The sequence below is a fragment of the bacterium genome (assembly GCA_040754625.1).
Taxonomy (GTDB): domain Bacteria; phylum JACRDZ01; class JAQUKH01; order JAQUKH01; family JAQUKH01; genus JAQUKH01.
Genome location: JBFMCF010000068.1, coordinates 1 through 57,671, shown reverse-complemented (window position 1 = coordinate 57,671; position 57,671 = coordinate 1). Strand labels below are relative to the sequence as shown.

The following is a 57,671-nucleotide window of genomic DNA, read 5'->3' as shown; positions in this document are numbered from 1 at the left end:
AAACCTTGTCGCGTGGGCTACTCCCAGATGATGCGCCCTTGACTCAACCTGGTGCCGCATTTCCCCGTCACCCACAAATATAAACTTCGCGTTCCCATGAAATTTCAGGATACTCGGGATTGCTTCAATTAAAAGGTCTGTACCTTTCTGATAAACTATTCTTCCCACAAATAAAACCATGGGGTCCATAGGCCCTATTCCGTACATCCTTTTTACGGCGCCCGGGTCTATCCAGCCGTCAAAATCCCTGTAATTTATACCGTTATAGATAACATTAATTTTGTCTTCCGGCACGGAGTATATCCGCTTAACCTCTTCCTTTAAGAAATTAGAGACACAAATCACCTTGCTGGCCTCATATGTCCCATACCACTCAAGATGTCTGATAATATCCGACCTGCCTTTGTTAAATTTGTTGCCGCATCTCCCGAATTCCGTTGAATGAATTGTAATAACAGACTTGCGCGGCCTGCCTTTTTTTATCCAGACCAGGACGTTTGTTGTAAGCCAGTCATGGCAGTGGACAATATCAAAATGCCCTATATAATCTTCCGTCTGGAAAAAAGAATGGACCATTGATCTGCACATATTATTCACTTCCTCGATAAAATCAGGATGATGCGCGTAAGGGCACCTATGGTAATGAACACCATGAATATTTTCATATTGGCTGTGATTAGAGCGTCCCATCCGGGTAAAAACATGGACTTCATGCCCCTTTCGCTGCAGGGCGCAGGCTATCTCGGTAACATGGACCGCGATGCCGCCTATCGCTATGGAATGTAATGATTCCCATGAAAAAAACGCTATTCTCATCCAATTATTTCCTTTACTGAATTATGTGTGCCGTAAGAATTTATAATTGTTTTTGGATTGACCGGGTCGTTTACCCATTTTCCGTCAATAATAAATTTATATTCATATTTCCCCGGCATAAGGTCCAAATCAATTTTCCAAATGCCGTTTTTACTTTTCTTTAAAGGTATCCCCGGCGCGTTCCATGAATTAAAATCGCCGATTAACAAGACCTCGTTAGCGCCGGGCGCGTTTAATTCAAAAGTAGCCCTGGAAATTAATATTTTTTTGTTATTATTCGCCTTTATTTTCCCCGGCCTTATTATTTCGTCGATCCCGGCATCAAAAAAATCGGCTATTTCAATAAGTGTCGATACCCTCAATTCCCTTTTCCCGGACTCCCACATGCAAACAGCCTGCCTTGACACCCCCAGCCTTTTAGCTATGGATTCCTGCGTAAACCCGTTATTTTCGCGGAACTTTTTCAGATTCAAACCAACATTATCTATCCCCATATTTTCCCCTCATAAAATGTTAATTTAACAATTTGTAAAACATTAAATCCGCCGAAACATTTTGTTACTTTTGGAAAATTTTATTCTTTCACATTTAGTTAACTTTGTCAAGCTAATAAATATTTTTTTTCACGCTTTGGAACGCAAATAATCCCTGAATTTAACCACCTGCCCGGATAATTTAACGCCGTTCTTCCACCAGTTTGAAATAATACCGTCTGCAGTTAATTTCTCAAGGTCATTAAAGGTTTCGACATCAATGGGGGCCGGGTTTTTTGAATAAAATTTTGTGCCGGGGAGCGGAATAAAATAATGCATCTGGATTTTCGCCCTGAAATCTTTAGAAAGCGTTTTTATTAAATTGAATAAATCTCTCCTGTCCTGCCGCGATTCCTCCGGGAAACCTATGATAAAATCGATATTTGGAACCAAACCGTGTTCATAAACAACACGCGACGCTTTAATAATATCTTCAACCGTATGCGTCCGGTTTATTGATTTCAACATTTTATCATTCCCGCTTTGAGCGCCCAATGTTATTATTTTGTTACCGCAATATTCTTTTACAAGCCCTGCTGTCTCTCCTGTTACTGATTCCGGCCGGACCTCCGAAGGAAAAATTCCATATTCAATAAAATCGAATTTATATCCGGCGCAAAGCAACAATAATTTTTTTATTGAATTAGAAACCGTTTCACCCGGCAGTTTATAGTCAAACGCGTTAGGCGAGATAAAATTTACCCGTCTCACTCCTTTATTTTTCAAATAAACCAGATATTTTTCTACTGATTCTAAACTTCGTATCTGTAAATTTAAAACGGACTTGGTTAAAGTCCCCGTCTGGCAAAAATTACATTTCCATCTGCACCCCCGCATTATTTCAAGCGGAGGAAGCGTAACAAGAGATTTTGTAAAAGGATAAGAATTGTCAAAAACAGGCGGGAGAAATGGATAAACAGTTTTATTTCTCAATGAATATTTTTTATTTAAATAACCGGCCGGACCGCTTTCCAAATCCTTCAAGAAATAAGGAAAACTTTCCTCGCTGTATCCTGAAAACACATAATCGAAGCCAAAATGATTTGTTTCGTCGCCGTTTAAATGAGAGCCTCCGCCAAGAATAAGATATTTCTTATTCTTTAATAATCCTCTTATCTGTTTGACTTCATCATAAACCTTTTCCGCTTCCGTAGTCATAAACGAATACGCGACATAAAAAGTTTTATCCTGGGAATTACTAAGTTTTCCCAGTTCTTCCATCGAAGAGAAATAGGAACAGTTTAAATTATCAGCTTTAAACACATTTTCAAGTGAATTAACAAGAACAGGGAGGGTCAAAACATTATTGGGGAATTTTCGTAAGAAAATAGTCATATTTTCATAATTATATTGCCATTACTATTGTATGTCAATGTTTCAAACTTTATAAAATTTCAAAAAAAATGTAAAACATGTTATAATTACATTGTGAATAAAAAGGTTTTTGAAATTACATCGGTTCATAAAAGTGACGATTATGGCTTTTGGAAAACCAAAACTTATCTTGAAAAAATCAGCGCGCTGGAAAAATTGAGAAGGATTATGTTCGGTTATGATCCATCTGCCGAAAGACTTTAAAGAACTCTTACAATTACTAAACTCAAAAAATTGAGTATTTTGAAAATTTTTAAAAAGGAAATATTATGCGGGAAAAGGGATTTATTAAAGATTCTAAGGTAGTTTCTTTATTAAATGATATAGAAAAAGAAATTCAAAAGATATACGGAAATGACTTAAAAGACATTATTCTATACGGTTCTTATGCAAAAGAAACCAATGACAATTATTCAGACATAGACATAATGATTTTATTGAAGAAAAAAGATCCTGAACTGAAACCATATAGAAAAAAATTAATACAGGCAATAACTGATATTTCGTTAAAATATGATGTTGTTATATCTGCGATTGACAAAAATTTTAATGAATTTTCGGAATATGCGGCTTATGTGCCATTCTATAAAAATGTTTTTAACGAAGGAATTGAGATTTATGCCTCCTGAGGAATACAAAAAGGATTTGGCGAAAAACTTATGCCGCGAGTTTAAACTGGATAGCGTAGTATTCCACAAAAGGTTTGCTGGTATACCTTCCTGAAATTTTATTTCTCTCAATTTTAATAACTCCTAATTCATTGAAAAATTTTATTATTTTATTTAAATTTGAAACGTCTCTTTTGGTTAATTTTGCAAGCTCATAAACAGAAGCCGGCTTGAAATTTATTATGTAAGTTAAAATATCGATATTCCGCACAAAACGGGAAAAATCATTTTTATTATCAAATGAAATTTCAACATTATGTTCTTTGTTATAATATTGCTTATTTTTTAAAGCATTTTTAAAATTATCCAGCACTTCAGATGATGTCTTTAACGAGACAATTAATTTTTTCATATTGGTATAATATAACCCAATATATCAAGATGTCAATAGGATTATCAGGCAGGATGGGATAATATTTTACTTCAAAATCTTCTTATACAATTCAACATACTCTTTCGCGGAATTTTCCCATGAGAAATCGCAGTGCATGCCGTTTAACTGCAAAATATGCCAGCTTTTGCTGTCTTTATAAACTTCAACTGCCCTTTTTAAAACCGCGTATAAGGCGTCGATAGTGGCGTTTAAAAACTTAAAACCGTTGCCTTTTTTCGTAAAATGATCAAAATCCGAAATCGTGTCATCCAAACCGCCTGTCGCCCGGACAACAGGGACAGTCCCGTATTTCAGGCTGTACATCTGGTTTAAGCCGCAGGGTTCATAACGCGACGGCATAAGGAACATATCGCTTCCCGCTTCTATTTTATGGGCAAGGGTATTATCAAACCCTATTTTAATACCGGCTTTTCCTTTGTATTTTCCAGCGATATCTTTAAACATGTTATTGTATTTCTCGTCGCCTGTTCCCAGGAGCACCAAATAAACATTTAATGAAAGAATTTCTTCAATCCGTTCCGCTACAAGGTCAAGTCCTTTTTGGGCGGCAAGCCGCGTTATCATTCCGATAACGGGTTTTCTGCTGTCAAACGGAAGGCTAAATGACTTCAAAAGGTCTTTCTTGCATTCTGTTTTATCATTTAAATTTTTTTCGCTGTAATTTTTCGCTATATATTTATCATTCAAAGGATTCCATTCATTATAATCCACGCCGTTAATAATCCCGTAAAGGGAATCCTTTCTTGTCTGGAGCAGGCCTTCAAGCCCGCACCCGAACTCAGGAGTCAATATTTCCCTCGCGTATCCCCTGCTTACCGTCGTGACCGCGTCGGAATAAATTATTCCCGCTTTTAAAAAACTTACTTTGCCGTAAAATTCAAGCTTGTCCATCGTGAAATAGTCCCATGATAAGCCTATCGAAGAAAGCGTATCCGGAGCAAACAGTCCCTGGTATGCCAGATTATGGATTGTTAAAACTGTTTTTATCTTATCAAGCCCGGCATTCTTCAAGTAAAGCGGCAAAAGCGAGGACTGCCAATCATTGCAGTGGATTATATCTATCTTCCCGATGTTTTTTATCACGGAAACAACGGCCTTCGCAAAAAAAGCAAACCTTAGCGCGTTATCGGCATGGTCGGACCCGGGTGTCCCGTAAAGGCCGTCCCTGTCGAAAAATTCTTTCCTGTCGATAAAATACACATCCGTATTGTTATGTTTTAAAAAAAGCAGATTAAAGTTATATTCATCCTGCCCCAATTTGACTTTTATGTTCGATTTGATATTTGAAGGATGAAACCCGTTTTCCCGGACTTTTCGGTACATCGGCATAATAATACTGCATTTATGCTCAAGATTATTTAACGCCTCAGGCAAAGCCCCTGAAACATCAGCGAGCCCTCCTGTCTTCGCGAAAGGAAAAACTTCGGATGAGACAAAAAGAATATTCATGATTTAATATTATATTTCAATAAGACAATTAACGCTACAAAAATTTTAAAAGTTCATGGACAATTCTTAAATTCCTATTGACAAAATAATAACCGTTGTATATACTATGGTTATGAAAACTGTAATAAATGTTAAAACCGATCGCGATGTTAAACAAAACGCTCAAAAGCTGGCTAACGATCTTGGACTTTCCCTGAGTGCAGTGATAAATGCCTTCCTAAAACAATTTATAAGGAACCAGGAAGTTTACTTTTCTTCAACTCCCCGCATGTCCAGGGAAATGGAAGAGCTTTTAGGCACGGTGGAATCGGATATCAAAAAAGATAGAAACCTTTCCCGAAAGATCTCTGATGAAAGAGAATTAAAAGAATATTTCGAGTCTCTATGAAAATCCGTTTTCATAAAAATTTTGAAAAACAATATAAAAAGCCAAAGGACAGTGAACAGAAAAAAACGCAGGAAAGATTATCCGTCTTCCTTCAAACCCCCTACTCCCCCATTTTGAACAATCATCCTCTGAAAGGAAAATATCTGGATTACAGAAGCATAAACATAACAGGTGATTTAAGGGCAATTTACAAAGATTGCGGCGGGGATAAATGTATTTTCGTGGCCGTGGACACTCACAGTAATTTGTATTCCTGAATCAATCGCGCGTCACCAGATTTTTCTCGTAGAATCCAGGCTCGAAAGATAATCCTCAAAGTCCAGATTTATTTCCACGGAATATTCTTTCAAAATATCCATTATTTTCGATATGGAAACTCCCGCGATTTTCGCGGCTTTTTCAAGGGACATCAGACTTTTTGTACTTTTCTATCGCGAGCATGACCCTGCCGGTATCGATGAGCTCCCTGACCGCCTTTGAAACATCATCCTTCTCCTCTTTCGCAAGATGAGAAAGAAATTTATAATCATCGTCACTTATTCTTATGCTTAATGTTTTGGTCGCCATTTGTGTCTCTCCTTTTTATCCTTTTGACGGCGTCCCGAAGGCTCGATTGTATTTACGAAAGATGGGTCTATCGGTTCTGATTCTTTATGCGCAAATACACCTGGTACCAGTAAAAAAATGCTTCGGGACTTGATTTTTTAAGTTTATTAAGTTTCGTATCCAAAGTGTTTTCAATCATCAAAAAATCCCTGATTTGTTCAGGGTTTTCAAAACGCGTAATAGTTTTTTCTTTCAGCTCGATCATTTTAACAAGATACGCGATACGCGAAGCGTGAATAATAGCTTTTTCAATATGGTACGATTCCGAAAATATGTACGCTCTGATTCGTGAAACGCCGTTTTGTAGCGCGGTAAAATCTCCTTTACCTGCTTTCCCTTTTGTTGACAAACAAAGTGCTGTCTGAAAAATATCATTTAAAACAATCTCTATATCCCCGGTCATTCCGCGATATTTCATTTCTGTTTGTACTATTTTGTTAAAAGTCTCTCCGATAACAGCCACATTATCGATTTCATCAAAAAGATTTCCGATATCATACAGCTGCTTGATAATTTCCATCGCTCGGCTGAAGCCGCCTTTTTCATAAGGTATTCCTGTAGTGTTTGGGGCGAAAGCAGTCAATTTATCGGCAAGGATGTCCTCTTTACTTGGAATATTTACCTTTACCGGCAGCCCATCATGTTTTACAAACCGTGAATCAATGTTTACCGGGATAATATGCTTGTATTTCGAGGATTCAACAAGGATATCGAGCAGGACATTATCTTCTGCGGTATTGATTCTTGAAAGAGAAGTATAATAAAATTTATAATGAAGTTTTTGAATTCCGGAAACTGTGTTCCTGCTCTGCCGTTCATATTTTGAAAAACCTTTTTCTTTAATAAGTGTTTTGAAAATGGCATCGAAATCAACCTCTTTTAATACGATTATGTCGATGTCAATCGAAAATCTTCCGGGTATATCTTGAAGAAGCATTACAGCCGTTCCGCCTTTGAAAACAAACTGCAGATCTGACTCCGCTAGACCCTCCAGAAGCATTAAAGCCCTTATTACCTTCTCAATAAGTATTTTGTCTGCCCTGCGATTTTTCGCGGACACCTGATTTATCCATTCAAGCCGCAGCGTATCTTTAGAAATCATAATTTCAAATTATTGTCAATTTTTGTAGATTGTTGCCGTTTATTTGCATTAATATATTTTCGATTTCTGTTTCTTTTCCTCTTCTTTTGGCATAACGCAGCATTTTATTACGATTAATCGTGTATTTCCCAGCGGCATTTTTAAAAACGTTTAACAATTCGATACCTTGGAGAAAATAGAAAATATCTCTCTCAATATATAAATCAACCAAAATTTTTTCCAGAGCCGGAATGGTTATACCGTCGATTTGTAACACGGGCGATTCACTTATCATCGTTTTAACAACTATGGCAGTATCCGTTCCGCAGACAAAATCTTCTACTATGTTTTTTGATGGTTCTTTAAATGTATTTTTTTTCGATTCTTTTAGAAAATGGAAGACCGCGTCTAAACTGTCTTTTTCAACTTCAACAATCAGAAAATTAATCGCGGGCACGTGTTGAAACAACTCTTTCAGGATAGACAATCTCCAGGAACAAAACGTGGCAAAAGGAAATTGTTTTTTTATTTGAAACGCTATAATTTTTTGCTTTTCATCTTGAACAGGCGTGAAATTTCTGCTTTCCCCCGTTATATAAACACCCCGGCCGACTCTGCGCAATATCCCCTGCTGAATATAATTATATATCCGCCAGTTCACCGTAGATCTTTTTATACCCTGCCGGATATTATTAAAAAAATGATAAACATCATTCGCGGTAAATGATTTCTCTTTTTTAAAATATTCAATAAATTCTTCAGTATCGGTTTTATTTATCATATTCTCACCATCAAATTATCGGCAATAATTAAATATATTGCCGATAATTGGTATTTTAGCCAGATGTTATTCACTTGTCAAGTTATTTTTGTGCGGGATGGATGTCGGGGTTGAATTTCATGGGTTACAAATATTTCTGGATCGTTAAACGTAGGGGCAGCTCCCTGCCTGCAGCAGACAGACCCATGGTTGCCCCTCCTATTGTCTACCTCCGTCTTTATCATAATTTTTGGTAATTGTTTTTAAATCAGAAAAATGTTTATCTGTAAATCGAATGGTTGTTTTAAGTTCTCCAAGAGAAATGCTAATCTCCGGCTTATCTGAAACCAGAGCAGATTTAATTTTTTGCATCTCCTTTTTTTCAGGATCATTTTTTATAAATTCATGATACCTAGCCGCACATTCAGGACACAGGGCAAGCCATTGAGCTACGTGTTCTTTGGTAAAATGATCTCTGGATAGTATTTCTACCTTTTCAAAATAGTATTGCCCATCGCGTTTCTTAAAAGGCATAGCATCTTTGCATATCTGACAAATCATTTCCTCATTAGAGTTGGTATATTGATTTCTTAACCAGGTAACCGGATCAATGCTATTTTCGGATGTTCTGACGCTTCTCACCTTTGGTCCATACGACTTAACTGTGGCACCTTCAATTTCTTCAGTTACCTTTCCTTCCCTGCGCGAGGAGTATGAAACCGGTTCGTCTGGAAATTCGGGCTTTTTGCTTTGGCGAGCCATAAGTTCCCTCAGCCAATCTGGATCCTGTTCTATTGCTTCAAAAATATCTTTACGATTAAAACCAAAAATTTCATCTGTTTCCACCGGGCTACTCTTCATCATTAATTTTCCAGCCAAGTCTTTGCTGGATTCAAATTCGCTTGGAAGACTTTCAAGAGTAATCTCACGCGGATTAACAAATTTTCCATTATCACCAGGCAACCAGGCATTTGAACGTAACAGTTCCCCCATTTTAGAGGGTTGATCTCCCTGTTTGTCGCTTGGTTTATAATCTTTATATTTCGACTTTTCAATAGTTCCTGATATATTGTTTATATTTGGGATAGCAAGCCTATTCCAAATAAAGATCGCCTTTTCTTTTGTTATTTGGGAAAGTGCGTGTTCAAGACCATCGATTGTGCAGTCTGGATCAAACCCGTGAAGGCCACGTATATGCCCCTCGGTGTTGCGACGATGCTCATCTCTTATTATGACATTTCCAACCCTATCCGTGCTCCTCGTCTTTACCCGCACTGAATCCGCTACACCCAATTCTTTAAAAACCATATTATTCTCTGCATCCGGTTCATTCAAAAACCAGGCGTTGGGATTGCCCTGAAAATAAATTTCTAAATCCGCGGATCGAAAGTAAATCTCCCCTGGTTTTCTATAAGCCGATTCCATTGAAGAGGCATTTTTGGCGAGGAGAAATGGCGTTTCTTTGAATTCATTAATAAGCTTTTCTTTTTTTGTTTGTGAATCCGTTTTTAATGCCTGTAATATTTTAAAAATATCATTCTTATGTTCCTCATCCGATAATAATTGCACACCACCATTTTTATATTTTGGCAAAATTTTCCCGATTATCTCCGCTACATTATCAAGTTCGGGAATACCCAATTTTTTTAAAAAATCCCGAGCCTGCTCATCCCTAACTATTTCTTGCTTTACGATTGGGAGTTCGGATGATTCTTTAAGGGAGATGTAAATGTTGGGATCGCCGTTATCTTTGAAAGGTTTTACATGTTGATTATCGCTTCGGCGAATAAAAGGCATATTGCTACGCCATAAGGACTCTTTATTCAAAAAGAATTTGTACAACTCAATCATCTCCTCATCGGTTTGCGCTTCCAGAAAGATTTCCGTAAGTTTGCCAGCCAGCATTTCAGGAGTAACTTCCTGTATATTCAATTCTTTTATGAGATAAGAATGTAAATCGGAGGATGAATCCTTTGTAATTTCTCCGGTAATCCAACGCAGTGGCCGTTCAGAAGAAAATAGTCGCTGTAATTGGTCACTGGATAATAGATTTCTCAAATCTGCCCCTCGTGCCAATTTGGCCTGGTTAGCAGACACAAAGCCGCCATCATTGGTTGGCAACAATGGTTGTGTGAATAACGCATTCCGCACAGCATCATAAATAGGTCTAAACATGTGGTTATCATGTAAGCTATCACAGTCTAAGGGAAGGATTTCCAAAAAACCAGCATTTAACCAGCCCATGCTTTTAATTATTGGTAAACTTTCGCAGACTAAGGAAGCCAATTCTTTGATTGGCTCTTTATTCCAGCTATTTTCTCTAATATTTTCTCTGTTTTCAGTCAGATCAAAACGCCCGTGTAAAATAAATTTTAATTCTGTGGATTCTTTTGTTGGGAAAAAATAATATGCAGGAAATTTTTGATTCGATTTTAGTACTTCTTTATCATTTTCTTTTACTATTGGGTATGCGATTCTTGCATCATAACAATTTTTGTTTGATTTAAACACCAGGAACTTTCTTGAGAAAACATCTCCGTTTATTTCTTCTATGGTATCTATAATTGGGTAAGCCTTTTCGTCTTTATAATAAACTCCGCTTTCATTACCTTCACAACTCCACTCAATCACTCCAGCAAGAAATAATAAAGGATTTTCTAACTGCTTTAATCTCTCCATGATTTCTTCATAGGCGTCTTTGGATGGTTTGGATGATAAATTAAACGGGAAATAAAACAGAGTTTCTTCATTTTCCCGAAGTTCATGATCCTTTTCTATCTCGACAGGAACAATAAAGCGCTCTATTTTAAACTTAAAATTAGGATCGTAAATTTCTGGTGTTTCAGTGTACTTAAATACAGCCTTAAATCCTAACCCAAATTTCCCTATTTCTTCAGGGCCTTTCGAAGTTTGCGCCACAGAGGTAATGGCATTAATGTGCCCCAACTTCCCATTTTTCTTATCTTCTCTTTCCTTTTGTGGATCGCTAATACTAAATCTAACTGCTCCGTTATGCTTAAATATAAGCCCGTTCTTCTTCAAGACAAATTTAATTTTTGTCGCCTTGGCATCGCTCGCATTTTGCAATAATTCGTAAATAAAATGAGCTTGTTTGGAATACATTTCTGAAACGATACGTTTAGTCTCCTCCAGTGAAGGTTTTTCTAGTACTCTAGCGTTTTCCTCACGGTCTTTTTTTAATGCTTCAAACCATTCATATCTATATCCATAATCACTCGTCATTCTCTAAACTCCCTCTATCTTAATAACCCCGCACGCCACCTGCTGAAACCTGATATCCGCCTGTTTAACGGCGGCGTCCAGCTTGGCAATCAGTCCGTTATAATCTGCTTCGGCGTTTGCAATCTGGAAATTGCGCATGCGCTTGATATTTTCTTCCTTAGCCTGGGAAAGCTGTTCGTTAAGCAGGGAAATTCTAGCCTTGTGGCTTGTGTTAAGGCTCTCCCGCTTATAATTGACCTGCTCTTCCGTGCGCTTCCGGTGAGTTTCCACGGCCTCCGACCACAGTTTGCGGTGCTGATTATCAAGCTCATTCAAAGCTGAACTATCCGGGGTGGCCGAAAGACCCGATGCCATTTCTTCTGCTTTTTCCAACAATTGTACAAGGCGGGTATTTAATTTTTCCGACAGAGTAACCGGCTGCAAGATCACATCCTCCAGTATGCCCTGATAGTGCCATTGATAAATCACGAAAGGATAAATCCCGGCCGGTACAGAATTGTCTTTAACGGTAAGAGATATAGCCGCCATATTCCCCGTATCGAAGGCCATCGCGGACTGACGGACAATAGGGTGCACCGGTGTAATAAAAGCCGCTTTTGGATTTTTGGAAGCACAGTCGGAATCAAAAGTAATGGGTAGAAGAGGATCGTTACCCTTAAGCCATTTTTCCCATTCCCTGTAACCGGGCGTTGTTTCTCGCGGCAATTTATTCAAATCCTGAATAAGCCGGTTTCTGGCTTCCTGGGACAACCGCAGGGTTTTTAACGCCTTCTCTCCAAGAATCAGTTCTTGTTCTTTAGAATAAATTGTTTTTAAATAGCAGGAGATAATATTTTGGATGGAACCGGGTGTAAGCCAGAAACTGGATGCTTCTTCGACTTCCTTCTTGAATTGATTGGCGGGAAGCCTGATGCCGAAAAATTCAACCTGTTTTTCTTCAAGTTCCTCCTGTTCCCTTAGCAACCTTATTTTGTTATCGGCGAGCTGTTGAAATTTTTCCTGTCGTTCTTCCGCGCTCAGGCTGATATTTTCGGCAATGTCCCTTATTTCCCGGTTTATCTCACCCAATATCTCTTCACTGCCGCCAAGCGCGCTGTTAAAAATGCCTATGCGAAGCAGACAGCGATTATAAATTTCCGCGTCAATGGTGCCGGGTGTAACAAAATTATAAATGATTACGCTTTCACTCCGCTGGCCGTTTCTGTCTATCCGGCCTATTCGTTGTTCGATACGCATGGGATTCCATGGCAAATCATAGTTTGTCAGGCAATCGCAAAACTGGTAATCCAAACCCTCACAGCCAATCTCGGAGAAGAGCAATATATCAAGAGCACTTACATCAGTCTTTTCCAATTGAAAGCGGTCGCGCAACGACCTGCGTTCCTCATCCGGGACACCGCCATGGACAAGCCCCACCCGGAAACCGTCGGATTGCAAATGTCGGTATAAATAGTTCAAAGTATGCCTGAATGTACTAAAAAGCATGACCTTGTTGTTTATAAGTTTCTGTTTGTCCCGGACAACTTTTTTTAAAGCTTCCAGCTTCGGGTCATAGGGATCGAGATTCTCCGCTTGTTTTATTATCCCCTGAACCTGGCCTTTTATTTCCTCAATGGTTTTTGCATCAAGAATACCATTGTTATTATCTACATCGTCCAAATCATCCAACTTGCCAGTTAACCTATCCTCAATAAATGGAGCCAGGCCATAAAGACAGCTTGCAGCTTGGCGGCAAATTGTAGTCATCATAAATTTCACATTCACATCGCCGTGTAAAAGAGCAAGAATTTTAGCCTGAACTTCCAGCAATTCGTCATGAAGTTTTTTCTGCGAAGGCGTAAAATCCACACTTACAGTTTCGGGCTTGCGCATGGTAAACTCACCGATGTCCCGCCTCCGGGTTCGGTTTATCAGCCTTGAGAAAGTATGCAAACTTTCGAGGTTATTTATGATTCCAACCCGCTCATCTGGAGAAATTTCTCCTTTTTGAAGTAATCCCACAATCCTCTGAAATTCCGGATTATTCTTAAGGACTAGCCCGCCCCATTGAGTTGCCGCCGCCTCGTTTAATGAACTCAAGGCATTTTTAATCCAGTCGGAAGATGCTGAACGCACATAGGCAACAGCTCTATTGATAAATGGATTAGGTTCCGCCATAAGGCTAAAACTTTCCCGGTCAATAATCAAATCCGAACGGAGCAGGTTCAGCAGTACAAAGAGATCATCGCTTCCTAACTGAATCGGAGTGGCCGTAAGAAATAAAACCGCCTCCGCGTTATCGCAGAAAAACCGTACCACTTTGTGAGCATAAGTTTCCGGATTTCTTACATGATGGGCTTCATCAATAATTACCACGTCAAAACGCGGGGCCGGGTCTAAATCCAAAAGTCCCTTGAGATATTTCTTTTTTTCGCCATTTTTTCCATTCAAAAGAGTTTCATCAAACAGAGAATAGGGAATTATAACCTTCTGATACTGGTCCGGCCAATACCCATCCTTATCCATTTCACTGATGCAGTATCTAAGGGTTTTACCATCCAGAGAAGTGAAACGTTCGTCAAAACGTTTCATCTCTGTTTCCCATTTTCGCTCGATAACAAGCGGCCGGGGACATATAATAAGAATTGATCGAATGTCCCGCCGTGATTGCAACTCCCGCAGAATAAGCCCGGCTTCTATGGTTTTTCCCACTCCAACGCTGTCCGCGATAAGCAAGCGTGGACGATCGGAACGAATAAATTTCAAAACCGGCCTGTATTGATACGGGATAAAATCAACCCTGGCGGCATTTAAAGAATATAAGGCGGATAAACCCGGATGGCGGATTTGGAGAGCAGTTAAACGGGCATGGAAATAATCAACGGGAAGATGCTCATATTCCGCTGTTCTTTCTGTTTCCGGTTGAAGTTGAGAGGCATAAAATGTCTGTTTAGTACCGCTAAGAAAAACAGTACAGCGATCTTCGGGCTGACCCGGTATGATTTCTATTACGGCCCCGCGTAATTCCTGGTTCGATTTTAAGGAAACGATCTGTCCAATTTTAAACATATGGTTTATAAACTGTTTTTTATATTTTACTCCTCTTAACCATAATATTCTATTGATTTTTAAGGTATAAACAAATTTAAACTCTTGACATTTATGCAATCGATGATATAATCGTATTACAATATATCAATCGATAAGGAGAATTTATGGAGGCAGTGAAAATATCGCCGAAATTTCAGGTTGTAATTCCAAAAAACATCAGAAAGAGATATAAATTAAAGTCAGGGGAAAAAATGATTATTCTTCCTTATGAAGAAAGGATCGAAATGATCAGAGAAAAAGATATAAAATCGATGCGCGGTTTTTTGAAAAATATAAATACTGAAATTTCAAGGGAAGATGACAGGACATGAATATTATAATTGATTCAAGCGGCTGGCTGGAATATTTTTCCGACGGAAAAAGTGCTGATTTCTTCGCCGAAGTTATTTTAAACAAAACAAGCACGATTATAATCCCGGTAATAATAATTTATGAAATATTCAAAAAGATATTGGTCGAAGCGGACGAGGACAGGGCTTTACAGGTTATAGCCGTTTTTAAAAACTATCAAATAGAAAACATCGACGATTCAACCGCGATAAAAGCAGCCAGGCTAAGTTATGAATACAAAATCCCTATGGCAGACAGCTTTATTTACGCGGTTACTTTAAAACACAAGGCAATTTTATGGACGCAGGACGAACATTTCAAAAACCTGCCCGGCGTAAAATATATTGAAAAAAAGAATTAATCAATAGCAATGATATTCCACACATCTTCATATTTTTGCTTCCCTTAATTCCTTTGCGGCATCTTCAGGCGCGAGTGGATTTATGAAAAAACCCGTGCCCCATTCAAAACCCGCGATTGTCGTTAATTTTGGCAGGAGTTCGATATGCCAGTGGTAATCGTCCTTTATAGTATGCCAGTAATCCCTTCGTGGTATCCTGTTGGGCGAGTTATGGAAAATATAATTATAATCCGGGTCGCCTAAAACACCGGATAATTTCTGAAGAACTATTTTAAGGTGTTCCGCCAGCAGATGCAAAGAATCATTTACGCTTTTCGCGAAAAAATCAATCTCATGAGTTTTCGGCAATATCCATATTTCATAAGGGAATCTTGACGCGAAGGGACAAAAACTTATGTATGCCTCATTCTCATAAACAATCCTTTCCCCGTCAGATTTTTCCTGGTTGATAATATCGCAAAAAATGCATCTTTCTTTCATACTATAATAATGAAACGCCCCGTTTAATTCTTCTCTTACTCTTTTGGGCGTTATGGGAGTCGCCATAATTTGATGATGAGGATGAGTCAATGAAGCGCCTGCCGCCTTCCCTTTATTTTTAAATATCAAAAGATGCCGGAACCTCTGGTCCTTGGATAAATCTTCCGTCCTGTGCTGCAGAACAGAAAGCCATGTAACTATTTCTTCCTTTGACTGGTCTTTGGCTTCTTTTTCATGGTTTGGAGTTTCAATTAAAACTTCATGAGCGCCGAAATTTGTCATCATATCATACATCCCTTTGCCTTTTTTTATAAAGGGGTTATCTATGCTTAACGCCAGGTATTTGTTCGGGATGACCCGCGTTTTCCAGCCATTTTTTCCCGGGTCGCGCAGGCTGAAAATTTCAGGAGGAGTCATTGATTCATGCCCCGGGCAGAAAGGACATTTATCCGGATCTGTTTTATCAGTTATTCTTGCCTCTTTAAAAAATCCCCCCGGCCTTTTTGACCGTTCGCTCGCTATGATTACCCAACGTTCCAGAATCGGATCTTTGCGAAGTTCACCCATGTTTTCTCCCGTATAATATTGATTATTAATTATCGGTTTATAATCAAATTACTTAAATTAACTTTTAAATTTTCAAAACATTTTTAACCTTATATTTAAATAAGCCCCGCTGGCGCGCTTTATGATTTCCCTCTCCCGCATATCTCTGTCATTTTTAAAAGCCTGCCGGCGATATCTTTGGTAATTTGCTCCGGTGAAAGCCGCCACTCCCAATTTCCTTTTGTAGTTGACGGCTTATTCATCCTTGACTCACTGCCGAGGCCGAGTATGTCCTGCATCGGAAAAATTACCGTGTCCGCGATTGATTCCATCGCGAGTCTGATAAATTCCAGGTGGACATTTTTCAAACCTGCCTTATGCCCTAAATAATGGAACAATCTTTCCTTTTCTTTCTGGCACGCTTCGTTTTTAAACCACCCTTTTACCGTGTTATTATCGTGGGTCCCCGTGTAAACCACGCAATTTTCAATAAAATTACGCGGGAGGTACGGGTTGTCCTGGTTATCATCTCCGAAGGCAAAAAGCAGGACCCTCATGCCAGGCAGGTTAAATTGTTTCATAACTTCCCGGACATCATCGGTTATAACACCCAGGTCCTCCGCGATAAAAGGCCTGTCGGAAAATTTTTCCGTTATCACCCTGAAAAAATCCGCACCTTCAGCCTTTACCCACCTGCCGTTAATCGCCGTTGTCTCGCCGGCGGGGACTTCCCAGTATCCTTCAAATCCCCGGAAATGGTCAATTCTTATTTTGTCAAAAAGTTTCAAATTGTGTGCTATCCTGTCAATCCACCACTTATAGTTTGTGTTCTTCAAAACGTCCCACCGGAACACCGGGTTCCCCCACAACTGCCCCGTGGCGCTGAAATAATCAGGAGGAACACCCGCGACTGTAACGGGTTTTTGGGATTCATCAAGATTAAACAACTCATGGTTTTTCCAGACATCAACACTGTCATAACAAACATAGATCGGGACATCCCCTATTAATTTAATATTTCTGTTGTTGCAATAATTTCTTAATGAAATCCACTGCCTGAAAAAAATATACTGTAAAAATTTTTCTTTTTCCAATTCACCCTTGTATTCATATGTAATGTTAGATAAAACATTTTTATCCCTGCTTTTTAGCGAATCCGGCCATTCATACCAGATTTTACCCTTATAATTTCTTTTTATAAACACAAAAAGGGAAAAATCATCCAGCCAGTACGAATTTTCAAAACAGAATTTTTCAAACCCGTCATGATTTATTTTTCTTGATTTAAATTTTTGATACGCCGCTTCAAACAATTTCTGTTTATATAAACCCGCGTTGGAATAATCGCATTTATTTTTTGGGAACTCCGGTTTCGAAGCTAGGTCTTTTTTGTTTATATATCCTTCCTTCGCCAAAAGGTCAGGACTTATAAAAAGCGTGTTGCAGGCGCAGGCTGAAATACTGTTATAAGGACAATTGCCGAAAACAGGGTCCGTGGGACTGAACGGCAGAACCTGCCAGGCACCCTGTTTTGTATTAAAAAGAAAATCGGCGAATTTATAGGCCTCAGGCCCAAAATCGCCTATCCCGTATGGAGATGGAAGTGAACTTATATGTAAAAGTATCCCGCTTTTCCGGTTTGACATGTTATGTTTTTATTATCGGTTGTTAAAAAAGCATGATTAATATACTTTATATTTGACAGCAAGTCAGGATTATTCCGCTTCCTTCTTAAACACCAAAACCGCGAGCGGCGGCAAAGTCAGTGAAAGGGAATAATCCATATTATTCATATTGAATTCAATAGCGTCAAGGCCACCCAGATTTCCCTGGTTGCTTCCCCCGTAATATGCCGCGTCGCTATTCAAAACTTCCTTCCAGAACCCGTCCTTCGGCACACCAACCTTGTAATTATGCCGGACGATCGGCGTAAAATTACAAACAACAAGGATTATATCGTCCACGGTTTTCCCCATTCTCAGGAAACTTATTATGCTGTTACTCGCGTCACGGAAATCAATCCATTTAAAACCTTCAAGTTCAAAATCAAGTTCGTATAACGCGGGTTCATTCCTGTAAAAATAATTCAGGTCGCGGACCCAGGCCCTTATGCCCTGGTGAGTGGAATATTTCAGGACATCCCAGTCCAGGCTGTGCGATTCATTCCATTCCTTCCACTGGGCGATTTCATCTCCCATAAACAAAAGTTTTTTGCCCGGGTGCGTAAACATATACCCTAAAAGAAGCCGGAGGTTCGCGAATTTCTGCCATATATCTCCCGACATCTTCCCAAATAAAGAACCCTTGCCATGGACCACTTCATCATGTGAAAACGGCAGTAAAAAATTTTCCGTAAAGGCGTACCACATGCTGAATGTGATATCGTTCTGGTGGTATTTTCTGTGAAGCGGGTCTTTTTTGAAATATTCAAGCGTGTCATGCATCCATCCCATGTTCCACTTCATGCCGAATCCCAGGCCTCCCATATGCGCGGGGCGCGAAACCATGGCCCACGCCGTGGATTCTTCGGCGAAAGTCTGCACACCGTGGACATTGCCATAAACAACCTCATTAAACCGCCTTAAGAAATTTATCGCCTCTATATTTTCCCTGCCGCCGTACTCATTTGGAAGCCATTCGCCGTCTTTGCGCGAGTAATCAAGGTAAAGCATCGACGCTACCGCGTCAACCCTGATTCCGTCTATATGATAATTTTTCAGCCAAAAAAGGGCGTTGCTTATGAGAAAATTCCTTACCTCGCCCCTCCCGTAATTAAAAATATGGGTCTTCCAGTCCGGGTGAAAACCCTTCCGCCTGTCGGAATGTTCATAAAGATGGGTCCCGTCAAAATACGAAAGCCCGTGTTCATCCGACGGGAAATGGGAAGGCACCCAGTCAAGTATCACTCCTATATTGTTCTGGTGCAGGTAATCAACAAGGAACATAAAATCCTGCGGTGTGCCGTAACGGCTTGTCGGGGCGAAATAACCCACAGTCTGGTACCCCCATGAACGGTAAAGCGGGTGTTCCATGACAGGTAAAAATTCCACGTGGGTAAAGCCCATCGCCCTGACGTAATCCGCGAGGAGAGGCGCTAATTCCCGGTATGTCAGAAACCTGTTTTTTTCTTCAGGAATTCTTCTCCACGAACCAAGATGGACTTCGTAAATGGAAACGGGAGCGTTCAAACTGTTATAATCAACCCGGTTCTGCATCCATGACTCATCGTTCCATTTATAATCCAGGTCCCAGACGCGCGACGCGGTCTTTGAGGGGATTTCCCAGTAAAACGCATAAGGGTCTCCCTTGTTAACCTTATAATTGTGATATTTCGAAACGATATGATATTTGTAAATGGCGCCCCTGGCGGCCCCGGGCAAAAAAACTTCCCAGATGCCTGACCCGTCTTTTCTATGGGACATCTTATTTGAACCGGCGTTCCACCCGTTAAAATCTCCTATGACCGAAACATATTCGGCATTAGGCGCCCAGACAGAAAAATAGACCCCGTCAACACCATTAACGTTCATCAAATGAGAGCCCAATTTTTCATAAATCGTAAAATGATTACCCTCTTTAAAAAGATGTATATCGTAATCTGAAAATAAACTTATTTCTTCGCTCATAGTTTAATACTATACCATATATAAATTTTATTCACAATTCCTTTTGTCTATCTCTCGACTTCCAATAATCCGGCTTTCTGCTTGTGTGAGCTACAGCTAAAATATAAACAATCCTATTGTTTAACTTATATATAAGAAGATAGGGAAACTTTTTCACAGGGCATTTTCTTCTGTCTAATTTATCTGATTGCCAAATTAAAGGATTTTTTTTGATAGTTTTTAAAGCAGTATCAACGGCATCGAGAAATCTATGACCTAGATTATTTTGGCGGGATTCATAAAACTGAGCGGCATTAATAAGTTCCTCAACTGCGTCCGGATGATAATTTAAAATCATTTTTTTAAGCTGGCTCTTGCTTTTTTCATTGCTTTTTCCGCCGAAATACATTGTATTCGGTCTTGTTCAATCTCCTGCCATCTTCTTTCTGCTTCATTCAACCACGCCTTTTCAATCTCTGGATTAACAAAATGCTCCACACTGTCCCATACCCGCTGAGCTAATGACACTCTTTCTTCAATCGGCAGTGATAATATCTTTTCCATTAAGCCTGCTGTTACCGTACTCATAGGTATTCCTCCTTAAAAAAACCTACAAATTAATTATACCTTTATTCCTTTAATTCTCCAAACAAAAAATCAAATCAGGGACATTTAACACATTTTATTCCAAAAATAATTCTTTATCTTTTTTCTTTTTCAGAAAAAGTAAAAATATTGAAGCGGCAATTAACAATTCCCCTGTCAAAAGCCGGGCGGTAACTTCTTCTTTTAAAAAAACAAAACCCATAAGGTTAATAAAAACTATTGTAAAAATGGTAATTATGCTTCCTTCTCCTGATTTTGAAAATTTATAAGCGTAATTCATAACAAGCTGTCCAATGCCTCCCAAAAAAACAACAAAAAAAATCGGCCATAAACTTGTTTTTGGAGGAGTGACCCAGCGGGCGGCGGATGGAATAATAGTGGACAACATTCCAAAAATACAAAAATAAAAATAAATTGTCGCGGAAGAATTGACTATTCTCGCCTGCCGTAAACCCACAACAGCAAGGCCGCCAAAAATCCCGGAGCAAAGGGCAAGTATATCTCCAATATTGAAACCGCTTACAGGATTACCCATATAATAAATCCCGGCCAATGAAAGAGGCAAGGAAATATAAATAATTTTTTGGGGCCTTTCTTTCATCCATAAAGCCGAAAAAAATACTTCAAAAACAGGATAACTGAAATGCAGGACCGCTACGCGGCTTATCGGCGAAAAATCGAGGGCGTAAAAAAAAGCAAACATGGCAATAGTTCCATACAAGCTTCGCAGAAAAAGTATTTTAAAACTGCCATGGGAAAAACGAAAACAAGATTTATCCACCAAAAGGCAACCCGCTGCGCCGCCGAAAAAACGGAAAAAAAGCAGTTCATAAGCGGGGATTTGCCCGGAAACCATTTTTATAAAAAAAGTCATGACCGCGAACAAAATTGAAGATAAAAGCAAATACCATTTTTTCAAATCATTCATAAATTAACTTTCAAGTTATTCCCCTTTGTCTATATTCCAGCTCTAATTTTTTGGCTGTTTTTTTTTCTTCATCTGTCAGGCAAACATTTTCAAATTTAACATTAAATATATTTTCAAAACCTTTTATAATGCAAGGAATAATCTCTTCCGGTTTCACTTCATGGCCAAGAATTTCTTTGAGTGTTATCGTTCTTAATGATTCTGTATTTCCTAATACCGGCGGATAATTCATCAGAATTGATCCATGCTGCAGAATTACACCTTTTTTCCTGACCTGGGCGCTCCCGATTAATTTTCTGCGGGCATAAAGTATCTCCCCGCTTGAAAATACATTAAAACAATCTTTTGTCTCCCGCCCTTTCTTTTCCGCTCTCTGCCTCAGATTATTTATCTCCAGCAATTTCCCGCTTATTCCAAAAAAATTAAGGCCTTTATACAGGCATTGGCCTATTATCTGGCAGGATTGAATAATATTCTTTGGAAGCAGATTATAGTCCTCATGAATCGTAAAACTATATGTCAAATCATGATTATGGAAGACCGCTCTGCCGCCGCTTAATCTGCGGACAAAAGGGACATTTAATCCCTGCCATTTTTTCCTGTCTTCTTCGGCTGCCTTCTGAAAATAACCCAATGAAATACAGGGAGGGTCCCATGTGTAAAAACGCAGTGTTGGTTGTGTTTTTTTCTGGCTGTGAGCTAAGAGAACAGCCTCATCTACAGCCATGTTCAGATAAGGATTATTTTCTGAAAGAAGTAGTAAACGCCAGGAATTTTGCATAGTGCATAGGGCATAGGGCATAGAGTGAAAGTATAAGTATAAATTTCTTGCGCTATGCTCTATGCTTTTTGCGTTTTTTAATATACCGGTTTTTTCGCAAATTTGTGGTGTGCCTCAATATAGCGCACAGTCCCGGTTTTTGACCTCATAACAACAGAATGAGTTATCGCTCCCTCTGCAGTAAACCGCACCCCTTTCAGGAATGAACCATTAGTTACTCCGGTGGCCGCAAACATAATATCATCGCCTCTTGCCAATTCATTTATCGTAAAAACCTTGTTTATATTTTTAATTCCCATCTTGTGTGCGCGCTGAATTTCTTCTTCATTTCTCGGGCTTAACTGTCCCTGCATATCCCCGCCCAGACACTTTAACGCGGCCGCCGCCAATACTCCCTCTGGCGCACCGCCTATGCCGATAAGCATTTCAATCCCCGAATCCTCAGGGAATGCCGTAGCAATCGCAGCAGCAACATCCCCGTCCTGGATCAGGCAAATCCTTGCGCCAAGCTCCCTGACATCCTTGACAATGTCCGCATGTCGGGGCCTGTCTAAAATAACAACCGTAACCTCTTCTATGTCACGCCCGAGTTTTTTCGCAACCGCTTTAACATTATCCTTTACAGGCGCATTAATATCTATTACCCCTGATGCACTGCGTCCAACCGCAATTTTTTTCATATAAGTATCAGGTGCATTTAAAAAACAACCGCTCGGGGCTGCCGCCACAACAGAGATAGCGTTGGGCCTGCCCTGGGCCGTTAAGGTCGTCCCTTCAAGCGGGTCAATCGCAATGTCAAGTTTTGGCCCGTTTCCATTCCCTATCTTCTCACCTATATAAAGCATAGGCGCCTCATCCCGTTCACCCTCGCCGATAACAACCGTACCTTCAAAACTAATCGCGGAAAATGCGCGGCGCATAAAATCTACTGCCGCCTGGTCTGCAGCCTTGTCATTCCCCATCCCCATCCATTTCGCTGACCCCAGTGCAGCCGCTTCCGTTACCCTGACAAATTCTAATGCCAAATTTCTATCCATGAAATCCTCCTTTCAGAAGTAGAGAGTAATAAGTTCTACTTTTTATATGACAGTTTCCTTATGCCTGTTCACATGGCAGCTAATATTTATCGCTATAGGCAAACTTGCAAGATGGCATGGAAATCTTTCAATTCTTACTCCAAGCGCAGTCGTTTTTCCTCCAAAACCATTTGGTCCAATGCCTAATTTATTTATTTTCTGCAACAATTTTACCTCAAGTCTGTTCAAATTTCTATCTGGATTTTTTTTATTCAAGGGCCTTAGCAACGCCTTTTTGGAAAGTAAAACTGCTTTTTCCAGGGTCCCGCCGATTCCCAGGCCGACAATAATCGGCGGGCACGGATTTGACCCTGCTATTTTAACTGACTCAACGGCAAAATCTTCGATTTCTTTTTCACCTGCCGTAGGCAGCAACATTGCTGTTTTTGAACAGTTTTCACTCCCCGCTCCTTTTGCCGCCACAAAAATTTTGACTTTATCCCCGGGAACAATTTCACAATGAATTACTGCCGGTGTATTATCGCCTGTATTTTTTCGGTTAAAAGGACAATCAACCACCGACGGCCTTAAAAACCCCTCTTTTGTCCCTTCCCTTATACCCTGATTTACTGATTTATGCAAATCACCTTTAATATTCACATCCTGCCCGACTTCCAAAAAAACCAAAGGAAAACCGGTGTCCTGACAAATGGGACGGTTTTCTTTTCGCGCTAATCCCGCATTTTTCAATATTACTCTTAAGGCATCTTTTGCCCGGATATTTTTTTCTTTTTTTAATGAGTTTTTCAGTACACCAATAATATCTTCATTAAGATAAAAATTAGCCTCCCGCCATAACTTTGAAACTTCGGATACAATTTGCTCTGCGTGTATTGTTTTCATATTCATTTTTTGATGCGTTTAACTGCATATACATTTCTACAAATTTAAATTTTTACGCTTTACGCATTAACGCATTTACAATCTCATTTCCAAACTCATACGCCGCTTCAGGTCCGTCTGCCGTAATAATCTTCCCGTCTTTTTCAACAGGATTGCCTGTATAAATCGCGCCTTTTGATTTGATTGTGTTTATTTCAGAAGAAAAAACCGTGGCCTTTTTCCCCTTCAGGACCCCGGCGTACGCCAAAATTCCAGGCCCGATGCAGATAGCGCTCAATATTTTGCCTTTTTCAAGGGCGTCTTTTGCAATTTTATGGGCCGCCGCGCTGTTAAAATATTCCCTTGCGCCCGCCCCTCCTACAAACATTACTGCATCATAATCAGAAACATCGGCAGCGGAAATAAGAATATCAGGTTTTACCCTTTCCATCCCTTTAACACCTGCTGATACATTTAAACTTGATGAGACGACTGTAACCTTCGCGCCCTCTTTTTCAAAAACCGACCGGGGACGGCTGTATTCTTCATCCCTGAAATTATTCGAGGCAATAATAATAAGTATTTTTTTACCATCTATTTTCCCCATTGGTAAGCCCCCCTATAAGTTAGTAATTATACCAATTCCCATAAGGTTTCATAAACATAATTTTTTAAGTCTTTTTCCTTAAAATTTTCGACCAATGCATTAAGTACCCATTCTTCTTTTATATCAAGACGCCTTATGGTATCAATTGCAGAACGTTTAACTCTATCATCTTTTAATCCGCTTTTTATAGCTTCTATTACCCACTCCTCTTTTATACCAAGATGACCTACAGCATCAATTGCTGAATTTCTAATCAAATAATCTGTATTTTGTAGCCCTTCTTTTATAGCTTCTATTGCCCATTCCTCTTTTATATTAAGCCGTCCTATTGCATATATTGTATATTGCCGAATCCATCGATCTCTATCTCTTAATCTATTTTTTATAGCTTCTATTACCCACTCCTCTTTTAAATCAAAATAACCTATAGCATCAATCGCAGAATTTCTAACCAAATAATCTGCATCCTGCAACCCGTTTTTTATAGCTTCTATTGCCCATTTCTCTTTTATACTTAGTCTACCAATTGCATAAATCGTATAACGTCGAATCCAGCGGTTATCATCTTCCAGTCCGCTTTTTAAGGCTTCTATTGCCCATTCCTCTTTTAGGCCAAGATGACCTATAGCATCAATCGCGGAATTTCTAACCCATGAACTATCATCTCTTAATCCTCTTTTTATAGCTTCTATTGCCCATTCCTCTTTTAGGCCAAGATGACCTATAGCATTAATTGCAAAATCTTTTTTTTCTTCAATTTTTAATTTAGATGATATTTCATTTCTGATATTTTCAAAAACAATTTTTATGTTCATCATGTCACAAAGTATATCAATAAGACGTTTTCTTAAATTATTAATATCACTACTAAAAAGATTTTCTTTATAAAAATTTATTATCCTTTCTACCAGTTTAATATTTATATTTGCGCTACTTACTAAACACTTACCCGCGAGAAGCATATTTTTTTTAAGAATTTTATCCTTAATTGGATCGTTTATGCCTTGCACAATTATTTCTATAAATTTTGACACCTTTTTAGTATTTGCCTGCGTTATTCCAAGTTCTCCTGCCACAAGGATAAAAATCTCTTCCCACCGGGGATCATAATTATATTTTCTAAAATTGGCCTCATAAGATTCATCCCTTACAAGTTCTATACTGCATAAATACTCTTGAAATGATTGATGCATAAACCCCCAGAGGCCTTTACCTTTTTCCTCAAGAAGACCGGTACCAATTCTCAGTTTATTAAAAAAATTATCAACTGCTTTATCAATTTCATTACGAGATACTCCCAGTTCATTTAATTTGTCTTTTATAAATTCTTTAATTTCTTCTTCCGGAACTATACCTGCTGGAAAATTTTTATGTATCCATAAAGCTAATGGTGATAAAATTGGTATTGCTTCTGTCCTAAAATCCATCCGAAGAGTCCTGAGGCTCATGCCACCCAAACTCCTTGCTTGTTGCCATGTTTCAACAAGAGTTTGGATCATTCTTTCAAATATCTGGATACGATAATTTGGGAGTTCTGCTTCATTTCTATGTAAAAGTACAGTCAACGTAAGAAGAAATGGATTAGAAATAAATTTTTCAAACTGGGGTTTATGTTCTAAAATCTTTATAAGTCTATCTGCCTCATCATTAGCATTTACTCTTGATACATCATTTACGCCATTCAAACTATATTCAATCGCAGTCATCCATTTTTTTATTATTGGTTTTGCTTCATTAATAACTAAATTTTCAATTAAATATATCTTATCACTTTGCAAAAAAAACCCCTTAAATCCTACGATTCTACTTGTAATTACAAACCGATTTTTTGAATATCTCTTTACAAAATCTTCAAGCCATAAAGAAATATCATCTCTATCAATATCAGATAACACTTCATCTAAGCCATCAAAAAGGAATATAACCATCCCGTTTTCCAATTCTTCATCAATAAAGTCTGATATATTATAATTCAGGGTGCTAAAATAAATCTTAATCGCCTCAAGAACTCCTATATTTTTATTATTGTCCTGCCAAATTTCTGAAAGATGGCCTATTGAAACAGGTATAGGAATCAAAGATTCCAATATACCAATTCCATAAAAACTGCTTATCTTACCCGCTACACAGGTTAATGCGAGCCATTTAATAAACGTTGATTTACCACTTCCTGGAGAACCTAAAATAATAAAATGATTATTTTTTTTAACAACATCCTGTATATTAATTGGAGCGGATTTTTCAACAGTTTTAAAAAGTGTTATAGGATGGTCAGAAGGCAAATTTATCGATTCTATAATTTTCTGATCTTTTATACTTGAAAAATCTGCTATCTCTTTTTCATATCTTTGCCTAACCTTCAAAGGTGAATAAATATCAAATAAATTAACGGAAATTAAATTTTCCTGTCGGAATCCCCTTGGTATTATTTTTGAATATTTATCCCTTATAAAATTAAGAAATAACTCTTTTTCTCTATATTTATCTTTGTCTTGTGGAATAAACATATTAATTTTATTATGAGGTATTTCTCTTTGTCTTGGGTATACAAAAACAGGGGTAAAATCTTCTGAGGTTGTGCCTAAATACCTGAATTTTTCTTTTAAATCGTCTGTCAGGATTTTATATACTTCTTCATGAATCAATATACCTGCCTCCGGGCATACCTTTAACATATGCCCTGTGATGTCAAGATCGCGGCTTTTTATCCGACCCATTTCTTTTTTAAACTCAAGCATTCCAACATTAATGCTTATATACGCCTTTATTTCCTTAAATTCTTCTTCTTTTTGTAATATTAATTCCTGAAATATGGAAAGACCTGCCTCAACGGCTTTTTTTGAAAGAATATTGCTCTTTTCAAAAATATTGGAAGCGTCCGATGTATAAAAAAATATCACATTGCCGTCACCATGCCATTCGAGACATCGGCCGTTAAATGAATTTGCAATATTTTGTACAACCTTGTGAAATAACTCTGCACGTTTCGAAGCTTGTTCTTCATTGTAATATTTAGGATCTTTTGTACTCTTAGCCCTGTCAATAAAAAGAAATGAAAACAGGTATTCTTTCCCATCCTCTAAACTTTTCCACCATAAAAGGTCATTCATGGATTATCCTTTTTACCAAAAAGTGTCACAACAAATTCTTCACCGCTTTCTATAAATTCAGGTTCTCTGGATTTATATTCTTTCATTTTTCCTATAATTTTTTTTGGTATCCCAAGGCCAATATCATCTGCATAACCATAATGGGCAAGAAATTTATAGAGTTCCGGATTTCTGGTATAATGGGCAGTCCTTTTTAAATTTTCTATTGTAACTGTGTTCGGAAGTTTACCCGGGCTATAGATTTCAATTCTATCAGGAAATACAAAAACCCTTATTTTTGCTCCGGAAATTGTATAATCCCTGTGGGCAATGGCATTGACAATGCCTTCCCTGATTGGTTCAATTGGATACTGGGGGGTATCTATCCTTCTTATATCTTCTAATCTGGATGTTACCGATGTATTTCTTTTAATAAAATCTATTGTCTGATCAATTATGCCAAGAGACGAAATATTACCATCTGCATTATATTGATTTACAAGCGGCCCTTTAATCTCCCTCCTGTCCAGGGTATCATAATCCATTTCGTTACCCCTGAACCTGACTGCGATTATTCCTGACTGGGTTAAAAATCTCTCCGGAAATTTTCCAAAAATAAGCAGTCCTGCCATTGTAAGATAATTTTTTCCGTCAACCTTAATCAGAACCTTTATATTCTCCAATAGACTTTCCTTTGATTCATTGTAGGTTTTAATGTCAATACTTAATTTTTGCGTGAAATAATACTCTATCCTTGCATCATCGATATCTGATATTGACGCGCCGTATACAGGAAGAATATCATTATGAACAACCTTTGATCTCTGAAATAACCGTGCAAGTTCCTGAGGAGTGGCATCCCTTACCGTTGTGCCGACCCGAATATAATAGTGCCCGTCTAACGACCTGTGTATAATACCCTCTGACCTTGGGATTTTAATAACAGCAATAATTTTACCATCAAGTATATTTTTTTCATAAATGGGAATAAGTGACGGACTGCAATTATTCCGGCAAATATTTACTGCCCATTCCTCAATATCATCTTTTTTTATTCCCTTGATTTTTCCATTATCATCAACACCTATTAAAATAAATCCCCCATCGCTATTTGCAAAGGCTATGATTTCACGTGCAAGTTTATCAGGAGAAATATTTTCTTCTTTAAATTCAACGGTAGAACTTTCACCTTGTTTTATAAGCTCCAATAATTCAGATTTTTTCATATTACCCCTTATTATAAAATTATTTGTTCCAATTCCTTGATCCCGTTTTTTACTTCTTCCACAGATTTATCTAGTCTTTTTCTGATTTCTTCCGACAAGGAAAGTTTTATTATCTCTTCAACACCGTTTTTACCGAGTCTGACAGGAACACCCAGAAATATTTCCTTATAACCGTATTCTCCACCTAAATAGACCGAGCAAGGAAGGACCTCGTTTTTATCTCTAAGTATCGCTTCTATCATGCGTACCACCGCTGCAGCAGGGGCCACATAGGCGCTCGTTTTAAGGTTTTTTATTATCTCCGCCCCGCCCTGCATTGTAGAAAAAACCACTTTTTCTATTTCATCATGCGATAAAATTTTTGTCAAGGGAATTTCATTGACTTTTGTGTGCTCTTCAACAGGTACCATGTTTTCACCGTGAACACCGAGAACAACCGTGGAAATTACTTCTCTGGGAACTTTCACGGCCTTCTGCAGGTAATAAATAAACCTCGCCGTATCCAAAATCCCAGCCATGCCTATTACCTTGTTTTTAGAAAACCCCGATTTTTTAAAGAAAAGGCAGGACATTACATCAAGAGGATTTGTCGTCAGTATGACAAAACTGCCGGGCGAATATTTTTTGATATTCTCCGCGACATCAAGGACTATACCCGCGTTTTTTTTAAGCAAATCAAACCTTGTCATCCCCTCCTTGCGCGGGAAACCCGCTGTTACAACTATTAAATCAGAGCACGAAATATCTTCATAATCATTTGTCCCGGTTATTTTTCCTTTTAACCCAAAAACCGAGGCTGACTGGTTTAAATCCATGGCTTTCCCCTGTGGGACACCCGGAACAATATCAAGAAGGACTATTTCATCTCCTAAATTTTTCATCAAACACATAAGGGCCGCACTTGCCCCCACATTCCCTGCGCCGATGATACTGATTTTTACCCCGTCCTTCATTTTTTTATTCTCCTTTAATCGTATATTATACCCGTCTTTTATTTGTTTCTCCTCCGAGAATATTTTGTATCTTGACTATACTTTCTTTTTCAGCCATAGGAAGTGTAAAAATAAATTTGCTTCCTTTATTCAACTCGTTTTCAACCCATATCTTCCCGTTATGACGGTTAATAATATGTTTTACAATAGCGAGACCCAATCCTGTTCCCGCGTATTTGCGGGTGGATGAACTATCAATCTGGTAAAAACTCTCGAATATGTTGTTAAATTCCTCTTTTGGAATACCCTGTCCCGTGTCCTGGACAGAAACTTCAATATTCCCCTGTAATTTTCTAAAACTGATAGTTATCCTGCCTTTAGAGGGGGTAAATTTTACGGCGTTTCCGATAAGATTATCCATAACTTCAATCAATCTTAAATTATTTCCAATAACCCAAACAGGCTCTTTTAGTAAATTCAATTTATATTTTATCTGCTTTTCTTTTATAATAGACTGAAAATTCTCTAAAGAATTTTCAATTACTTTGTCCAGTTCGACGGGTTCTTTTTTAAGTTCAAATTTCCCCAGTTCAATCCTGGACAGATCAAGCAATTGAACAATAAGTTTATTCAATTGGTCGGATTTCTTTATAACTAAACTTAATATCTTATTTTGAGTGTTTGTAATTTTTCCATATTTATTGTTTTTCAGCAATTCACTATAACCCTTGATAGCAGTCAAAGGTGTCCGTAATTCATGAGATACCACTGAAATAAATTCCGTCTTTATCTTATTCAGACGGTCAAGTTCCTTATTTATATTCTGCAATTCGGCGATTAATTTGTTTTTTTCTCTTTCTATCTTATACAATTCAGTCATATCGTGAAAAGTTTCTACCCCGCCGATAAAATTTCCGTCTTTGTCTTTTAAAACTGAGGTGCTGGCTAAAATATAAATAAGCCCGCCTTTCTTGCTTTTGATAAAAGTCCTTACATTAAGATGGGGTTTTCCTGTTTTTCTGGATTTATTAAGCGCGCAGGAAACACGATGGCACAATTCCCCGTGAATTACATACCTGCAAGGCTTGCCGATCACTTCTTCTTTCTTATAACCCGTTATTTCTTCAGCCGCGCGGTTAAAAGAGGTTATGCAAAATTTATCGTCTATTGTAAACAGCCCGTCTGCCATACTCGAGAGGATAGCCTCAAACTTGTTTTTTTCAAAAAGCAGTTCTTTATTAATTTCTGTGAATTCTCTTGTGTGTTTTGATATCTTGTTTTCACAAGTTTTATTTAATATTTTTCTGTCTTTCATTTTGTCCTAAATCTTTCGTTATGCCGCCTGTGGCTATCCTTTTATTTTGCCGATTATGGCATCCGCCATTTCTTTTGACCCGGCCGCTCCCGGATCCGCTGGGCTGTTTTTCAGGTCATAAGTCACAGCCTTGCCTTCTCTGATCACCTCGCTGACCGCGTTTTCCAGTTTATCCGCCCTTGCCCCTTCCCCCATATATTTCAGCATAAGCACGCCGGACAGAATCATCGCGGCCGGATTTGATTTGTTTAATCCCTTATATTTCGGGGCGCTGCCGTGCACCGGTTCGAATAAAACCATGTCGTCTCCGAAATTGGCACCGGGAGCCACTCCCAATCCACCGATCAGCCCGGCGCACAAATCGGATATTATGTCTCCGTATAAATTCGGCAGTACCAGCACATCATAAAGCTCAGGCTTCTGCACCAGCTGCATGCACATATTATCCACTATCCTGTCTTCAAATTTTACGCCGGGGTATTTCTCCGCCACTTTTCTCGCAATGGACAAAAACAAGCCGTCGCTGTATTTCATAATATTGGCCTTGTGGACCGCGGTAACTTTTTTACGGTTATTTTTTGATGCGTATTCAAACGCGAATTTTACAATACGCTCAGTCCCAGAAACAGATATGGGTTTTATTGATATCCCTGAATCCTTCCTGATATTCGCGCCGCTCAGTTTTTCTATCCGGCTGATAATATCCAATGTGGCTTCCTTCCCCTGTTCAAATTCTATTCCAGCGTATAAATCCTCAGTGTTTTCCCTGACAATAACAAGGTCGATATTTTCGTATTTAGACCTTACTCCGTGATATGTCCTGCATGGACGAAGACACGCATACAGGTCGAGCTCCCTGCGCAAACTTACATTCACACTTCGGAAACCAGTTCCAACCGGCGTTGTAATAGGACCTTTAAAAGCTATTCTATTTTTCTTTATAGACTCCAGCACCTTTTGGGGAAGGGGTGTCCCTTCTGACTTCAAGGCCTTTTCTCCGGCATCTACAACCTCCCAGTCTATTTTAACACCTGTCGCCTCAATACATTTTACAGTCAGCTCTGTCAATTCCGGGCCGACCCCGTCGCCGGGAATCAATGTAACTCTATATGCCATTTTTTCTCCCGTCTTTCCTCTCATTGGTTATTAATTAGCCATTGAATATTTTTAAAACAACTTTCAAACCGTTTGAACCGTTTAAACAGTTTAAACGGTTTAAACCGTTATTAAAGCTTGAATCCCCCGTGCTTTTTAAAATGATTAATGATCCCGCCGTCTTCCAGCAATTTCGCCATGATCGCGGGAAGGGGTTTTATTTTAATATCCAAATTTTGAGTAACATCCTTCAGAACGCCTTTTTCAAGGTCCAGAAACAGTTCATCATTTTCCTTTATCTGGTCTGTGTTACATTCGATCAAAAGAAGCCCGATATTAAAACTGTTGCGGTAAAATATTCTCGCGAAGGATTTTGCTATAACCGCGTTTATTTTGGCGTATTTAATTGCCTGCGGCGCCTGTTCCCGGGATGAGCCGCATCCGAAATTTTTACCTGCGACGATAAAATCTCCCGTTTTGCGGCGATTTTTGAAATCCGGGTCCAAATCTTCCATAACATATTGCGCCAGATCTTCGGGCTTCTGGATCTTGAATTTATACCTCCCTGAAATTATATAATCCGTGTTAATATCATCGTCCTGCTTGAATCTGCGCGCTTTGCCTTGTAAAATCATTATTCCTCCAATGTCTTAACGGTTTAAACTGTTTAAACCGTTCAAACCGTTTAAACGGTCTTCTTAATGTATTTTCTCGGGTCCGTAATTTTTCCTGTCAGCATCGACGCGGCTACAGTCGCCGGGGACGCAAGATAAATTTCCGAATTCGGGTTTCCCATTCGTCCCTTGAAATTACGGTTTGCCGTGGAAATTACCCGCTCACCGTCCGATGGCACCCCGTTATGCGTCCCTACGCACGGCCCGCAACCGGGCGTTACAAAAGTCCCGCCAGATTCAAGTAAACTTGCCACAACGCCTTTTTTCATCGCTTCCATAAACACTTCCCTGGACGCGGGCGTAATAATAAGACGAAGTCCCTTTTTTATCTTTTTGCCTTTTAAAATTGACGCGGCAATCTGTAAATCCTCCAGGCGCCCGTTTGTGCAAGTCCCGATCAAACCCTGTTGAATTTCAATCTGTTTAACGTCATCGATATCAACAACATTATCAACGGCATGCGGTTTCGCCACCTGCGGAACAATTTTACCCGCGTCAAACTCCATCACATCCGCGTAAATTGCGTCTTTGTCCGCTTTAACAGGAACAAATTTTCTCCTTGTTCTTTTTTTAACCCAATTAATAACTTTTTCATCTGCGTCCATTATTCCCGCCTTCGCACCAATCTCAATGGCCATGTTGCAGATTGTAAACCTGGCTTCCACCGAAAGTTTATCAATTGCGTGCCCTGTATATTCCGCCGCCATGTAAGTCAAACCGTCCGCGCCTGTCCGGCGCGCTATAAACAAGGCTAAATCCTTTGAGTAAACACCATTTTTTAACTGATTTTTAAAAATAAACTTAACTGTCTCAGGGACCCTGAACCAATTTTTTCCTGAAATAATACCAACCGCGACATCCGTTGAACCCATGCCTGTAGAAAACACATTTATCGCGCCGTAACTGCATGTATGTGAATCCGCTCCGATAACAAGGTCGCCGGGAACAATATGGCCTTTTTCCGGAAGAAGCTGATGGCAGACCCCGCACCCTATATCATAAAGAATAATCCCCTGTTCATTGACGAAATCACGCATTTTTTTATGGATCGCGGAAACACCCATGTTGGGGCTGGGACTGCTGTGGTCAATTATAAACGCGGTTTTTTTAGGGTTAAAAACCCTCTTTGCCCCCATTTCACGGAATGAATCAATAATAATGCCTGATGTCCCATCCTGCCCCATGCAAAAATCGACTTCAGCCAGGACTAAATCTTTCGCATGGACATCCTGCCCGCCTTTTTTGCTAAATATCTTTTCAGCAATTGTTTTTCCCATTTTTCTCCTTTTCAAAAAACAATTAATTAATTTTCATTTAAAACTGTTGATTTTATAAAAAAACCTCGCGATTGTCAATTTCAATATCAGGTTTATCCTTCAGCCTTCCCCTTTTCAGCGCTATTTCGGTTCCGATCTTGTAACCTTAATTACATCTTTAATCTTTTTGATATTTTCTATTACCTGATTAAGGTGGTCATGATTTTTTATTTCAACCACAAATCTTGCATTGGCTAAATTATTCTGCACCGCCTGCGCAGAAGCAAAATTGATAGCAGTATCCATCTCGGATATCGCCGAAGAAATATCAGCCAGCAATTTGACCCGGTTATACGCAAGTATATCTATATTTACTTCATAAGTTGAAACCTTCGCTGAATCCCATTTGATGTTGACCTTTCTCTCCGGCTGTAAACTGAAACTAAACAAATTCGGACAATCCTTGCGATGTATGGAAACCCCGCGGCCGCGGGTGATAAAACCCACTATTGAATCACCGGGAATCGGGCTGCAACAGCGGCTGAAATGAACAAGACAATTATCCATGCCTTCAATTACTATCCCGCTGGATTCCTTTTTAAAAGGCGCGCCGGTCTTTGCGTTTATAGAAACCCTGTTAGGTAAAAGGCGGTTAATTACCTGCCGGACAGACAATTCTCCGTAACCAACATTTGTAAAAAGCTCATTAATATTTTTAAGTTTAAACTCCTGGGTAACCTTTAAAAGTTCGCCGGATTTTATATAATTAGCAAGGTTTGTATTTTCCTTTTTCAGCTCACGCTCTAAAATTTCTTTACCCTGGTTTATAGTCTCATCTTCCGCCTGGGATTTAAACCATTGCCGGATCTTGGTCCGGGCTTTGCTTGTCTTGACTATCTTCAGCCAGTCACGGCTGGGACGGTGTGTCGGCATAGTTAAAACATTGATAATGTCTCCGTTCTTTAATTTATACTTTAAAGGCACAATCCTGCCGTTTACCTTTGCACCAACACAATTATGCCCTACGTCCGTGTGGACCGCGTATGCAAAATCTATGACATTTGATCCCTGAGGGAGATTTTTCACGGCGCCTTTAGGGGTAAAAACAAAAACCTCGTTTTGATAAAGGTCCACCTTGAGGCTGCGAATCAGTTCATTCGGATCCTTTTTATCAGGAGGCAATTCCAGGAGCTGGCTAATCCATGCAAATTTCTGGTCATCACTTTCAGCAACACCTTTTTTCTCTTTATACTTCCAATGTGCGGCTATACCATATTCCGCAATCTTATGCATTTCTTCCGTTCTAATCTGGATCTCAAACGCCTCCCCGTGGTTATCCAATATCGTAGTATGCAGGGACTGATACATATTGGATTTCGGCATGGCTATATAATCTTTAAACCGGCCGGGAACGGGTTTCCACATGGTATGAACAATTCCCAATGCTGCGTAACAATCCTTGACCGACTCTGTTATGATACGCACTGCCGTAAGGTCATAAATATCTGAAAAATTCCTGCCTTCATTATGCACTTTTTTATATATGCTGTAGTAATGCTTTGCCCTGCCTGTTATCCTGGCCTTAATATGCACTTCCTCCATTTTCTTCGTAATGTTATTTATAATCTCCTGGATTTTATTTTCTCTTTCTTCTCTTTTTTTATTTACTCTTTCACTTAAATCATTATAGCCTTTTGGTTCTAATATCCTGAAGCTCAAGTCCTCGAGTTCAGACATAACCTTTCCCATACCCATGCGATGGGCTATGGGCGCGTAAATATCGAGGGTCTCCTGCGCGATCTTTTTCTGCCTTTGAGGGGATAAAAATTCCAAAGTCCTCATATTATCAAGACGGTCCGCCAATTTAATAAGAATAACACGAATATCCTGGGTCATGGCCAAAAGCATCTTGCGCAGGTTCTCAGCCTGGCGCTCTTCAAAAGAAGGCAGTTCCAGCTTGCTTATTTTAGTTACACCCTCCACTAAATGTGTAACCTCGTCCCCCAGGTATCTTCTGATTTCCTCGGGTTTAATCAAAGACTCTTCCAGAATATCATGCAGTAATCCGGCGGAAATAGTAACAATATCCATATCCCAGTTGGCTAAAATTTCCGCCACGCGAAGAGGATGGACAAGATATGGTTCACCTGATTCCCTCTTCTGCTCCCTGTGGGTCTTTTCAGCGATATTACAGGAAAGTTTAACAAGGGTCAAATCAGCGTGGGGGTTGATCTCCTGGATTTTTTCCAATAAATTCTGCAAATTCATAAAATAAATATACCCTAAAAAAAAAAAGATGTCAAAGTTTAATTTATGGGAATCCATGAAAGCAAGGGGCCATTCAGCGGGGTTTTCAATTTAAAGATTCCAGCACCGTACATAATTTATCAATGTCCATTGGCTTCTGCATGATCTTCAGGTTGCTATTTTTTAATTCATCCTTATAAACACTATCATCGGCAAAGGCCGTTATCATTACAATATTAATGTCAGGGTCAATGGTTCTTAACATTTTCACTGTATCAACGCCATTCATCCCTGGCATTTTAATGTCCATAAGCACAATATCAAATTTTTGTTTTTTAACGGCCTCGACAGCCTGATACCCGTCGTAAACACCTGAAATATCATAGCCTTTTAACTCAAGAATATCCACAATATTGTTGCAAAATCTTTCATTGTCATCTACAATAAGCACTTTTAATTTTGTTGCCACAATTTGCCTCCTTTAGTTTTGAACAATCGGAAGTGTTATTTTAACAGTTGTCCCTTTATCAAATTCACTTTTAATATCGATTATGCCGTTATGCGCCCCTATTACAGTCCTGCATATGGCAAGTCCAAGCCCCGTTCCTCCTTTTTTGGTGGAAAAAAACGGGTCAAAAACCCTTTCCATATCATCTGGTTTTATGCCGCACCCCGTATCTTTAAATAAAATATTTACAAAATTACCCGTTGTATCGGCTGATACAAGTAATTTCCCCGCGCCATCCATTGCCTGCACGGCATTTAAAACAATGTTCCAGAAACACCTACCAAGCTTTATTTCATCTCCTTTTATATGGGGTAAATTTTTATCTATTTCTGTAATTACTTTAATTTTTTCATCTTTTTGAACCGAGCTGACAGTAGTCAGCAAAATATTTCTGATATCCACATCTTTAAAATCTATCTGGCGGCTTTTTGCAAACATTAAAATATCCTCAATGATAGTATTTGCCTCCGCGATTTGTTTATCCAATCTCTCTAAATGCTTTTTTGTTTTATTGTCCCCGTCTCCAAATTTCATTTTCAAAAAATACAAAGAGCTCTTCATCACACTCAACTGGTTTCTAAACTCATGCCCCATTATGCCCGCGAATTTTCCCATGGCCGCGAGATTTTCAGAATGCGCCAATTTTTCGAGGCTGTCCTTCAGATTTAAAATAATTTCACGGTTAAAAATATGCAGGATATTCCATACAGCGCGAGATAAAATAATAGCGCAGATTGCCCTGAATATCTCAACAGGTATTCCAAAAAATTTTAAAAAAGAAGTATTATTCACAAGAGACGCCGGGAAAAAGCTTCCTTTCGGAACAATAACTCCGGCAAGAACTGCATAAACCCCGACAGAGGCAGACGCCCATAAAAAATATTTGCCTACGTTGAATTTTTTTAAGTAATGTGAATTTTCACGGTAATACCGGAAAAATCCAAACGCCGACAACAAACCAGCCGGGAGGGTTAAAAAATATCTGGTCCAGATAGCCGGTTCATCCCCGGATGTAAAAATAAAAACGGCTGTAACCGCGCACATAAAAAGGGTAACCCGCCAGTCAAAAAATCTGGTTTTAAAACAATTTAACCTGAGGCCGAATTCAAATAAAAATACAAATGAAACAGTCAAAAGAGCCAGCCGCATTTCCCTCCATATTATTAAATCATAACTCGTTGCAAGAATAAACATATCCAGCCATTCGTTTATTCCATGGCTTATTCCAAACGCGCCCAAAAGCCATACAAATTCCGACAGCTTGAAACTGCTTTCCTCTTTCCTTGGCTGGATTAAAATAGACACACCCATGACATAAAACGCCAGGCCGTATACAAAAAATATTATAGTTAAATTATAAGTAAAGAAGTCCAGCAACATATATGTCCTCATTTCAAAACCGGTTCCAACGGGAATATTAAAATAACAGTTGTCCCTTTACCGCGCCTGGAATTGATTTCAACCCTGCCGTTATGTTTATCAACAATCATTTTACATATTGAAAGCCCAAAACCGAACCCGCGCGCTTTAGTAGTATATAGAGGCTGAAACAGCTTATCAATATTTTCATATTCTATACCCGGCCCTGTATCTTTAAATGATATTTTCACATTTTCATCATTTGTTTTTTCAACTTCTAAAACAAGCCTGCCTTTGTTATTCATCGCATCCATGGCATTTCTTATAATATTGGTAAATGCAATATTGAGCTGTTCTTCATCCGCGAATATAAAAATTTCATCAGAAGGTATTTTTTTAACCACTTCAATAGAATCAGGTATTTTTGAATCACTAACAGCGTCGTTTAAAGTATTAACAATACCTATGCGTTCCTTCTTCGGTTCTTTCATGCCGGAAAGGCTCAAAACCGTATCAATAATATTAATGGTTTTTTTTACCTCGGATTCGATAAATTCAATACGTTTTCTTATCCTTTCGTCCGTTATATTTAGTTTCATTTTAAGATAATATGCCGAAGTGCTTATAACGTTAAGAGGGTTCCGTATCTCGTGAGAAATACTTCCGGCCAGTTTCCCGAGTGAAGCCAGCCGTTTGGCAATAAGTAAATTTTCCTGTGTTTTTTGCAATTGTCCCGTCCGTTCCCTGACCATTTCTTCCAGATGTTCACGATGCCGGCTAAGCTCGCCTTCCGCCTGTTTCATCTTTTCCAATAATCTCGAGTTTTCAAGAGAAATAGCGGCTTCATAAGTAAATAACTTTGTCAAATCCACCCTCTCTTTTGTAAAAACCGAATCTGACAGGCGGTTCTCAAGATATAGTATCCCGATTAAATTGTTTTGATTAATCACAGGAATGCATAAAACCGATTTTAATTTCATATCCAAAACCTCGGCATCGTCCTTAAATTTTCCCTTTTTAGAAGCATTTTCAAGGATTAGCGTTTCTTTTTTGCATTGTACGTAACGGACAATTGCATGGCATAAATAACTGCAATTTTCAAATTTCAGATTGAGCGTTTTTACCGTATTTTTCTCACCCGGACAGCTTCCCGCCCGTATGATCAATTCGCCATTTTCTGCCATAATCAAATATCCGGACTGAGCCCCTGAACTTTTCAAAACAACATTCATTATTTTATGCAAGACAACCTTTTTCTCTGTCTCAGCGGGGATAGTAAGGCTGGATTTTATAAGATAATCTATATCAATATTTTGTTTTATATTTGACTTTTTTGTCATAACAACCCAGGGGCAAAGGACCAGCCATTGCCGTTTCAAAACGTTGTCTCTTTATTTTCTGCCTGAAATGTAATTTCTGATATTCAACAGAGTAACTTATTCTCAGTGCTTTGGCATTAAGTACCATGATTGCGAGTAATTTCCGCAGGTCTTTTCTATGGAAGGCCTTGTAAACAACTGATTGAGGGCTTTCTCCTAATCTTTCAATAATTTCATAGTCGGGAATAGAAATCTTTTCGTAAGACATCCTGCATCCCTTCCTTATCAATTTTTAGCTGATATTTTCTTCTTCTATTCTTTTGACTGCAAAATTTTTAAAAATACTTTAACTATTTTTGGGTCAAATTGCCTGCCGGAATTTTGTCTAATTATCTCTAATGCCTCTTTCTTACTAAAAGCTTTCCTATACGGCCTGTCAGAAACCAGCGCCAGGTATATATCTGCGATACCCACTATTTTCGCGCCAAGGGGTATATTTTTACACCCCTTGCGTTTTGGATACTCCAAATCATCAAACCTTTCATGATGACAATGCACTATCGGAACAATTTCATGTAAAAATTTAACATTTTTAATAATATTCGCTCCGATCTCCGGGTGTTTTTTTACCCTGGCATATTCTTTTTTATTAATTTTTCCGTTCTTCTGTAAAATTTTTTCGGGAATAGCCACCTTGCCAAGGTCATGGAGCACAGCCGCCTGTTTTAAAATTTCCATTTCCCTGTTAGAAAGATTAAACCTTTTTCCTATCCTTGTAACTATTGAAATCATTTTATCAGCATGGTCATTGCTATAAGAATCTTTTAACCCTGCCGTTTTTGCAAAACTATAAAGCGATTCCAGCAAAGCCTGGTTTACCCTTTTTTCCATCCTTGAAAGTTTTTGTTTCAATTTATTCACGGTGATGGAACTGCTATCCACGTCGACAGATTTCAAGTCTTTCGTATCTATCATTTCAAAGGTGGATAACCTGTCTCCCCCTGTTTCTTTAATATAGCGCACCACGCGATCAACCAAATTCAAAAAATCAGAATCTTTATCAATTCCGTCATCCGGGAAACTCACTATCCCCATACTCACTTTAATTTTTATATTTTTTTCTCTACCGCCAAAACTGTGCTCTCTTATTGATGATAATAACTGCCGGCTGAATTTAATAGCGCCGCTTTTATTTGTATCAGGCAGAAGCACAACAAATTCCTCACCTCCATACCGGACAACAACATCATTGCTCCTCACGGAATTTTTTAAAAACTGGGATAATTCTTTCAATATTTTGTCCCCGAATTCATGGCCGTAAGTATCATTGATGGATTTAAAATAATCTATGTCCATCATAATAATCGAGAAGGGCAGAATATATCTCCTTGCTCTTTTAAGTTCGGAAGATAGTCTTTCTGTCAAGTATCCGTAATTATATAAACCTGTCAGGGAATCTTTCAGGCTTAGTTCTTTTAGTTTAATTAACAACTCTTTATTTCTAAAAGAAAGCTCCTGCATTTTTAGCGCTTTTTTAATTATTTCCTTAAGGGCGTCCATATTTACCGGCTTTTGCATATAAGAAAACGCGCCTTCATTCATAGCGGATATCGATGTCTCCAAAGACGCAAATCCCGTAAATACGATTATTAAAACGTCTTCGTTTATTTTTTTTATGTCTTTTATTAAATCCAGCCCGGAACCATCGGGAAGCCGGAGGTCTGTCAGAACAAGATTATAAAATTTATTTGATAATTCTTTTTTGGCAAGAGCGATATTTTCAACAGCTTTAAGTTCATATCCGCCGTCTTTTAAAATATCAATTAGAATCTGGCTGAACGCGGGGTCATCGTCTACTATAAGGATGTTAATTTCTTTTTGCATATCGCATACTATTTTACCATAAGATTTAAATTGCTGGACTAAAAATTGTGAAGAAAAATTTTTATTTGTTTGAGGAGGAAATTACAAGCTCATTATGAAAAACAACCTGCTCATTTAAGGAATTAATTATTTTTATATTATATTTACCCGGTATCAATTCCTTTGGGACAACGGCTTTTATTATTTTATTATTGATTACCTTCGCATTGTGAAGAAAAGCGCTTGTGCTTAATTTGTGCAGTACAAACGTAGAACTTCCGTCAGCAACATATATATATTTATTTGATACAAATATTTTTGACGCGTAATATGCTGCAAAAGAATTTACCAATACAGGACTGCCAGGATCGTTTATGTCTATTATCTGGAGCCCGCCTCTTTCATCCGCAACATATGCAAAATCACCGGACACATAAATCCCGCTCGCGTAACCCGGGGTATCGATACTGTTTACTATTCTATTTTTCAAAGGTTTGCTGCGTATGTCTATTATCTTAAATCCGTCATTCCCGTTTGCAATATAACCATAATTACCGGATATAAACACTCCGGCCGCGTTACCTTTAGTATCGATATGGCCGATTATTTTTGGATTGGCACGATCATTGATGTTGGTTACTTCGAGCCCTGATAAACCATTTGCAGTATAAATATAATTATCTGACACATCAATACCATACACATTGCCGCTGTTATTAATAATACCGACAATTTTAGGGATATTATTAAATATATTTATAATCTGTAAATCTCCATTACTATTCAAGACATACGCGTAATTATCCGCTACACAAACATCAACAGCAGTGCCGCTGGTATTAATGCCTTGTATTATTTTGGCATCAAAAGGGTTAATTACATCTATTATTTGCAATCCATTTTTGCCGTCTGCGATATAACCATAATTACGCGATACATCGATTTCAAACGCCCTGTCACGGCTTTTTATGCTGGTTATTACCTTAGAATTGGTCATATCACCAGTCTTTATGATATTTAACCCGGTATTATTATTTATTACATAGGCATAATCATCTGTCGCATATATCCCATTTATACGGCCATGCACATCATTCCCATTTTTTGATATATCAAAATTAGCGAGGGAACTGATATCTATTATTGTCAATCCGGCATCCCAATTTGCAACATAAGCATAATTACCTACAACATGTACCCCAACCGCACTGCTTGGGATATTGATATTTTTTACTAATTTAGGATTGACCGGGTTACTTATATCTATTACCGCTAATCCTCCAAAACTATTAGCAACATAAGCATATTTATCCAAAACGTGAACCGCCCATGCATAATTAGTGATTATACTGCCCTGTATAACAGGCTTATAAGGATTTCTTATATCTACAATCAAAAGTCCTTTTTTTTCAGTAGTAACATAGGCATAATCACCTGATATACATACTCCGCGTGCCGAACCGGAAAGATTAATACTGCTTTTTACAACAGGATTTGCAGGATCACTTATTTCTATTACCACTAAACCGTTATCTCCATCCGCAACATACAAAAACTTATCCAGAATATAAAGTCCGTTTGTGTAACCGGGAGTATCTATACTGGCACTCACAACGGGGTTTTCAGGATCCGTTATATCTATTATTTTTATTTCCTGCCCTTCATTTGCAACATATGCGTAATTTTCTTCAACACAAATTCCAATCGCATTCCCCCCGGTACTGACACTGCCGACTATGGCCGGATTATCCGGGTTGCTGATATTTATTATTTTTAAACCTGACATCCCGTCCGCAACAAAAGCGTAATAACCGTATATATATATTTCCCATGCATAATCAGTCTGGACACTGCCTCTAATGACAGGATTGGAAGGATTGCTCACATCTATTGTCTTAAAACCTGTTTTCCAGTCCGCCACATAAACATATTTACCGGCCGCATGTACTCCGACAGCGTTCCCGCCTGTCTTTACGGCTCCCGTCACTTCAAATTTTAATTTATTTATGTCACTTTTTAATTTTTTGGTGGCGATATGTGAATCTTTATCATCCGTCTCGACAATGTTTATAATATTAGGGCTGATTGGATTTCCTATATTAAGTATCTTTAATCCTATCCCCTCCACAATATAACCAAAATTGCCTGAAATAAAAATCTCTCTTGCACCTTCTATGTTAAATTTGCTTACTATGTTAGGTTTGGAAGGATTGCTTATGTCTATTACCTGTAGCCCGCTTTCTCGTTCTAAAACATAAACATAATTTCCTGCTTTTGATATTCCAACCGCATGGCCTTGTATATTAATCCGGCCTTCAATGCTGGGATTTGCAGGGTTAACAATATTAATTATCTCAAGACCTGCTACATCATCGGCAATATATGCATAATTGCCTGATACATACACCCCGGAAGCATAGCCCGGAGTATTTATCTGGCTGTTGATAAAAGGATTAATTGCATTACTTATATCAATAATATATAATCCTGTATCTTTGTCTGATACATAAGCGTAACTCCCCGTTATATATATTCCTGTTATGTTGCCTATAATTTCCACTTTACTTATTATATTTGGCTTTGAAGGATTACTGATATCTATTACCTGCAGCCCATTATTTTCGTTTGCGACATACGCATAATTGCTTGATACATATACTTTAACCGCATAACCGTTAGTATCTATGGCGCTTACTATCCTGGGATTAACAGGGTTACTTATATCAATTATCTGCAATCCTTTGTCCCAATCTGCAACATAACCGTAATTGCCTGATACATATATGCCGCATGCACAACCCGGCGTATCAATCATGCTTACCTTCTTAGGCTCAAAGGGATTCCCTATATCTATTATTTGCAATCCTGCCCATGCATCTGCCACATATGCATAATTACCAGACACATAGACTCCGCACGCCCATCCTTTGGTTTCCATGTAACCTGTCATGTACGGGCCTCCTGCTTCGACGTATACCCTGCATGAACTATCAAACTTATTGCCGGTAATAGTTATTTCAGTCGCAGAGGTCATACTGCCTGTCTGCGGAGTAACCGATTCAATAACAGGAGCTTCTGCATGCAAAATCCTGAAACGGCCGCTGAAAAACAATAAGAACATAAAGGTTATCTTTAGTTTCATTTTTTTAATTACCCGGCAATTAGTACAACTATACTTCTTGGGTTAACTAAATAATAATCATCCGGTTTAATCAGTATTTCTTTACCGCCATCAAGAAAATCTTCGCTGCCTGGAAGGCTTGTGTCAATAACTCTATGCCATCTTTTATTGGCGGAACAACAGGGAAGTTTAACATATTGCAGAAAACTATCTGCATTACATATAAAAAAAATACCATCAAGAATATAGCATAAAATCCGGGCATCATGATTGCCCCACACAGGTTCCCGTCCGTCATTTCCATACCATTTTATTATCAACCCGTCATAAAGTTTTTCCATAAACTTTCTGTTTTGTAAAATAATATGTTTCTTCCTGAATAAAATTGCTTTCCTGCAAAAATCAAATATATCTTTATTCTTTAAAATAAGTTCCCAGTTAAACCAGCTTATTTCATTATCCTGGCAGTATGCATTATTATTTCCTTTTTGTGAGCGTAAAAATTCATCGCCCCCGAGTATCATAGGTGTTCCCAGTGAAAACAAAAGATAACAAAAATAATTTTTAATCAGCCGCTTACGGAGACAAACAACATTAACATCATCAGTTTCTCCCTCGATACCGCAATTCCATGAAAAATTTTCAGTCAAGCCATCTTTATTATTCTCAAAATTTAATTCATTGTGTTTATGATTATATGAAACAAGGTCATTCACGGTAAAACCGTCATGGCATGTTATAAAATTAATACTGTGATATGGAGACCGCCCGTCATCCCCGTATAGGTCGGAAGAACCTGTCAATCTTAAACTTAAATCCCTTACCTGTCCTTTATCTCCTCTTCCGAACTTTCGGACAGTATCCCTGAATTTCCCGTTCCATTCGGACCAGTCAGGAGGAAAATTACCCACTTGATATGTTTCTAAATCCCATGGTTCCGCGATAAGTTTCACCCTGTTCAAAACCGGGTCCTGTGAAATTGCGTCAAAAAAAGATGCGGTCTTTTGAAACAAACCGTCTTTACGTCCTAAAATTGTTGCCAGGTCAAATCTAAAACCATCAACATGCATTATGTTGACCCAGTAACGAAGAGAATCCATTATTAATTCTATAACTGCCTGGTTAGCCAGGTTAAGGCTGTTTCCGCACCCGGAATAATTTGTATATGAACGATAAGGTTCCTCTTTTTTCCCTTTTAAACAATAGTATGTAAGATTATCTATTCCCCTGAAACAAATTGTAGGGCCTAATTCATTCCCCTCGCCTGTATGGTTATAAACCACATCCATTATAACTTCAATCCCTGCCTTATGAAGCTCACGGACAAGAATTTTAAACTCATCCGCCTGGCATCCCGGATAACTTTTTGAACTGTAAGATGATTCCGGGCTGAAAAAACCTATTGTATTATACCCCCAATAATTAGTAAGCCCTTTTTTGATTAAAAAATCTTCCGTATAAAATTCCTGGAGAGGAAGAAATTCAACTACATTTATCCCAAGGCCTTTGAGATAAGGAATTTTTTCAATAAAACCCAAATATGTGCCGGGATGCTTAACACCCGATGAGGAATGCGCGGTAAACCCTTTTAAATGCACTTCATAAATTATTAATTTATCAAAAGGGATATCCGGCCGGGAATCATTTTGCCAGTCGAAATGCTCATCCATCACGATTGATTTTGGAACGATATGAGAATTGTCACGATTGTCTTTCGATAAATCTTTATCCAAAGAATCCGCATCATATCCAAAAAGCAGGTTATTTTCATTCGTAAATTTGCCTGTCAATGCCTTCGAATAAGGGTCAATCAGAAGTTTATTTTCATTAAACCGCATGCCTTTTGCGGGATCAAATTCACCCCTGATTTTAAAACCATACAATTGCCCTTTTTTTAATCCATGGACAAAAACATGCCAGACATTTTTTTCTCTATGTTCAATTTTTATTATATCCGCCGGTTCGCCAGCGGGGTCATCAAACAAAAGCAGAAATATATCATCCGCGTGCTGGGAATAAATTGCGAAATTCACACCGTCTTTTTGCAATGTGGCGCCCAGCGGATAATACTTTCCCCCGGATAGCTTTTTATTTGTTCTGTGTTTTAATTTTTCAGGCATTTTATACGCATTTTATAATAATACAGAATCTTTAATTTTATTATAAAAACATAATTTTGTCTATAGTTAAATATATGATAGAATTACCAGTTATGGATTTATCAAATCTAGCCGATATTCTCAAACAATATCCGAATTACCGGTCAAGACAGATAAAAAAGGCATTATTCCTTGATTTAATTGAAGACTGGATGGATATAACCACCCTGCCATTTGACCTTAGAAAAAAATTAAACGAGGAATGCCGGCTTTCCATTAAAGGCAGCTTCTTTGAATCTCATGATAAAAGCGCTATCAAAGCCGCAATAACCCTAAAAGACAATATCCGGATTGAATCAGTTTTAATGAAAAGCCGTGACGGACGGAACACGGTTTGTGTATCATCGCAGGCCGGCTGCAGCCTCAACTGCTCATTTTGCGCGACAGGGCGGCTTGGATTTAAAAGAAATCTTGAAATGTTTGAGATTATTGAACAGGTTTTGTTTTTCGCAAGGTTACTGAAAAAAGAAAACAAAAAAATCACAAATATTGTTTTCATGGGAATGGGAGAGCCTTTTCTGAATTATGATAATGTCTTAAACACAATAAAGCTTTTAAATGAAAAGGACGGGTTTAACCTTGGAGCCAGGCATTTTTCAATTTCGACGGTGGGAATTCCCGGGGGAATCAAAAAATTTTCGAATGAAAATTTACAGGTAAACCTCGCCATATCGCTTCACGCGCCATCTGATGATTTACGTTCAAAAATAATCCCGGCAAATAAAAAATACCCGATTAACGCAATTATTTCCTGCGTGGATGAATATATTAAAAAAACCAACCGCAGGGTAATGTTCGAGTATATAATGATAAAAGACTTTAACGATTCCGTTGAATGCGCGAAAAAATTATCCGTTTTAATGAAAAAACCGCTTTATTTTATAAACCTGATAACTTATAATCCTACAGGAAAAACGCTAAAGCCCTCTAAAGGCGAAAGAATAAAAATATTTAAAGAGATTTTGGAAAAAGAAGGTATCGCAGTAACCCAAAGGTTCCGTTTCGGAGAAGGTCTTGACGCCGCCTGCGGACAGTTGGTATATAAAGAATAGGGACAGCGCAGGGCCAAAATTGTGCAATTTGCAAGAAAGGAAGTTCGGGGTGAAGCTCAGCAAAAATTTATCTATTACGATTATAGGTGTTTTTATATTTACTACCATACTGTCCACAATAATTTTCTGGTATTTCTTTTCCCTGCCTGATGTCCGGGAACTGGAAAACTACCAGCCTATTCAGGCAACAAGAATATTTGACATCAATAATAAATTAATCTCTGAATTTTTCAATGAAAAACGGGTGGTTGTCCCATTAAAAAAAATGCCGGATTATTTTATTAATGCGATAATCGCCACTGAAGACCACGAATTTTATAAACACTGGGGTATAGATATGACATCCATCGCGCGGGCTTTTTTGAAAAATATGCTGGCGGGGGAAATCGTCCAGGGGGGAAGCACATTGACCCAGCAGCTTGCGAAAAACCTTTTTCTGAGCTCCGAAAGGACCTTTATAAGAAAACTTAAAGAGGTTATTTTAACACTCCAGATAGAAATGCATTATTCAAAAAAAGAAATTTTGGAATTTTACTGCAACCAGATATTTTTCGGCCAGGGGGCATATGGAGCGGAGTCCGCCAGTCAAACCTTTTTTGAAAAACCGGTTTTTAAATTAAACCTGGCAGAAGCCGCATATCTTGCGGGGTTTATCCAGGCGCCAACTCTTTATTCACCATACAAAAATCCAAAACTCGCGAAAAAACGGCAGTTGTTTGTCTTGAAACGGATGTTAAAAGCAAATTTGATAAGCGGGGAAGAATATGAAAAAACAAAAGACAAAAAAGTAAATTTTGCCCCTTACAAATACCGGCAGAATAAAGCACCTTATTTTACCGAGTATATCCGGAAAATGCTTGAAAAAAAATTTGATGAAAAGACCCTCTATGAAGGAGGCCTTTCGGTCTATACAACCCTGGATTTAAGAATCCAGCAGACCGCTGAGATAAATTTTAAAAAATATATAAAAGAAAAAAATGACGCGCTTGGGAAATATGAGCCGAGATTTCCTGAAAAAGGGCAGGCAATAGAAGAAAAAATACAAAAGGAAACGGGTATCTCTGACAAAAAAGAACTTTTAAAATATCTGGATGTTAATAAACTTTTATGGGGAACTGTGAAAACCGCTGGAAAAGAAAAAGCGGTAATCTCGCTTGGATGGGGGGTAGAAGGGATTCTTCCTTTAGATGGAATTAAATGGATTAAAAAACAGGAGTTCAGGGAATTTGAAGAAAAGAAAAAAACAGGTTTTTACCGTGCCAGAATAACAAAGGTCAACGACGCGCTTGCTAAAAACCATCTTGTCCGGGTAAAAGTTACATCTGTGGATAACAAAAAGGAAAATATTCAACTTTCATTGCACCAGGAACAAACATTACAGGGTGCGGTATTGGCCATCGAACCGCAGACAGGTTTTATTAAAGCCATGATTGGCGGATACAATTACGCGGAGTCACCCCTTAACCGCGCTGTGCAGACAAAAAGACAGCCGGGCTCGGCCTTTAAACCATTTATCTATACAGCGGCCGTTGACATGGGATTTACAGGGGCCAAATCGGTCGTGGATGCCCCGGTCACCTTTCCAGATAATTCCCGGGAAAACGAAGAATGGTCGCCAAGCAATTACTATGGAATTTATTACGGGCCTGTTACACTCAGAAAGGCACTCTCGCTTTCATTGAATATCGCTTCCATAAAACTTTTGCAGGAAACCGGAATAAACAAAGCGATAGAATATGCAAAGCTCCTGGGAATAAAAAGCCCGCTTGTCCCAAACTTTACCCTGGCCCTCGGGACATCCGAGGTCACACTCCTTGAAATAACATCGGCGTATTCTATCTATGCCAATGAAGGCGTCCATGTTGAACCGATGGCAATAAAAATGATAAAAGATGTTAATGGGAACATACTGGAAAAATATAACCATATTGAACATATTGCCTTAAAAGAAGATGTAAACTACATCATGGTTGATATACTGCAGGCGGTAACAAAAGAAGGGACCGGCAGGTCTGTCCGCAAGATAGTCGAAAGGCCGATAGGCGCAAAAACAGGGACAACCGATAATGCCACTGACGCATGGTTTATAGGTTTTACACCTGACCTCGCTCTTGGTATCCATATCAGTTTTGACGACCGGACATCCATGGGACAGCATGCCACAGGTGAAGAAATGACGGGCCCCGTCTGGGCATATATAATGAAAGACATTTATCAAGACTCGGAAATCCGCGATTTCCCCATACCGAAAAATATTATATTTAAAGAAATTGACAACCAGACAGGATTGTTAGCCACTCCGAAATGCAAAGAGATAGTTGTGCAGGCATTTATCAAAGGCACTGAGCCTGTTAAGGAATGCGATGAAACCCAGCCAGGCGCGGAAAATATACCGTTCAGGCTGCTGAGGGGAAAAAAGCCGGAATGAAATTTTACCTTTGGATTTTTATTATTTTTCTTATACCAAATATCAATTCATACGCCGCGAATCCAAAAATTGAGCCAGCAGGACTGGATTTCTATAAAGAAACTATATCCATAAAAAGTAAAAAGCCTGTCCTGGAAAAACTTCCATGGGATGAGATTGTTGTCCCGTCTGAAGAAGGAAGAAAGATCAATATCCTTTTAAAAACAAAGGGACTCAGGGAATTCGCGAACCTTACATATCAGGTCAGACTTTTCCGGCAGGAAGATTACCCCGGCGGAAAATTCAAAACAATTAAACTGGACCAGACAAAAAACATCAACGAATTTCTCGGGGAAGTTATTTTCATAGACGGCACGGCGGAAAATAAACCTGAAAATTTTGTCGGAATTCCGCAGGGAGATGACGGAATCCTTGAAGTATCAACTGCCGAAGGCGCTCCTGACGGCGGATGGGAAGCGGAATATTTCCTCGAAAAACTTGTTAAAAAAGGCTATAAAAACCGCGGCAACGCGACATTTTTCTCATTCACGGACGAAGGAACGGTTGAGGAACACGAAAATGAAGGAATACCGGCGCTTACAAATGAATACATTCAGTACGCGGGCGTGGAGAAAATCATCATTGACGCGGGTATTAATAATAGCAATGAACGGCCTTATTACATAACACCTTTAGAGTGGGAGATGCCGGGATTCAATCCCGCGAAAGACTGGCTGCTTGTAAAAAACCAGGCTGATATTTTTTACTTCTCATTCCACGGGGAACACGAATCAAGCGGGACATTGAGCTCACTAATTTTAAAAGATGACTGGAAATTATCAAAACGCTGGCCGGCGCAGATAGTTCCCAAAAAAACACGCGGCATGCTTGACGACTACTACTACCGCACCCTGCATGACGAAATCGGAAACAATTGGGACCTTGACCTTGAGTGGGTTTATATGGCCGGCTGTTCTGTGCTTGATTATGACGGGGAAATTACAGGGCAATGGGCCAATTTTCATGATGAAAAATACAATTCGTGGTATGATTCGCGTCCGGGACTTTTTTGGGCAAAAAATATCTTAAACAAAGATTCCAATCTCCATGGAATTATCGGGTTTACCGCCACAGGCAAATCAGACCATCCCCTGATTGACGAATGTTTTAACCATAATGATTCAATAGTTGACGGGTGGAAAAAAAATGAAGAGATTTTTCATATGTTTTTGGCACCCTCGATACTTTATCATCCTGAATATGAAAATGAGACATTTACGGGACTTGAAGATTCTAACCCGGATAGTAATAAATTGGTATACTGGTATTCTTATCAACCTGCCACTTTTTCTTTCCCTGAAAGGAAAAGAATTACCGTTAACAAATTGGTTGACCTGGGCATCAACGCACCCCGCGCGCCTGACTGCCTTATGGTTGAAAATATCCCCTGTCTTTCTCCAAACGCAAAGAGCCCCGGAAAATTAATTTTTAATTATTACCCGGCATATTTTCCTGAACGGGAAAATATCTCTGATAAAAGAATCAATATGAATAACCTCACACCGATTTTAAGCTGGGGTTATTTTTCAAACCAATACCGGACTTTTTTTGATACAACAGACGATGTTTTTATCGAAATTTATCCTGGTATTTTAACTTACGAAAATGAAAAAATAAAAAATTACGGCGTAAATATTGACGGGTTAAACGACCGGATCATTGACGAATGGCAAATACAGGTCTTTAACACGTCCAAAAAATTAATTATCAACAAAATATTTTCTTCGGAAATAAAGAAATCAAATAAACCGAACCTGTCGTGGGAAGCGGATTATAAAATAAAACCGGAGGAAAAATTAAATCCCGGCAGTCTGTATTATTTTCGCGTAAAAGGAAAGGGCAAAAATGGTTTATGGAGCCCTTTCAGCAGGATACAGTGGTTTAAGACAAAGTAAAAAACGGTTTAAGCGGTTTAAATAGTTCAAACAGTTTAAACGGCCAAAATATATATGAAAAAACCTGTTTTATTATCAACAATTTTATTGTTTTTAATTTTTAACGCATCATCTCATGCTGTAACTTTGCTTGAATACCGCTTAAGAGAGATCCGCGATGAATACCGCCACAATTCCCATGAAGGAACAAAAAAAATAGAAATACTATGGGATGAATTTCCTGATGTTGACGACAGGCTGAGAATATTTCTCGATTTAAACCACTATTACCAGAAACATTCCCTGGATAAACTTTTAATCAATCAAGGCAAATGGCTCCTTAAAAAAAATATCCAGTCAGAAAAAAGCAGGATCTGGATAATTACCCCAATCGCGGAAACACTCGCAAAACAAAACGATTTTAATGGAGCTGTAACTTATTATGACAAAGCGTTCGCAATAGGATGCCGTATTTTTGGGAAAAATCCCCGGGTTTTATCAAGAGAAGATTTTATTAAAAACGGGACCGAAGCTGTTTCTCTTTGGGGTGAAACCGCTATTAACGCAAGCCTGGTTTATGCACGCGCGGGAAAATTTAACGACGCTTACACTGTTCTTAACTCCGCGAAAGCGGTAATTCCCGATGGAGCTATCAAATCCGGGTTCAAAGATATAGATTATGAAAGGACAAAAATTCAAATACTCGGCCTGGTGCAGGGAAAATCAAAAAACGCCTTACAAGCCCTGAAATTACTGAATGAAGGCAAACCGTTTTTTACTATTGAACCTGAAACAATACAAACACCTGAAGAAAAATTATGCCTTATGGAAAAAGAATATAAGCTTTTGTCGGACCTTTATCTCAATACCTTGATTATAAACCCGCCCTGTGATCTTTTGACTTATAAAAGGATAATCGCAAACGGCAGGGGAACTGTTTATGTTTTGAGGAGGCTTCTTGAACTTTTTAAAAATGACGATTTTTGCGATGATTTTGAAAAAAAAATAACGGATAAATTAAAAGAATCAAATATGCCTCATATTAATCTTCTTTTTGCCGAATACTATTTCAACAAAAAAAATTATAAAGAAGCGGCCTTTTATTATGAAAAAGTAATCAAGCAGGGAAAAAATCAAATATACCGCTGGCCGAAATATTACCCTGATTTAGATTCTAATGGGAATTACCAGTCTCCCCATCGTCCGTATCTATGGGTAACTTGTTATGAACGGGCAAAAGAACAGTTAAAAAAATAAACTTAAAAAATTAATAAAAAAAATTGTATTATATTTGTCCTTGACAAGTTGTAAAAATTATTAATATAATTAAAATCAATTTTTTGTATTTTCCCCTCTTTTTTTTCGCGAAGCGATCACTTCGTGAAAAGAGGGGATTAAGGGGAGTTCGCAGGAGATAATTTATGAATTCGATAATTATATTGATTCTCGGATTTCTGGTTTTTTACATCGGTTACCGCGTTTATGCCGGATATATCGACAAAAATATCATAAAAGCCGACCCCAAAAAGACAACTCCGGCAAAGATGTACATGGATGGCGTTGAATTTATCCCTACAAGCAAACATGTTCTTTTCGGGTATCAATTCAAATCAATCGCGGGAGCAGGCCCTATTATCGGGCCGATTATCGCAATCCAGTGGGGATGGCTGCCCGCGTTAATATGGATACTTTTGGGGACATTTTTCATAGGGTGGGTCCAGGACTATTCAACCGCGATGATTGCGATGAGGAATGACGGAGCTTCACTTGGGGCCTTGAGCCATAAACTGATTTCCCCGCGGGCAAGAATTATACTTCTTTCATTCATATATTTCTATCTTCTTTTAATAGCCGGCGCATTCGGGAATGTGGTGGTAAGCACCGCTGTCGGACTGAAAGCATCCCCCATGGCGTGGCTGTTTTTGACAATAGCCGGTATCGTCGCGGGGCAGATGATTTATAACCTGAAAAAGGACATTATTTTAACAACTTTTGTCACAATTATAATCGCGTTATTGGGCATATGGCTCGGAACAATATTCCCGTCGGATAAAATTTTAGGAGAAACAATATCAAACAGCCGGCTCCTGTGGGCCATAATCGCCTTTATATTTTGCTATTTTGCTTCAGTCCTTCCGATATGGAGATTCTCTCTTCCCATAAATTACGTGGCTTCTTACATAGTTTTTCTTGGGCTTTTTCTGGGAATAATCGGGATATTTATTCTCCATCCTGATTTTACACTTCCCGCGTACACAGGCTTTAACATCAAAGTCGGGCCAATCTGGCCAATTATGTTTGTGACAATTGCCTGCGGCGCAATTTCCGGGTGGCACAGTATTGTGTCGAGCTCAGGTACCGCCCGGCAACTGGAAAATGAGCTTGACGCGCGGCCGGTCGGCGCAGGTGTAATGTTTCTTGAGATGATACTTGCATTATTCGCATTGATAATAGCGGGAACTATTTATGCGACACCATCTGAATATGGTTCTGCGATTACAAGCGGCCCGGGAGTTATATTCGCGGCCGGTGTTTCCAAATTTCTGGGAGCGCTGGGACTGTCTCTGGAGTTAGGCAAATCATACGGAAGCGTAATGATGATTGTCCTTGCGATAACAATTATGCAGTTGGTTGTGCGGTTTATGAGGGTCGCGACTTCGGAACTGCTCGGCGATATAAGCCCGTTCTTCAGAAATATCCATATAGGGACTATCATCGCAAGTATTTTGGGAATCGTTTTGGTTCTTTCAGGCTGGTGGCAATATCTCTGGGTATTATTTGGCGGCGCAAACCAGTTGATGGCATCCCTCTCGCTAATGCTTGTAACTTTATGGCTTATGTCTGAAGGTAAAAATTATTTCTGGGCCTTTTTGCCGATGATATTTATGTTCATAACAACTACAGGCGCTTTACTCTGGACATCCTACAGTTTGCTTAATAAAGTATTCAGCGGAGGTTTGAAAACCGAGGCGCTGGTAGGGAATACACTTATGGGAATTGTCGGGTTTCTGCTTGTTATCGCATCAATGATTCTTGCAATTGACGGGGTGAAAGCGTTCAAGAAAAGTCAAAGGTCAAAAACCAAAGGAGGCTCCAATGTCCGATAAAGAAAAAAAAGGTTTTCTGAACGCAATTAAAGAATTTGCTTATGGAATAGCGGCCCATGATTCAGCCCGGTATGCTCTTAAGACAAGGGCGAGCATGGAACACCTTTTCATTCTTATCACAATGGGAGATATGCTGGGCGTTCCGATTTTACCCCCCTATTATTCCCTCCGGTTATTGCCACATGTGGTTCCCCAGATTTCAACATGGAAAAGAAGGATGCTCAGGGAAAAGGATTTGACAGACGCGCTGGCTTAAAATCACCTTATTAATTTGCCTTTGGCAAATTTTATTTTCAAAAGAAGGAGTTGACTATTTCGCTTTCAAAAATCTTTGAACAATATCCCGGCCGGAGGTACATAATGTTCGGCGGGAAGGGGGGACTCGGGAAGACCACTTTTTCCGCCGCGGCAGCATATTATCTTGCCGGGAAAGGCAAAAAGGTTCTTGTTTTTTCCGTTGACCCGCAGGCGTCATTAAGCGATATATTCGAAAAAAATATTTTTGGCAAGGGCCCCACGGAAATTATCCCAAATCTGTTCGCGCAGGAAATCGATGCTGACCGCAGGGTAAAAGAATACCAGCAGGAAATCCGCCGTAAAATCCTCGACATGTATGGAATGGAAAAAATCCCTGATGAAATCGAAAATTATATCCAAGCTTCCGCCGCGGAACCCGCTATGGAAGAAAGCGCTATTTTTGATGAGGTGGTCGATATAGTCGTTAAGGGCGATTATGATTATTATATTTATGATTTAGTGCCTCTGGGACACGCCCTGTATTATCTCAGCATGGCAAAGGTATATGACGCCTGGATTGACAAGATCACGGGCCTGCGGCAGCAAATGAGAGAATTCGACCACGTATCAGCCGTAATGAAACGGCAAAAAAATGTTGAAGAAGACGCAATTTTAAATGAGCTTCTTTACATAAAAGACCGCATAAATAAATCATCCAGAATTCTGACTGATAAAACAAAAACAGCCTTCTTTTTCGTCGTTACACCTGAAGATATGGTAATTAAAGACACTCAAAAAGCGGCGGAATTATTTTCAAAATTTGATGTTCCTTTGAGCGGTTACATTGTCAACAGAGTGTTGCCCGAAGAATTAGAGAAACAAAATATTCCCGAATATATAAAAAATAGGATTATTATGCAGAAAAAATATCTGGATGTGATTAAAACTTGTTTTAGCCGGGAAGTAATGGCTTTTGTCCCGGAGATGGATAGAGATATAACGGGAATCCCGATGATTGAAAAAATCGCAAAAAAAATGTTCGAAGGGGCATAAGCATTATGAATTTAATAACTAATTCCATGACCAATTTTATGATAGCCCGCCCAAAATTAAAATACATTTTTTTCGGCGGCAAGGGCGGCGTGGGAAAAACAGTAATGGCGGGCGCGGCAGCACTATGGGCCGCTAAACAGGGAAAAAAAACGTTACTCGCATCCACGAATCCCGTCCACAGCCTTTCGAGCCTCCTAGAACAGGATGTGTTCGGGAAACCCGCGGTTGTATGTGATGAAAACAAATGCTACGCATTTGAAATCGACACAAAAGACACAATCGAAAGGTCTAAAAATGAAATCCGCGAAAAAATAAACTGGTTCCTTAAATTCGCGGATATTTCGGCCAACGCGGGAGAATTTGTTGAAACAGCGACCATGAACCCCGCATTTGAAGAGTCGGCGATGTTCGAGAACATGATGGACCTTATATTTAAGGATGAATATGACTTTTATGTTTTTGATACCGCGCCGACGGCAAACGCCAGGAGGCTTCTCGGCATGTCAAAGGTATATTCACTCTGGGTCAACAAGATGCTGAAAAGCAGGGATGAGGCAAAATCCCTACGTGAATTACTTTCCTTTTCCAGGAAAAAAGAAAAAGACCCGCTCCTGGATTATCTTTTAAACTTCAAGGAACGGATGGATTGCTCAAAGAAACTTTTGACAGATGCAAACCTGACTTCGTTCTTTTTTGTAACCTTGCCGGAAAGCCTACCGATAGCGGTAATTACACGTTTCATCAGCTGGTTTCATGAGTTCGGGATACCGGTCGGCGGTGTAATAGTTAACGGATTAATCCAGAAAAACCAGGTCGAAAAAGGCACCGCCGAGTTTGTATTAAACCGTATAAAAATGCAGGACAGCCATATGGAAAAAATACGGGATTTGTTCGGGGACAATGTAAGAGCGATTGTGCCTTTATTTGAAACAGAAATAAAGGGCGCAAAAATGCTGAACCGGACAATAGAGCATCTTTTCAAATACTGCTAATCTTCTGCCATTTTATTTATCGCGTATAAAAACCCGAGAAATAATATATCCAGGTTCACAGAACTTTGACAGTTAAACCCTAAAAAATCGCAAAAGAAGCGAAAAGAACCGCATAGAAATAAGGGGCGGTTCTTTTTTTTGGCCAAAGTGTAGTGCCATGTTTGATTAAAAATAATTAAAAT

51 protein-coding genes (1 of these 51 running past the window's edge) are annotated in these 57,671 nt (G+C 38.9%); 14 read left to right on the top strand and 37 right to left on the bottom strand.

Annotated features, from left to right (window positions below; all coding sequences use genetic code 11):
* The 3 genes from AB1498_06225 to AB1498_06215 all read right to left on the bottom strand — a co-directional run.
* Window positions 1-816, bottom strand: partial view of a glycosyltransferase family 4 protein gene (locus AB1498_06225; protein MEW6087885.1) — the 5' portion only. Its footprint begins 345 nt before the window's first position; only the first 816 of its 1,161 coding nucleotides appear in the window; it begins with the start codon at window positions 814-816; its stop codon lies beyond the left edge, outside the window.
* Window positions 813-1,310 (bottom strand): helix-turn-helix domain-containing protein, encoded by a 498-nt coding sequence (locus AB1498_06220; GenBank protein MEW6087884.1) that lies wholly within the window; start codon window positions 1,308-1,310, stop codon window positions 813-815. Before AB1498_06220 ends, AB1498_06225 begins: the two co-directional genes overlap by 4 nt.
* A 129-nt stretch (window positions 1,311-1,439) precedes the next feature.
* Window positions 1,440-2,684, bottom strand: coding sequence for a TIGR04013 family B12-binding domain/radical SAM domain-containing protein (locus tag AB1498_06215; GenBank protein MEW6087883.1), 1,245 nt, complete (start codon window positions 2,682-2,684; stop codon window positions 1,440-1,442).
* Window positions 2,685-2,777: 93 nt separating this feature from the next.
* Here AB1498_06215 and AB1498_06210 point away from each other — a divergent pair, with 93 nt between their 5' ends.
* A complete protein-coding gene (locus AB1498_06210; protein ID MEW6087882.1) occupies window positions 2,778-2,927 on the top strand; it encodes a hypothetical protein in 150 nt (49 codons plus the stop codon).
* 65 nt (window positions 2,928-2,992) lie between these two features.
* Entirely contained in the window at window positions 2,993-3,352 is a 360-nt protein-coding gene (locus AB1498_06205) for a nucleotidyltransferase domain-containing protein (GenBank protein ID MEW6087881.1), read from the top strand.
* A 28-nt stretch (window positions 3,353-3,380) separates the two neighbouring features.
* On the opposite strand, the gene AB1498_06200 is transcribed toward AB1498_06205, so the two are convergent.
* Both AB1498_06200 and glgA read right to left on the bottom strand, forming a co-directional pair.
* Entirely contained in the window at window positions 3,381-3,743 is a 363-nt protein-coding gene (locus AB1498_06200; protein ID MEW6087880.1) for a hypothetical protein, read from the bottom strand.
* A 66-nt stretch (window positions 3,744-3,809) separates the two neighbouring features.
* Window positions 3,810-5,234, bottom strand: coding sequence for a glycogen synthase GlgA (gene glgA, locus AB1498_06195; protein MEW6087879.1), 1,425 nt, complete (start codon window positions 5,232-5,234; stop codon window positions 3,810-3,812).
* 112 nt (window positions 5,235-5,346) lie between these two features.
* Here glgA and AB1498_06190 point away from each other — a divergent pair, with 112 nt between their 5' ends.
* Together AB1498_06190 and AB1498_06185 are read left to right on the top strand one after the other, a co-directional pair.
* Window positions 5,347-5,622, top strand: a complete 276-nt coding sequence (locus tag AB1498_06190; GenBank protein MEW6087878.1) for a type II toxin-antitoxin system RelB/DinJ family antitoxin — start codon at window positions 5,347-5,349, stop codon at window positions 5,620-5,622.
* Complete coding sequence (locus AB1498_06185) at window positions 5,619-5,879, top strand: type II toxin-antitoxin system mRNA interferase toxin, RelE/StbE family (GenBank protein MEW6087877.1); 261 nt, start codon at window positions 5,619-5,621, stop codon at window positions 5,877-5,879. The genes AB1498_06190 and AB1498_06185 overlap by 4 nt, the downstream gene beginning before the upstream one ends.
* A gap of 12 nt (window positions 5,880-5,891) precedes the next feature.
* On the opposite strand, the gene AB1498_06180 is transcribed toward AB1498_06185, so the two are convergent.
* The 6 genes from AB1498_06180 to AB1498_06155 form a co-directional block, all read right to left on the bottom strand.
* Window positions 5,892-6,032: a UPF0175 family protein gene (locus tag AB1498_06180; GenBank protein MEW6087876.1), complete on the bottom strand. Its 141-nt coding sequence runs from the start codon at window positions 6,030-6,032 to the stop codon at window positions 5,892-5,894.
* Window positions 6,022-6,189 carry a ribbon-helix-helix protein, CopG family gene (locus AB1498_06175; protein MEW6087875.1) on the bottom strand — a complete coding sequence of 56 codons (168 nt, stop codon included), beginning with the start codon at window positions 6,187-6,189 and terminating at the stop codon, window positions 6,022-6,024. The genes AB1498_06180 and AB1498_06175 overlap by 11 nt, the downstream gene beginning before the upstream one ends.
* Before the next feature lie 67 nt (window positions 6,190-6,256).
* On the bottom strand, window positions 6,257-7,330 hold the full coding sequence (locus AB1498_06170; GenBank protein ID MEW6087874.1) for a nucleotidyl transferase AbiEii/AbiGii toxin family protein: 1,074 nt from the start codon (window positions 7,328-7,330) through the stop codon (window positions 6,257-6,259).
* Window positions 7,331-7,334: 4 nt separating this feature from the next.
* Window positions 7,335-8,090, bottom strand: a complete 756-nt coding sequence (locus AB1498_06165; GenBank protein MEW6087873.1) for a type IV toxin-antitoxin system AbiEi family antitoxin domain-containing protein — start codon at window positions 8,088-8,090, stop codon at window positions 7,335-7,337.
* 198 nt (window positions 8,091-8,288) lie between these two features.
* Window positions 8,289-11,312: a hypothetical protein gene (locus AB1498_06160; protein ID MEW6087872.1), complete on the bottom strand. Its 3,024-nt coding sequence runs from the start codon at window positions 11,310-11,312 to the stop codon at window positions 8,289-8,291.
* A 3-nt stretch (window positions 11,313-11,315) separates the two neighbouring features.
* Window positions 11,316-14,360, bottom strand: a complete 3,045-nt coding sequence (locus tag AB1498_06155) for a helicase-related protein (protein MEW6087871.1) — start codon at window positions 14,358-14,360, stop codon at window positions 11,316-11,318.
* Window positions 14,361-14,506: 146 nt separating this feature from the next.
* Between AB1498_06155 and AB1498_06150 the strand changes: the two genes are divergently transcribed.
* Together AB1498_06150 and AB1498_06145 are read left to right on the top strand one after the other, a co-directional pair.
* Window positions 14,507-14,713 carry an AbrB/MazE/SpoVT family DNA-binding domain-containing protein gene (locus AB1498_06150; GenBank protein MEW6087870.1) on the top strand — a complete coding sequence of 69 codons (207 nt, stop codon included), beginning with the start codon at window positions 14,507-14,509 and terminating at the stop codon, window positions 14,711-14,713.
* Window positions 14,710-15,093, top strand: coding sequence for a type II toxin-antitoxin system VapC family toxin (locus AB1498_06145; GenBank protein ID MEW6087869.1), 384 nt, complete (start codon window positions 14,710-14,712; stop codon window positions 15,091-15,093). The genes AB1498_06150 and AB1498_06145 overlap by 4 nt, the downstream gene beginning before the upstream one ends.
* 27 nt (window positions 15,094-15,120) lie before the next feature.
* On the opposite strand, the gene galT is transcribed toward AB1498_06145, so the two are convergent.
* The 25 genes from galT to glgX all read right to left on the bottom strand — a co-directional run bounded on the left by galT (window position 15,121) and on the right by glgX (window position 46,668).
* Window positions 15,121-16,140 carry a galactose-1-phosphate uridylyltransferase gene (gene galT, locus AB1498_06140; protein ID MEW6087868.1) on the bottom strand — a complete coding sequence of 340 codons (1,020 nt, stop codon included), beginning with the start codon at window positions 16,138-16,140 and terminating at the stop codon, window positions 15,121-15,123.
* A 119-nt stretch (window positions 16,141-16,259) separates the two neighbouring features.
* A complete protein-coding gene (gene malQ, locus AB1498_06135; protein ID MEW6087867.1) occupies window positions 16,260-17,765 on the bottom strand; it encodes a 4-alpha-glucanotransferase in 1,506 nt (501 codons plus the stop codon).
* Between the two features lie 69 nt (window positions 17,766-17,834).
* On the bottom strand, window positions 17,835-19,745 hold the full coding sequence (gene glgB, locus AB1498_06130; protein MEW6087866.1) for a 1,4-alpha-glucan branching protein GlgB: 1,911 nt from the start codon (window positions 19,743-19,745) through the stop codon (window positions 17,835-17,837).
* A gap of 31 nt (window positions 19,746-19,776) precedes the next feature.
* Window positions 19,777-20,082, bottom strand: coding sequence for a type II toxin-antitoxin system RelE/ParE family toxin (locus AB1498_06125; GenBank protein ID MEW6087865.1), 306 nt, complete (start codon window positions 20,080-20,082; stop codon window positions 19,777-19,779).
* Window positions 20,079-20,312, bottom strand: coding sequence for an addiction module protein (locus AB1498_06120; GenBank protein ID MEW6087864.1), 234 nt, complete (start codon window positions 20,310-20,312; stop codon window positions 20,079-20,081). The genes AB1498_06125 and AB1498_06120 overlap by 4 nt, the downstream gene beginning before the upstream one ends.
* Window positions 20,313-20,406: 94 nt before the next feature.
* Window positions 20,407-21,258: a DMT family transporter gene (locus tag AB1498_06115; GenBank protein ID MEW6087863.1), complete on the bottom strand. Its 852-nt coding sequence runs from the start codon at window positions 21,256-21,258 to the stop codon at window positions 20,407-20,409.
* Window positions 21,259-21,268: 10 nt separating this feature from the next.
* Window positions 21,269-22,039, bottom strand: coding sequence for a biotin/lipoate A/B protein ligase family protein (locus AB1498_06110; GenBank protein ID MEW6087862.1), 771 nt, complete (start codon window positions 22,037-22,039; stop codon window positions 21,269-21,271).
* A gap of 77 nt (window positions 22,040-22,116) precedes the next feature.
* Complete coding sequence (gene glpX, locus AB1498_06105; protein MEW6087861.1) at window positions 22,117-23,076, bottom strand: class II fructose-bisphosphatase; 960 nt, start codon at window positions 23,074-23,076, stop codon at window positions 22,117-22,119.
* Between the two features lie 42 nt (window positions 23,077-23,118).
* A complete protein-coding gene (locus AB1498_06100) occupies window positions 23,119-23,958 on the bottom strand; it encodes a fumarate hydratase (GenBank protein MEW6087860.1) in 840 nt (279 codons plus the stop codon).
* 52 nt (window positions 23,959-24,010) lie between these two features.
* Window positions 24,011-24,544 carry a DJ-1/PfpI family protein gene (locus AB1498_06095; protein ID MEW6087859.1) on the bottom strand — a complete coding sequence of 178 codons (534 nt, stop codon included), beginning with the start codon at window positions 24,542-24,544 and terminating at the stop codon, window positions 24,011-24,013.
* Window positions 24,545-24,570: 26 nt separating this feature from the next.
* Window positions 24,571-27,654 (bottom strand): HEAT repeat domain-containing protein, encoded by a 3,084-nt coding sequence (locus tag AB1498_06090; GenBank protein ID MEW6087858.1) that lies wholly within the window; start codon window positions 27,652-27,654, stop codon window positions 24,571-24,573.
* Entirely contained in the window at window positions 27,651-28,859 is a 1,209-nt protein-coding gene (locus AB1498_06085; protein ID MEW6087857.1) for an RNA-binding domain-containing protein, read from the bottom strand. Before AB1498_06085 ends, AB1498_06090 begins: the two co-directional genes overlap by 4 nt.
* An 11-nt stretch (window positions 28,860-28,870) precedes the next feature.
* Window positions 28,871-29,812, bottom strand: a complete 942-nt coding sequence (gene mdh / locus AB1498_06080; protein MEW6087856.1) for a malate dehydrogenase — start codon at window positions 29,810-29,812, stop codon at window positions 28,871-28,873.
* 25 nt (window positions 29,813-29,837) lie between these two features.
* A complete protein-coding gene (locus tag AB1498_06075; protein ID MEW6087855.1) occupies window positions 29,838-31,106 on the bottom strand; it encodes an ATP-binding protein in 1,269 nt (422 codons plus the stop codon).
* A gap of 33 nt (window positions 31,107-31,139) precedes the next feature.
* Complete coding sequence (locus AB1498_06070; protein ID MEW6087854.1) at window positions 31,140-32,222, bottom strand: isocitrate/isopropylmalate dehydrogenase family protein; 1,083 nt, start codon at window positions 32,220-32,222, stop codon at window positions 31,140-31,142.
* A 110-nt stretch (window positions 32,223-32,332) separates the two neighbouring features.
* Entirely contained in the window at window positions 32,333-32,836 is a 504-nt protein-coding gene (locus AB1498_06065) for a 3-isopropylmalate dehydratase small subunit (protein ID MEW6087853.1), read from the bottom strand.
* Between the two features lie 50 nt (window positions 32,837-32,886).
* Complete coding sequence (locus tag AB1498_06060; GenBank protein MEW6087852.1) at window positions 32,887-34,152, bottom strand: 3-isopropylmalate dehydratase large subunit; 1,266 nt, start codon at window positions 34,150-34,152, stop codon at window positions 32,887-32,889.
* 120 nt (window positions 34,153-34,272) lie between these two features.
* Window positions 34,273-36,399 (bottom strand): bifunctional (p)ppGpp synthetase/guanosine-3',5'-bis(diphosphate) 3'-pyrophosphohydrolase, encoded by a 2,127-nt coding sequence (locus AB1498_06055; protein ID MEW6087851.1) that lies wholly within the window; start codon window positions 36,397-36,399, stop codon window positions 34,273-34,275.
* A gap of 85 nt (window positions 36,400-36,484) precedes the next feature.
* Window positions 36,485-36,847 carry a response regulator gene (locus tag AB1498_06050; protein MEW6087850.1) on the bottom strand — a complete coding sequence of 121 codons (363 nt, stop codon included), beginning with the start codon at window positions 36,845-36,847 and terminating at the stop codon, window positions 36,485-36,487.
* A gap of 12 nt (window positions 36,848-36,859) precedes the next feature.
* Window positions 36,860-38,266 (bottom strand): HAMP domain-containing sensor histidine kinase, encoded by a 1,407-nt coding sequence (locus tag AB1498_06045; protein MEW6087849.1) that lies wholly within the window; start codon window positions 38,264-38,266, stop codon window positions 36,860-36,862.
* An 8-nt stretch (window positions 38,267-38,274) separates the two neighbouring features.
* On the bottom strand, window positions 38,275-39,585 hold the full coding sequence (locus AB1498_06040) for an ATP-binding protein (GenBank protein ID MEW6087848.1): 1,311 nt from the start codon (window positions 39,583-39,585) through the stop codon (window positions 38,275-38,277).
* Complete coding sequence (locus AB1498_06035) at window positions 39,551-39,832, bottom strand: hypothetical protein (protein MEW6087847.1); 282 nt, start codon at window positions 39,830-39,832, stop codon at window positions 39,551-39,553. The genes AB1498_06040 and AB1498_06035 overlap by 35 nt, the downstream gene beginning before the upstream one ends.
* Window positions 39,833-39,876: 44 nt before the next feature.
* The gene (locus tag AB1498_06030) at window positions 39,877-41,448 is read right to left on the bottom strand and encodes a diguanylate cyclase (GenBank protein MEW6087846.1); all 1,572 of its coding nucleotides are present in this window, start codon (window positions 41,446-41,448) and stop codon (window positions 39,877-39,879) included.
* A 61-nt stretch (window positions 41,449-41,509) separates the two neighbouring features.
* Window positions 41,510-44,569: an IPT/TIG domain-containing protein gene (locus AB1498_06025; GenBank protein ID MEW6087845.1), complete on the bottom strand. Its 3,060-nt coding sequence runs from the start codon at window positions 44,567-44,569 to the stop codon at window positions 41,510-41,512.
* An 8-nt stretch (window positions 44,570-44,577) separates the two neighbouring features.
* On the bottom strand, window positions 44,578-46,668 hold the full coding sequence (gene glgX, locus AB1498_06020; GenBank protein MEW6087844.1) for a glycogen debranching protein GlgX: 2,091 nt from the start codon (window positions 46,666-46,668) through the stop codon (window positions 44,578-44,580).
* A gap of 74 nt (window positions 46,669-46,742) precedes the next feature.
* Here glgX and rlmN point away from each other — a divergent pair, with 74 nt between their 5' ends.
* The 8 genes from rlmN (at window position 46,743) to AB1498_05980 (ending at window position 57,489) form a co-directional block, all read left to right on the top strand.
* Window positions 46,743-47,759 (top strand): 23S rRNA (adenine(2503)-C(2))-methyltransferase RlmN, encoded by a 1,017-nt coding sequence (rlmN, locus tag AB1498_06015; GenBank protein MEW6087843.1) that lies wholly within the window; start codon window positions 46,743-46,745, stop codon window positions 47,757-47,759.
* A gap of 49 nt (window positions 47,760-47,808) precedes the next feature.
* Window positions 47,809-50,187, top strand: coding sequence for a PBP1A family penicillin-binding protein (locus tag AB1498_06010; GenBank protein MEW6087842.1), 2,379 nt, complete (start codon window positions 47,809-47,811; stop codon window positions 50,185-50,187).
* Window positions 50,184-52,121 carry a hypothetical protein gene (locus tag AB1498_06005; GenBank protein ID MEW6087841.1) on the top strand — a complete coding sequence of 646 codons (1,938 nt, stop codon included), beginning with the start codon at window positions 50,184-50,186 and terminating at the stop codon, window positions 52,119-52,121. The genes AB1498_06010 and AB1498_06005 overlap by 4 nt, the downstream gene beginning before the upstream one ends.
* Window positions 52,122-52,175: 54 nt before the next feature.
* Window positions 52,176-53,357, top strand: coding sequence for a tetratricopeptide repeat protein (locus AB1498_06000; GenBank protein ID MEW6087840.1), 1,182 nt, complete (start codon window positions 52,176-52,178; stop codon window positions 53,355-53,357).
* Window positions 53,358-53,521: 164 nt separating this feature from the next.
* Entirely contained in the window at window positions 53,522-55,207 is a 1,686-nt protein-coding gene (locus AB1498_05995; protein MEW6087839.1) for a carbon starvation CstA family protein, read from the top strand.
* A complete protein-coding gene (locus AB1498_05990) occupies window positions 55,197-55,463 on the top strand; it encodes a hypothetical protein (GenBank protein ID MEW6087838.1) in 267 nt (88 codons plus the stop codon). Before AB1498_05995 ends, AB1498_05990 begins: the two co-directional genes overlap by 11 nt.
* Window positions 55,464-55,567: 104 nt before the next feature.
* Window positions 55,568-56,497 carry a TRC40/GET3/ArsA family transport-energizing ATPase gene (locus AB1498_05985; protein MEW6087837.1) on the top strand — a complete coding sequence of 310 codons (930 nt, stop codon included), beginning with the start codon at window positions 55,568-55,570 and terminating at the stop codon, window positions 56,495-56,497.
* A gap of 5 nt (window positions 56,498-56,502) precedes the next feature.
* Complete coding sequence (locus tag AB1498_05980; GenBank protein ID MEW6087836.1) at window positions 56,503-57,489, top strand: TRC40/GET3/ArsA family transport-energizing ATPase; 987 nt, start codon at window positions 56,503-56,505, stop codon at window positions 57,487-57,489.
* Here AB1498_05980 and AB1498_05975 read toward each other — a convergent pair.
* On the bottom strand, window positions 57,486-57,671 hold a 186-nt coding region (locus tag AB1498_05975; GenBank protein ID MEW6087835.1), incomplete at its 5' end, for a hypothetical protein. The two genes, AB1498_05980 and AB1498_05975, sit on opposite strands and share 4 nt — an antisense overlap.

Coding starts and splice junctions, on each gene's coding strand:
- AB1498_06180 (MEW6087876.1), bottom strand. CDS start 6,032: ATGTCCCTTGAAAAAGCCGCGAAAATCGCGGGAGTTTCCATATCGAAA.
- AB1498_06075 (MEW6087855.1), bottom strand. CDS start 31,106: ATGAAAGACAGAAAAATATTAAATAAAACTTGTGAAAACAAGATATCA.
- AB1498_06170 (MEW6087874.1), bottom strand. CDS start 7,330: ATGATTTCTAAAGATACGCTGCGGCTTGAATGGATAAATCAGGTGTCC.
- AB1498_06215 (MEW6087883.1), bottom strand. CDS start 2,684: ATGACTATTTTCTTACGAAAATTCCCCAATAATGTTTTGACCCTCCCT.
- mdh (MEW6087856.1), bottom strand. CDS start 29,812: ATGAAGGACGGGGTAAAAATCAGTATCATCGGCGCAGGGAATGTGGGG.
- AB1498_05995 (MEW6087839.1), top strand. CDS start 53,522: ATGAATTCGATAATTATATTGATTCTCGGATTTCTGGTTTTTTACATC.
- AB1498_06040 (MEW6087848.1), bottom strand. CDS start 39,585: ATGACAAAAAAGTCAAATATAAAACAAAATATTGATATAGATTATCTT.
- AB1498_06045 (MEW6087849.1), bottom strand. CDS start 38,266: ATGTTGCTGGACTTCTTTACTTATAATTTAACTATAATATTTTTTGTA.
- AB1498_06125 (MEW6087865.1), bottom strand. CDS start 20,082: ATGATTTTAAATTATCATCCGGACGCAGTTGAGGAACTTATTAATGCC.
- AB1498_06100 (MEW6087860.1), bottom strand. CDS start 23,958: ATGAAAACAATACACGCAGAGCAAATTGTATCCGAAGTTTCAAAGTTA.
- glgA (MEW6087879.1), bottom strand. CDS start 5,234: ATGAATATTCTTTTTGTCTCATCCGAAGTTTTTCCTTTCGCGAAGACA.
- AB1498_06150 (MEW6087870.1), top strand. CDS start 14,507: ATGGAGGCAGTGAAAATATCGCCGAAATTTCAGGTTGTAATTCCAAAA.
- AB1498_06000 (MEW6087840.1), top strand. CDS start 52,176: ATGAAAAAACCTGTTTTATTATCAACAATTTTATTGTTTTTAATTTTT.
- AB1498_06115 (MEW6087863.1), bottom strand. CDS start 21,258: ATGAATGATTTGAAAAAATGGTATTTGCTTTTATCTTCAATTTTGTTC.
- AB1498_06085 (MEW6087857.1), bottom strand. CDS start 28,859: ATGAAAAAATCTGAATTATTGGAGCTTATAAAACAAGGTGAAAGTTCT.
- AB1498_06090 (MEW6087858.1), bottom strand. CDS start 27,654: ATGAATGACCTTTTATGGTGGAAAAGTTTAGAGGATGGGAAAGAATAC.
- AB1498_05985 (MEW6087837.1), top strand. CDS start 55,568: ATGTTCGGCGGGAAGGGGGGACTCGGGAAGACCACTTTTTCCGCCGCG.
- AB1498_06205 (MEW6087881.1), top strand. CDS start 2,993: ATGCGGGAAAAGGGATTTATTAAAGATTCTAAGGTAGTTTCTTTATTA.
- AB1498_06070 (MEW6087854.1), bottom strand. CDS start 32,222: ATGGCATATAGAGTTACATTGATTCCCGGCGACGGGGTCGGCCCGGAA.
- AB1498_06160 (MEW6087872.1), bottom strand. CDS start 11,312: ATGACGAGTGATTATGGATATAGATATGAATGGTTTGAAGCATTAAAA.
- AB1498_06025 (MEW6087845.1), bottom strand. CDS start 44,569: ATGAAACTAAAGATAACCTTTATGTTCTTATTGTTTTTCAGCGGCCGT.
- AB1498_06165 (MEW6087873.1), bottom strand. CDS start 8,090: ATGATAAATAAAACCGATACTGAAGAATTTATTGAATATTTTAAAAAA.
- glgX (MEW6087844.1), bottom strand. CDS start 46,668: ATGCCTGAAAAATTAAAACACAGAACAAATAAAAAGCTATCCGGGGGA.
- AB1498_06200 (MEW6087880.1), bottom strand. CDS start 3,743: ATGAAAAAATTAATTGTCTCGTTAAAGACATCATCTGAAGTGCTGGAT.
- AB1498_06030 (MEW6087846.1), bottom strand. CDS start 41,448: ATGCAAAAAGAAATTAACATCCTTATAGTAGACGATGACCCCGCGTTC.
- AB1498_06110 (MEW6087862.1), bottom strand. CDS start 22,039: ATGCAAAATTCCTGGCGTTTACTACTTCTTTCAGAAAATAATCCTTAT.
- AB1498_06175 (MEW6087875.1), bottom strand. CDS start 6,189: ATGGCGACCAAAACATTAAGCATAAGAATAAGTGACGATGATTATAAA.
- AB1498_06065 (MEW6087853.1), bottom strand. CDS start 32,836: ATGATTTTACAAGGCAAAGCGCGCAGATTCAAGCAGGACGATGATATT.
- AB1498_06095 (MEW6087859.1), bottom strand. CDS start 24,544: ATGGGGAAAATAGATGGTAAAAAAATACTTATTATTATTGCCTCGAAT.
- AB1498_06035 (MEW6087847.1), bottom strand. CDS start 39,832: ATGTCTTACGAAAAGATTTCTATTCCCGACTATGAAATTATTGAAAGA.
- malQ (MEW6087867.1), bottom strand. CDS start 17,765: ATGTCAAACCGGAAAAGCGGGATACTTTTACATATAAGTTCACTTCCA.
- AB1498_06220 (MEW6087884.1), bottom strand. CDS start 1,310: ATGGGGATAGATAATGTTGGTTTGAATCTGAAAAAGTTCCGCGAAAAT.
- rlmN (MEW6087843.1), top strand. CDS start 46,743: ATGATAGAATTACCAGTTATGGATTTATCAAATCTAGCCGATATTCTC.
- glpX (MEW6087861.1), bottom strand. CDS start 23,076: ATGGATAGAAATTTGGCATTAGAATTTGTCAGGGTAACGGAAGCGGCT.
- AB1498_06005 (MEW6087841.1), top strand. CDS start 50,184: ATGAAATTTTACCTTTGGATTTTTATTATTTTTCTTATACCAAATATC.
- AB1498_05980 (MEW6087836.1), top strand. CDS start 56,503: ATGAATTTAATAACTAATTCCATGACCAATTTTATGATAGCCCGCCCA.
- glgB (MEW6087866.1), bottom strand. CDS start 19,745: ATGAGCGAAGAAATAAGTTTATTTTCAGATTACGATATACATCTTTTT.
- AB1498_05990 (MEW6087838.1), top strand. CDS start 55,197: ATGTCCGATAAAGAAAAAAAAGGTTTTCTGAACGCAATTAAAGAATTT.
- AB1498_06120 (MEW6087864.1), bottom strand. CDS start 20,312: ATGAGTACGGTAACAGCAGGCTTAATGGAAAAGATATTATCACTGCCG.
- AB1498_06190 (MEW6087878.1), top strand. CDS start 5,347: ATGAAAACTGTAATAAATGTTAAAACCGATCGCGATGTTAAACAAAAC.
- AB1498_06145 (MEW6087869.1), top strand. CDS start 14,710: ATGAATATTATAATTGATTCAAGCGGCTGGCTGGAATATTTTTCCGAC.
- galT (MEW6087868.1), bottom strand. CDS start 16,140: ATGGGTGAACTTCGCAAAGATCCGATTCTGGAACGTTGGGTAATCATA.
- AB1498_06155 (MEW6087871.1), bottom strand. CDS start 14,360: ATGTTTAAAATTGGACAGATCGTTTCCTTAAAATCGAACCAGGAATTA.
- AB1498_06185 (MEW6087877.1), top strand. CDS start 5,619: ATGAAAATCCGTTTTCATAAAAATTTTGAAAAACAATATAAAAAGCCA.
- AB1498_06060 (MEW6087852.1), bottom strand. CDS start 34,152: ATGGGAAAAACAATTGCTGAAAAGATATTTAGCAAAAAAGGCGGGCAG.
- AB1498_06055 (MEW6087851.1), bottom strand. CDS start 36,399: ATGAATTTGCAGAATTTATTGGAAAAAATCCAGGAGATCAACCCCCAC.